This is a genomic window from Brevundimonas sp. S1H14 (assembly GCF_047716865.1).
GTDB classification, from domain to species: domain Bacteria; phylum Pseudomonadota; class Alphaproteobacteria; order Caulobacterales; family Caulobacteraceae; genus Brevundimonas; species Brevundimonas naejangsanensis.
Genome location: NZ_CP136679.1, coordinates 2,541,576 through 2,596,620 on the forward strand (window position 1 = coordinate 2,541,576; position 55,045 = coordinate 2,596,620).

Here is a 55,045-nt window from a genome sequence, read left to right on the forward strand (position 1 = left end):
CGGGTCGGCCAGCGGGTGCAGGTCCGCAGCACGGCCGGGGAGAACACCGCCGTCGGGACGATCGCGGCCATCCTGCCGGCTGACGATGTGCTGAGTCAGACCTTGGTCGCCCACGTGGCGCTGCCCTACCAGGGTGGCGTTTGGCGGCCCGGTCTGGGCGTCGAGGGCGTGGTTCAGGTCGGTGCGGGGGAAGTTCCCCTGGCTGTCCGCACGCGCGCGCTCCAGCCCTTCCGCGACTTCACGGTCGTCTATGCCCGGGTCGGCGACACCTACGAGGTGCGAATGCTCGAACTGGGCCGGCGCACCGACGAGTGGACCGAAGTCCTGGGCGGCATCGACCCCGGCGTCACCTATGTGGTGGACGGCGCCTTCCTCATTCGCGCGGACATCGACAAGTCCGGCGCGAGCCACGACCACTAGGGGGATGCGCCAACATGCTTGAACGCATCATCGCGCTGTCGATCCGCTTCCGGTGGATCGTCATGGCGCTCGTCCTTCTGGCCTGTGCGATCGGCGTCTGGAGCTTCCAGCGCCTGCCGATCGACGCCACGCCGGACATCACCAACATCCAGATCCAGATCAACACGGAGGCGCCGGGCTATTCGCCCCTTGAAGCCGAACAACGCATCACCTTCCCGGTCGAGACCGCCATCGCGGGCGTGCCGGGCCTGTCCTACACCCGGTCGGTCTCTCGCTACGGCCTGAGCCAGGTGACGGTGGTCTTCGAGGACGGCGCCGACATCTATCGCGCCCGGCAACTGGTCAACGAGCGCCTGCAAAGCGCCTTGGGCCAGCTGCCGCCGGGACTGTCGCCGGAGCTTGGCCCGATCGCCACCGGGCTGGGCGAGATCTTCATGTACACGATCGAGGCGCGCCCCGACGCCCGCAAGGCCGATGGCACGCCCTATACGTCGGAAGATCTGCGGACCCTGCAGGACTGGGTGATCCGTCCCCAGATGCGCAACACGCCCGGCGTCACCGAGGTCAACACCATCGGCGGCTTCGAGCGGCAGTACCATGTGACCCCGCGCCCCGAACGCCTGGCCGCCTATGGCGTGACCATGGCCGAGGTGGTGCAGGCGCTGGAGCGGAACAACGCCAACGTCGGCGCCGGCTACGTCGAGCGCTACGGCGAACAATGGCTGATCCGCGTGCCGGGTCAGGCGTCCAACGCGCAAGACCTGTCCAATGTGGTGATCACCACGCGGGGCGGCGTCCCCATCCGGATCGCCGAAGTCGCCGAGGTCGGGCTGGGCGAAGAACTTCGCACCGGCGCCGCGACCGAGAACGGCAAGGAGACCGTTCTGGCGACGGTGCTGATGCTGGCGGGCGAGAACAGCCGCGTCGTCGCCCAGGCGGCGGCCGCGCGTCTGGAGGAAGCCGCCAGGGCCTTGCCCGACGGCGTGGTGGCCTCGCCGGTCTATGACCGGACCGATCTGGTCGAGCGCGCCATCCATACGGTGGAGAAGAACCTGGCCGAGGGCGCGCTGCTGGTCATCGTGGTCCTGTTCCTGCTGCTGGGGAACTTCCGCGCAGCCATCATCACGGCAGCGGTGATCCCTATCACCATGCTGATGACCATCACCGGCATGGTGCGGGCGGATGTCTCGGGCAACCTCATGAGCCTGGGCGCCCTGGACTTCGGGCTGATCGTCGATGGGGCCGTCATCATCGTCGAGAACTGTCTGCGGCGGTTCGCCGAGGCCCAGCACCGGAACGGTCGTCTGCTGACCCGTCAGGAGCGGTTCTCGCTGGCGGCCGAAGCGTCCAGCGAGGTCATCAGGCCGTCGCTGTTCGGGGTGCTGATCATCACCCTGGTCTACATCCCGATCTTCGCCCTCGACGGGGTCGAAGGGAAGATGTTCCATCCGATGGCCATCACCGTGGTCATCGCCCTGACCTGCGCCCTTGTGCTGTCCCTCACCTTCGTCCCGGCGGCGGTGGCGATGTTCGTCACCGGCAAGGTCCATGAGAAGGACAGCTTCCTGATGCGCTGGGCGCGGGTCGGCTATCAGCCCGCCCTGGACTTCGCCCTGCGGACCCGTCGGCTGATGGTGGGGCTGGCGATCGGCCTGGTCGCCATCGCCGCCTTCGGGGCCTCGCGCATGGGTTCGGAGTTTGTGCCGAACCTGGACGAGGGCGACATCGCGATGCACGCCCTGCGCATCCCCGGCACCAGCCTGAGCCAGGCCATCGCCATGCAGACCGCCCTTGAGGCCCGTCTGGCGCGGTTCCCCGAAGTGGAGCGGGTGGTGGCCAAGATCGGCACCGCAGAGGTAGCCACCGACCCCGTGCCGCCCTCGGTCGCGGACACCTTCATTCTTCTGAGGGACCGCGAGGACTGGCCCGATCCCCGCAAGCCGAAGCTTCAGCTCGTCCGCGAGATGGAAGAGGCGGTCAACGCGATTCCGGGCAGCAAGTACGAGTTCACCCAGCCGATCCAGATGCGGTTCAACGAACTGCTTTCGGGGGTCCGCGCCGACGTGGCCATCAAGGTTCACGGCGACGACCTGGAGCAACTGGTCGCGCTCGGCTCGCAGATCGAGGAGATCATCGGCGCCATTCCCGGCGCAGCGGATCCCCAGGCCGAACAGGTCACAGGCCTGCCGATGCTGCAGATCACGCCCAACCGGGCCGCCATCGCCCGGCTGGGCCTGAGCGTCGAGGACGTTCAGTCGGTCATCGCCACCTCCATGGGCGGCGCGACGGCGGGGCAGATTTTCGAGGGAGACCGGCGCTTCGACATCGTCGTCCGCCTGCCCGAGGATCTGCGCCGCAACACCGACGCGATCGGCCGGATACAGGTGCCCCTGCCTTCGGGCGACGGGGCGCCGCGCAGGTTCGTCCCCTTGAGCGAGATCGCCACGATCGCACTGGAGACCGGGCCGAACCAGATCAGCCGCGAGGACGGCAAGCGCCGGATCGTCGTGACCGCCAACGTGCGGGACCGCGACCTGGGCTCGTTCGTCGCCGAGGCGCGCGAGCGCATCGAACGCGAGGTCGATCTTCCCGCTGGCTACTGGGTCACCTACGGCGGCACGTTCGAGCAACTGATCTCAGCGGCACAGCGCCTGCAACTGGTCGTTCCGGCGGTCCTGCTGCTGATCTTCGGCCTGCTGTTCGCCCTGTTTCGGTCGGTGAAGGACAGCGCCATCGTCTTCTCCGGCGTGCCCCTGGCCCTGACCGGCGGGGTGGCGGCGCTGGCGATGCGGGATCTGCCGCTCTCGATCTCGGCCGGCGTGGGCTTCATCGCCCTGTCCGGCGTGGCGGTGCTGAACGGCGTGGTCATGGTCAGCTTCATTCGAGGCCTGATCGAGGAAGGCAAACCCGTCGCCGAGGCGATCCGGGAAGGCGCCCTGACCCGTCTTCGGCCCGTGCTGATGACCGCCCTGGTCGCCAGCCTCGGCTTCGTGCCCATGGCCGTCAACGTCGGGGCCGGCGCCGAGGTGCAGCGTCCGCTGGCCACCGTGGTCATCGGCGGCATCGTCTCCTCGACGGCTCTGACCCTACTGGTGCTGCCGGCCCTGTACAGTCTCGTGCATGGCCGGGAACGTCCCCAGGATTGGCCCAGGCGCCCGGCCTGGCTCGACCATCTGCCGATCCGCAAGCGGAAAGGTGAAACCCGATGACCGCCGCTTTTCTCCGGAAGGACGGCGGAGGAGGCGCCGACGTGGATCCCCTCGCGTCGGCGCCAGCATTCCCGGAGCGATTGCCGGCCTTGACCAGCATCCGCTTCTGGCTCGCCCTCGGCGTCGTCCTGTTTCACTACCAGCTCAATATCCTGCCCGAAGGCGGGACGGGGATCGCGTTCATCGAGCGCGCCCGGCTGGCGGTCGACTTCTTCTTCATCCTGTCAGGCTTTGTCCTGGCCCACGCCTATGGCCGCCAGGTGCGCGACGGGTCGTACGACCACCGCCGCTTCCTGATCGCGCGCCTGGCCCGGATCTATCCGGCGCATCTGGCGATGCTGGTGGTGATGGGCCTTATCGTGATCCTGGCCCTTGTTCTGGGCCAGCGGTTCAATGTCGAAAGCTACTCGCTGCCGGGATTCCTGTCGGCCCTGGCGCTGGTCCACGCCTGGTTTCCGGCGACGGTGGCCAATGAGTGGAACGGCCCGTCGTGGTCGCTGTCGGCGGAATGGGCGGCCTATCTGGTCTTCCCGATCTTCGCCTCTATCGGCCTTCGGCGCGGTCGCAATCCGTGGGTGACCCTGGGCCTTGCGGTGGTGCTGTTCCTCGGGATCGACGCCGTCTATCGGCGGCTGTTCGACGACATGCTCACCCACGCCGAGCTGGTTCTCGGCGTGCTGCGCATCATCCCGGAGTTCCTGCTCGGTATCGGGCTCTACCAGCTCGGCGCCCGGCTGGAATGGGGGCGTGCCGTCACCGTGACGGCGACTTCGGGATCCCTGTTGGCGCTCGTCGTCCTGATGGCGATCAGCGCCGACGAACGGCTGATCGTGGCTGTGTCCGGCCTGGTCATCCTCAGCCTGGCGATGCTGTCAAAGACCGGCGACGACAAGGTGTTCGCCCACCCCGCGCTGATCGAGGCGGGAGAGGCGTCCTACGCTCTCTACCTGGTCCACCTGCCGCTCCTGATCATCTGGAAGAACGGTATGGCCATGCTGACCGGCTTGGACAGCGCCTACCGTTTGAGCCTCGGCGAAGCCGCAGTGCTGCTTTGCCTGACCCTGGCGGGCGCCTTCGCGCTGCATGCCTTGTGGGAGCGTCCCGCGCGTCGCTGGGCACGGCGTCGCTTCCTTTTTCCCTCCGCGAACCTCCCCTCACAGAAAGGTCTGTCATGACACCTTCCCGGCGCCGCGACTCCTGGTCGTGGCTTCGCTCGCCGTGGACCGCCCTGGTCCTGACGCTGGCGTTCCTGCTGCTGCAAGGCGCGCTGAACCCCGCCCTGGCCCACGGCGTCGCCGAGGGCGACAAGGGCTACATCCAGGAAACTTCTGGTTTCCTGTTCTGGCCGTTCGTCTATCTGGGCGCCAAGCACATGGTCACCGGATACGACCACCTGCTGTTCCTGTTCGGGGTGATCTTCTTCCTCTACCGGATGAAGGACATCAGCATCTATGTGACCCTGTTCGCGATCGGTCATTCGTCCACCCTGCTGCTGGGCGTGCTGACCGACGTCAGCGTCTCGAGCTACATCGTCGATGCGATCATCGGCCTGTCGGTGGTCTACAAGGCTCTGGACAACATGGGCGCCTTCCAGCGCTGGTTCGGCTTCCAGCCGTCCACCAAGGCGGCGACGCTGATCTTCGGCCTGTTCCACGGCTTCGGCCTGGCCACCAAGCTGCAAGACTTCCAGATGTCCCCCGACGGGCTGATCGGCAACCTGATCGCTTTCAACATCGGGGTCGAGGCCGGCCAGTTGCTGGCGCTTGGCGGCATCCTAATCGTCATGGGCTTCTGGCGGCGGTCGAACAGCTTCTGGAACCACGCCTACCTGACCAACGTCGTGCTGATGTGCCTCGGCTTCATTCTGACGGGCTACCAGCTCGTCGGCTTCTTCGTCATGTGATCGGAGCAACCGCCATGTTCAATGCAAACCGCCCCGCCCGTTCGGAGCTTCCGACCACCGGGAAGCTTCTCAAGTCTACCGGCATCGCTGCAGCGGTCGCCGGTGTCATCCTGGTTACCGTCGTGCTGCCCGCGGAATACGGCGTCGATCCCACCCGGGTCGGCTCGCTGCTGGGCCTGACCGACATGGGCCAGATCAAGCGTCAGCTTGCCGAAGAAACCGAGGCCGACGCGGCAGCTGACGCCGCCGCTGCCGCGCCCCCTGTGGCCGTCGTTCCCGGTGCTCCGGCCACGCCGGTCACCGGCGCCGCCGAGGCGACCGCTACGCCCACGCCACCGGACGCCGCCGGTGCCCGGTCGGACGTCACCACCATCGAGCTGGCGCCCAATCAGGGCGCCGAGTTGAAGATGGACATGCAGGAAGGCGACACGGTGCGGTTCACCTGGACGAGCAGTGGTGGCCGGGTGAACTACGACACCCACGCTGATCGCCCCGGCCTTCGCTATCATGGCTATGGAAAGGGATCGTTGCAGACCCAGACCGGCGATCTGACGGCCGCCTTCACCGGCAGCCATGGCTGGTTCTGGCGCAACCGCACCGGCGAAACCGTGACGATCACCGTGCGTACGCAAGGCGCCTACTCCGGGATCAAACGGGTCGTCTGACCTCGGTCGGGCGGCGGTGCTGCCGAGCCCGCCGCGATGGTGGAGCGCCTTCCCCCGGGGCGCTCCGCCATGTCGGCGTCAGGGCCTCGGCCAGCGCCGATGGAGTTCGTCTATCACGACAGGATGGGCGTGGCCGGCCCCGTCGTGGAGCTCGATGTGTTCCTGCAGATGAGGATGGTCTTCCGGAAGGTCGGGGTGGCGATGCAGCAGGTCGAGGGGATCGCGTGCAGGCCAGATCATCAGCGCCAGGAACGCGCCCGCACCGCAGAGCGTCGCCAGAACGAAGAAGGCGGCTGACGGGTCCGCCTCGGCCGAGACAAGTCCGGCGACGGGATAGGCGATCAGCCAACAGGCGTGCGACAGGGCGAACTGGGCGGCGAACAGGGCGGGTCGATCCTCGGCCGTCGAGGAGCGTCGCAGCGCACGCCCCGCCGGAGTGATGGTCAGGGAGTAGCCGAAGCCCATCAACACCCACAGGATCAGCAGCACCCAGTACCGGTCCGCCAGAAAGCCGCCGACGACAAGAACGGCTGTCATCACCATGCCGCCGGAGACCATGACACGGCGATCGTCCAGCCGATCAAGCAACCGCCCCAGCGCCACGGCCGCCGTCATCGAGCCCAGTCCAAAAGCCGCGAGCGCCCAGGCCGTAGCCTGCTGTGACAGTCCGAACCGGGACTGCACCAGCACGACGGTATTGACGAACACCATCGCCCCGCCGGCCGCTGTGGCCAGGCTGACGGCGAGCAGCCCCCGCAGACGGGGCGTGAAGGCGAAAAGCCGGAGGCCTCCGGTCAGCCGACGCAGAAAGGGAAGCGGTCGGGCTGGTGTCCGGGTCGGGAGCCCTGCGCTGACGACGAAACCGGCGGACAGCAGAAAGCCCGCCGCCGTACCGAGAAAGAGGTCGGAGAAGCCCATCACGGTCAGAAGCAGAGCGGCCGCCACGGGGCTGACGACGCTCTCCATATCCGCCGCGAGACGCGACAGCGACAGCGCCCGGGTGTATTCGGCCTCATCTTCCAGAAGATCGGGGATCATGGCCTGGAAGGCGGGTGTGAAGGCCGCCGACGCGACATAGAGCATCGTCATCAAGGCATAGACCTGCCAGGCCGCGCCGACGAAAGGCAGGGCGACCGCGACCCCTGCCCGGACCAGATCCAGCAGGACAAGCAGGGTCTTTCGCGGCAGCCGGGCGGCGATGGCGCTGGCGAAGGGCGCCACGCCGATATAGGCGACCATCTTGATCGACAGCACCATGGCGAGAACTTCGCCAGCATTCGCTCCGGCCAGCCGGTGGGCGAGCAGCCCCAGGGCTATCGTCGCCAGGCCCGTACCGAGAAGGGCGGCGACCTGCGCGATGAAGAGGTGACGATAGCCGCGATGGGCGAGAGGGGAGAACATGGGAATCCAGCCAGTCTTCCGCTTTGACATATCCTCTCCCCGGGGATAGGTCAAAGCGCATGAGTTCGCTCCACGCTTCGCATCCTGCTGTCCTCGCCCGCCTGCGCCGCGCCGAAGGCCATCTGCGCACCGTGATCCGCATGATCGAGGGTGAGCGCGCCTGCGTCGAAGTCGCGCAGCAGCTTCATGCGATCGAAAAGGCTATCGCGGCGGCCAAGAAGACCCTGATCCATGACCATGTGGATCATTGCCTGGCGCAGGCAGCGGCGGGCACGGCTGAACAGTCGCGGGCCGCCACGGCCGAGTTTCGCGACATTACGAAGTATCTGTGAAGGACCCCGCATGTTTTCATCCTCTCCCAGTCGTCGCAGCATTCTGTCCGGCGGGCTGGTGCTTTGTGGCGTCATTGCCGGATCGGAAGCGACGGCCCAGACGCGACGATCCATCACGGTCTACAAGACGCCCTGGTGCGGTTGCTGCGGCCTTTGGGTCGATCATCTGCGTCAGGCCGGCTGGACAGCCCGTGTGATCGACGTCGAGGATCTCGCCCCTGTCCGGGCGCGCCACGGGGTGCCGGACAGGCTCGCCTCCTGCCATACCGGCGTCGTCGGTCGCTATGCCGTCGAGGGCCATGTGCCCGCCGCCGATATCGACCGGCTGATCCGGGAGGCGCCGGCGGCGCGCGCCCTTGTCGTTCCGGGAATGCCTGCCGGTTCCCCCGGAATGGAATCCGCCGGGCGTGAACCCTATGTCTCCCTGCTGCTGCTCGCCGATGGCCGGACCCGGGTGTACGGACGCCATAACGGGGCGTGACTTTCGGCAGGTGTGCGCCGGGCGACCGACGCCCGGCGCACACCCCGGCCGAAACCGTTCAAGCGGCGGGGAGCAGTTCGGTCTCGACCTCCGCGCCCCGGACGAGCATCAGATCGACGGGGCAGCGGTCGGCCATCTCCAGCAATCGAGCACGCTGCGCCTCATCCAGCGGCCCCTCCAGAGTGATGGCGCGCTTGAAGACATCGGCGGGCGTCTGGTCCCGCCGTTTCGCATGCACGACGCGGACAGTGGCCCGCTCCAGGGGCCACCCCTTGCGTTCGGCGTACATCCGCATGGTCATCACGCTGCAGGCGCCCAACCCGGCCGACACGAGTTCGAACGGCGACGGACCACTGCCCAGACCGCCCAGGCTCGCCGGTTCGTCGGCGAGGAAGGTATGAGCCCCGACACGAACCCGGGCCTGATAGGCGCCGCCGCCCGTCTCCTCGACGAGGACGCCGGCCAGGTTGCCCTCGTCTCCCGTCAGGTCGGGCTCGAGCGCCGGAAGGTAGCGCGACGCCCAGCAGGCGATGACGCCGGCGACATAGTCGGCGTCCGACTGGCGGGTGAGCAGGTGATCGGCGTCGTCCAGGGAGATGAAGCTCTTGGGATGTCTGGCCGCCACGAAGATGGCGGAAGCGTTGTCGATGCTGACGACCTCGTCCAGCGGCGCATGCATCACCAGCAGCGCGCGTTTCAGGCGGCTGACGGCATCCAGAGGCGAGCGGGTCCTGACGTCGTCGACGAAGCTCTGACCGATCCGGTACGGTCGACCGCCGAGCGTCACCTCGGCCTCTCCTTCGCTTTCGATCCGCTTCAGATCCTCTTCTGACACATGGGTCAGCACATGGGCCGCGTCGGCGGGCGCTCCTATGGTGGCGATGGCCCGCACCTGGGGCAGATGTTCGGCGGCGGCCAGCACCGCCAACCCGCCCAGGCTGTGACCGACCAGAAGATTCGGCGTCATGCCGGCCGCTTCCATGGCCCCGCTGGCCGCGATCAAATCCTGCACGTCGGCGGCGAAGCTCGCGTCAGCGACTTGGGCGTCCCGATCGCCCGCCCCGGCGAAGTCGAAGCGCAGGACGCCTACCCCGCTTCGCGCCAGCGCACGCGACAGCCGCACCGCGGCCAGGCCATCCTGACCGCAGCTGAAGCAGTGCGCGACGATGGCCCAGCCTCGCGGCGTCGCCTGCGGCCGCTCGATCACGCCGACGATCCTGCGCCCGTCCGCAAGCCCGAACTCGAACTCCTTGTCTCCGCTCATTCGCATGCTCTCCATTGATAAATCCAATCAGCGCGGGCCGCTTGGGATGATGCGGCCCAGCCTACAGTGTTCCGCCGCGGCAGGGTCAAGCGACACGTCGTCGGCTCCGCATCAGGTGGCCGCCTCGGTCTCTGCCGGTCCGCCACGAAGGGTCAGCCAGACGCCGCCGGCGCAGATCAGCAGCAACAGCAGACTGAATGCGCCCGGTGCGGCTTCCCAGCCGAGCCCCCACTCCCCCAGGCGGACCAGGAACGGCACCGCCAGCATCAGCGAGGCTGTGAAGAGCGCCCCCTTCAGCAGGATGAGCCTGTGCAGGATGAGAAAGACCGGCGCCGTCAGCCCCGCGCCCAGACCTGCGATGGCGGCCCAGTCGGAAGGCGCGACGCCGACGAGCGGAACGAAGAGAACGACCGTCACGGCGAGCATGGCGGCGCCGGCCCCGGTAATGGCCGGCAAGGCCGAGAGGGCGGACAGGTCCGCCATGCGCGCGCGGAAGACGTAGCCATACAGGGCGTAGGACGCCGTTCCACCGAACACGAGCAGGGCGCCGCCGACGAGGTACAGCCCCTCCGCCCCGGCATGACCCTCGCTTGCGGGCTTGTCGGCAATCGCATAGGCCAGCGCACCGCCCAGGGCGAGACAGGCGCCCAGCACCTTGTTGCGGGTGACCCGTTCGCCAAAGGCGACGGCGCCGATCACGAAAGTGAGGCTTGGCAGAAGCGAGATGATCAGACCGGTGCGGGAGGGGCCGATGAACGCCGCGCCGAGCATGGTTCCGGCGTAGTAAAGGAAAAAGCCCAGCAATCCGAGCAGAGCGACTGTTCCGCCGCGTCGCGCCGCAATCCGCGCTTCGGAACGACTCCGAGCGGAAAGCAGCACGATCGCGGCAAAGACGATGAAGCTGGCCCCTGTGCGGCCGGCGGCCACCAGCAGCGGCGACACGCCCGAAACGAGGTAGCCGACGAGCAGCCAGCTCGCCGACAGCAGCAGGACGAGGGTGACCGAGAGCACCGACGTCGTCAGCGCGGTGCGCGAGGTGGCGGCCGGGCGAGGCCGGTTCCACATCCTGCTTCCCTTCATCGCTTCCTCCGATCGCCGACGAGCAAGGCTCCCCAGCCCGCCGGCGGCGTCCGGCAAGCCTGTGAAGGATCAGAGGAAGACGCAGTTGATCCGGACGTCGCACGCACCGCGCCAGGCTCGGACGGCGCCGGCACGGCCAGGCCGGTCGAGCATCCTATCCCGCTGTTTCTCCTACAGGACGAGGCCCGGTCCGGCCGGGTCAGGCGGCCTCGTTCTCAAAGGCGCTCAAGCGACAGAAACAGGCTGCGGCGATCTTGATGTCGGCCGAAGCCACGGCGATGTCGCGCTGGAGGACGATCTCCCGGGCCTCGTCGTGCCGGCCGAGTTTCGTCAGACACTCGTAGAGGCCGTGCAGGCTCCAGACGTTGTTCGGTCGGATCCGCCGCCTGCCCAGTTTGCGCTCCAGCCCGAGGTCGATCCTGTGCTGTTCTGCAGCTTCGGCGTGCCGCCCCTGCTCGGTCAGCAGGGCGCAATAGGCGTGGCGGACGGGCTGCAGCCAGGCCGGAGGGTCGCTGTAGGGCAGCGTGTCCTCGAGGGCGATCGCCTCGCGCAACAGCGAGAACGCCTCCTCGATATTTCCCTTCCTGTATTCCAGTTCCCCGTCGAGCATCTTGCGCGCGATGGCGAGCGCCTGGAGCTCCGGCACGGGGATGGAGTTGAAACGGCTGTCTGGCACCGCGGCGACGGCGTCGATGAATTTCTCCCGCTCCGCCTCGGCTTCCGGCACGCGCCGCAGGGCGGCGAAGGCGATGCCGCGCGCATAGTGGATCATCGCCGTGGTCGAACAATAGAGTTTGCGGTCCGTCGGGAATTCCAGGTCGAGGATTTCCTGCCAACGGCCGAAGCGAATGAGAACATGCGGAAGCGTGGTGCCGTGCGCCTCGAGCAAATCCGCCATCGGCGGGCTCTGGATGCCGAGCAACTGCGGGGTAAGGACTTCCTTCAGCCGGTTCGCCATGAACAGCGCCTCACGCGAACGGCCCGCCATCATCGCGCCGTAGGCTCCGACCATCAGGTTGTGGACGCGATAGACGTTGTACCAGGCGCCGACTTCGGTCTCGTGACCGAAATAGCGTTCATCCGCCTCGACCGCATCGAGGTTGGAATCGATCACCCGGCGCCAGTCGCCGCAGGCGTTGTCGATGTGGGTGGACATATGCGCCAGATGGGCGCCGTCCCGCGACAGGCGACGCAGACGGTCGGCGGCCGGAAGCGCGATCTCGGGCCACGGCGACATCTCCATCAGGTGGATATAGAGATGGTTGAGAACCGGATGCCGGTCGCCCCCCGGACGCGGCAGGGCGTCCTCGATCACCGCCCGGGCCTCCAGCGTGCCCGGTCCGATCGGTTCTCCCGTATCGAGATCCCACAGAGCCCGCGGACTGAGACAGATCAAGGCGTCCCCGAACAGCGCCGCCGCGTCGATGTCGTCCGAAAACTGCTGATAGAAAACCCGCATGGCGTCCGCATAGGTCCGGTTCAGACGATCGAATTCGTCAGGGTCGCGGGTCGTCTGCTCGGGGAAGCGTGGTCCAAGCGCCGCGATCAGGGCCTTTTCGAAGGCGGTGCCGTTGCGGCCGACCGCTTCGCGTGCGCGTTCAAGCGCGGCACGGCCGATCGTCACGGCCTTCTGCATGTCCTCGGCGTCGAAAAGCCGCCAAGCCTTGTTGTAGTTCGGCCCCGTACCAAAGGCGACGCCCCAGTGCGCCATGGCGCAGTCGGGATCGTAGTCGAGCGCCTTTTCAAAGCAGCGGACCGCTTCCTCGGGATTGAAGCAGTACGCCCAGGCCAGCCCGCGATCGAACCAGAGCTGCGCCTGGGGTGAGGTGGTCGTCACATCGCGACGGAAGTCGCCAAGGTCGTAATAGTCGTCTTTCATCATCCACGCTCCGCTGGCCAGGCCCGATCCGGAAACCCAACCGCCCAAGGCAATAAGTCAACACTTGAATACCTATTCATATATCATGTTTCAAGCCCGGATCGCGGCATTCCGGCCGTATCCATCAACGCAATCCGCCTAGAGCGGCACGGCGGTGGTGTATTTCACCTGGCTGAGCGCGAAGTGGGAGGCGGCGGTGGCCACGTTCGAATGGTTCAGCAGGTCGCGCATGAGGAAGCGTTCGTAGCCGGCGACATCTGCGGCCACGATCCGCAGGAGATAATCCCATTCCCCGGACATGGAATGGGCCTCCATGACATCCGGCCGGGTGGCGAGATAGGCCTCGAAGGCGGTCCGGTCCGCCGGGGCATGCGACCGCATCCTGACCTGGCACATCACGTTCACGCCCCGGCCGACCCGTTCGGCATCGACCAGTCGCACGGCTCCCTTCAGAATTCCCGCCTCTTCCAGCGCCCGGATCCGGCGCCAGCACGACGCCGGAGACGATCCGGCGAGTTCCGCCAGGGCCACGTGGCTCAGGCCGGCGTCGTCCTGCAAGGCGCGCAACAGCCGGCGATCAACATCATCCAACACTCTCTCTTTCACAAATTCTCTCATCCTGAAATTTGATTTCATATCGAGCTGTAATCCGAGCCGCTTTGAAAGGCGATCCTCGCTTGTCCGGTCTACAATGACCACGATGGCGCACCCTCCCCGCGAGCTCTGGCCTCACCTCCCCCGCTCGCCTGCGCCATCTGTCACAGGCGCGCCGTCAAGAAGACCGGAGACACCCTCATGAGCATCACCCCCGAAAACCCCATTGGTCTGGACGGCTTCGAGTTCGTGGAATTCACCAGTCCCGATCCCGAGGCGATGGCCGCCCTGATCGAACGCCTCGGCTTTGTGGCCACACATCGTCATCCGACGAAAGCGGTGGTTCGCTACAAGCAGGGCCGCACCAATCTGCTCGTCAACAGCGAAGCGACCGGACAGGCGGCTGCGTTCCGGGCGCTGCACGGACCTTCAGCCAGCGGCATGGCCTTCCGGGTGGCCGACGCTCGCCAGGCCTATGATCTGGCCCTGTCGCGCGGTGCGCGCGCCGCCGACGCCGCCGCAGGCGCGCTCGGCGCTGACGCCATGGTGCTGGAAGGCATCGGCGGCTCCTACCTCTATCTCGTCGACCGCCACGGTGCGGCCGGGTCGCTGTACGACGACTGGACCGAGATCGACGGGTGGCGCGAGGCCGAGGCCGCAAACAGCGTCGGCCTCGACATTCTGGATCACCTCACCCACAACGTCCGTCGGGGCCAGATGCGGACCTGGTCCGGCTTCTACAACCAAATCTTCGGCTTCGAGGAGCAGAAGTATTTCAACATCAAGGGCCAGGCCACCAGCCTGATCTCCCAGGCGATGATCGCGCCGGACAAGGCGATTCGCATCCCCCTCAACGAGAGCGAGGACGACCAGTCCCAGATCGAGGAGTTCATCCGCGAGTATAACGGCGAGGGCATCCAGCACCTGGCCATGACCACGGACAACATCTACGAGACCGTGGAGGCCCTGCGCGCCCGTGGCGTGCGGCTTCAGGACACCATCGAGACCTACTACGAGCTGGTCGACAAGCGGGTGCCAGGCCATGGCGAGGATCTGGAGCGGCTCAAGGCGAACCGCATTCTGATCGACGGGAACATCGGCGAGGAAGGCATCCTGCTGCAGATCTTCACCGAGAACCTGTTCGGACCGATCTTCTTCGAGATCATCCAGCGCAAGGGCAACGAGGGCTTTGGCAACGGCAATTTCCAGGCCCTGTTCGAATCGATCGAACTCGACCAGATTCGGCGCGGCGTCATCAAGGTCGAGGGCTGACCCGGCACGGGGCGGATGAACCTCATCCGCCCCGCCATCGGTCAGACGCGCGACTTCAGATGACCGACCCCGCCGGCCGGCCGGACGCCGGCCGGCGGCGCTTCCGAGGTTTCTTCCAGATCCGCCAGGATCGGACAGTCGGGGCGATCGTCACCCGCGCAGCAGGCGATCAGCGTTTGCAGGGTGTCCGACATCTGCCTGAGGCTGGCGATCCGCGTATTCAGCTCCGCGATGTGCGCGCTGGCGATGCGTTTGACGTCGGCGCTCTGACGCGACCGGTCGTTCCACAGGCTCAGCAGGTCCTGAATCTCAGCGACGGAAAACCCGAGGTCGCGGGCGCGTCGGATGAACCGGAACCGGTGTACGTCCGCGTCCGAGTAGTCGCGATAGCCGGACTCCTTCCGGTCCGCCGCCGGGATGAGGCCGGTCTGCTCATAGTAGCGGATCATCTTGGCGGACACGCCGGAGGCCCTGGCGGCCTGACCGATGTTCATACGGGTCTCTCCTGTTCACCCCAGCCGCGCCGCGACGTCGACATCGACGCCCTGCGGCGGCCTGAAGCCGCGCAGACGCAACGCATTGCCAAGCACGAAGACGCTGGACATGGCCATGGCCCCCGCCGCGAACACCGGCGACAACAGCACACCCCACACCGGATACAACGCTCCGGCGGCGACGGGAATGAGGGCCGCATTATAGGCGAAGGCCCAGAACAGGTTCTGCCGGATGTTTCCGATGGTGGCGCGGGACAGGGCGATGGCCGTCGCCACCCCTTTCAGACTGCCGGACATCAGCACCACGTCCGCCGCCTCGATGGCGATGTCCGTGCCGGTGCCGACCGCCAGGCCCACATCCGATTCCGCCAGCGCCGGGGCGTCATTGATGCCGTCGCCGACGAAGGCGACCCGGCCATGCTCGTCCTTGAGACGGCGCACCGCCTCGACCTTGCCGTCGGGCAACACCTCGGCCACCACTTCGTCAATGCCCAACTGGCGGGCGATGGCGGCCGCGGTGCGGCGGTTGTCGCCGGTGATCATCGCCACCTTCAGGCCCAGTCCGTGCAGGGCGGCGATGGCCGCCGGGGTGCTGGCCTTGATCGGGTCGGCCACGGCGATGATCGCCGCCAGACGTCCGCCGATGGCGGCGTAGAGCGGGCTCTTGCCCTCATCGCCCATGCGGCCCGCCGTATCGGCGAAGACGCCCACGTCCAGTCCCAGTTCGCCCATGTAGCGGTCCGAACCGATCTGCACGGCCTCGCCGTCCACCGTCGCGGTCACGCCACGTCCGGTGACGGACTCAAAGGCGGAAACCAGCGGCAGCGTCAGACCCTCGGCCTCGGCGGCCTCGACGATGGCGCGGGCGATGGGGTGTTCGGACTTGGCCTCGACCGCCGCCACCAGAGCCAGAACGCGGGCGCGCTCCATGCCGGGTTCGATCTGCAGGTCCGTCAGGGCGGGACGACCTTCCGTCAGGGTGCCGGTCTTGTCGACGGCCACGACCTTGGCGTCCTTGAGCAGTTGCAGCGCCTCGCCCTTGCGGAACAGCACGCCCAGTTCGGCGCCGCGACCGGTGCCGACCATGATCGAGGTCGGCGTCGCCAGACCCATGGCGCACGGGCAGGCGATGATCAGCACAGCCACCGCATTGACCAGGGCGAAGGTGAGCGCAGGCGACGGGCCGAACACCAGCCAGACCAGGAAGGTCAGGGCCGCAACCGCCATGACCGCCGGCACGAACCACATCGTCACCTTGTCGACCAGCGCCTGGATCGGCAGCTTGGAGCCCTGGGCCTGTTCGACCATGCGAATGATCTGGGACAGCATGGTGCCGTCGCCGACCGCCGTGGCGCGGAACACAAGGGCGCCCTTCTGATTGACGGTGCCGCCCACCAGAGCCGCGCCCGAAGCCTTGGCCACAGGGACCGGCTCGCCGGTGATCATGGATTCATCGACATAGCTTTCGCCCTCGACGACCTCGCCATCGACCGGAACGCGCTCGCCGGGACGGACCTCGACCAGATCGCCAGCCGCCACCTCGGCGATGGCGATTTCAACCATCACGCCGTCGCGGCGCACGCGCGCGGTCTTGGCCTGAAGCCCGACCAGACGCTTGATGGCCTCGGAGGTGCGGCCCTTGGCCTGGGCCTCAAGGAAGCGCCCCAGCAGGACCAGGGTGACGATGACGGCGGCCGCCTCGTAATAGACATTGACCGTTCCCGCCGGCAGCAGCGCCGGGGCGAAGGTCGCCACCAGGGAATAGGCATAGGCCGCCAGGGTCCCCACCGCCACCAGGGAGTTCATGTCCGGCGCTAGGCGGCGCAGAGCCGGCAGCCCCTTCTCGTAGAAGCGGATCCCCGGCACGGCCAGGACCACGGTGGTCAGCACGAACTGCAAGTACCAGTTGGCCTGCATGCCGATGGTCTGCGCGATCAGCGCATGGACGCCGGGAATGAGGTGCGAGCCCATTTCCAGGAGAAAGACCGGCAGGGTCAGTGCGGCCGCGATGATCAGGTCGCGCTTTAGCGCGGCGCGTTCGATGTCCTTGCGCTCGTCGGCCTCGCCACCCGCCTCGGCCGGTGCGGCGGCATGCGCCGTGTAGCCGGCGCCGGCCACCGCTGCGATCAGGGCGCCGAGCTCGGCGAAGCCTTCGACGGTGGCGCGTTCGGTCGCCAGGTTCACACTGGCGCTCACGACACCGGGCGTCGCCCTGAGCGCCTTTTCGACCCGCCCGACGCAGGAGGCGCAGGTCATGCCTTCGATGGCCAACTCGATGCCAGCGGTCCGTACGGCGTAACCGGCCGAGGCGACTGCCTGGACCATATCCGCCATCTCGATGGGACCGCCGGCCTGAATGTCGGCCCGCTCGGTGGCCAGGTTGACGCTGACCGCGGCCACGCCGGGGACCTTGCTGATGGCGCGTTCAACGCGACCGACGCAGGAAGCGCAGGTCATGCCCTCAATAGGAAGACTCAAGGGAGAGCCGACGCTTTTCGTCGGCGCATAGGGAGCATTCATCGCGCGATCCTCACACGGGTGACCAGAGTTGTCGGTGAAGATGAAGTTTCCCATCGTTGGAAGGTCAAGTCCGAAAAAAATCTCGACCCTGCCCTTGACCTTCCAACGATGGGAAGGGGCATCTCTTGGCTCACAAGCGGAAACGAAAGGAGTTTTCCCATGCAGTTCCACGTCGAAAACATGACTTGCGGCTCGTGCGTGAAGCACATCACCCAGGCCATCGCCACGGTGGATCCGGACGCCCGGCTCGAGGCCGACACGGTGTCGCGCACCATCTCGGTGACCACCGTTGCCGACGCCGACGCCATCCAGAAGGCCCTTGCGGACGACGGTTACACCGCCCGGCCGATCTGAGCTCGTCCAACATGCAAGTGAAGGCGCTCACCCTCATCTTCATCGCCGGCGCCGCCCTGGCCGCCGGCGGTCTCGCCTATGCCCAATCCCAGATCGTCAAAGGAGATCCGGAACCCGCCATGACCCAGAACAGCCACGCCAATCACCCCGCCTCCGCCCCTTCCGGCAATCCCGCGGTGCGCGCCTATCAGGACGCCAACGACCGGATGCATGCTGACATGACCATCGAATTCAGCGGCGACGCCGACGTCGACTTCATGAAGGGTATGATCCCGCACCATCAGGGAGCCATCGACATGGCCCGCGTTGTGCTGGAACATGGTCAGGATCCCGAAGTTCGCCGCCTCGCCGAAGCTGTGATCACCGCCCAGGAGGCGGAGATCGCCATGATGAAATCCTGGCTCGACGCCCGGAGCCGGTAAGGCCGCTCGTTCGCCGCCCGCCCCTTCCCCCCGACGTGGCGGCGGAGATGGCGTCATCGGAACGGAACCCTCGAGGGCGCCATGTCAGGCGCACCAGTCCCTGGTGCGCCTGACGCCTTTTCGGGCGACGTCAGGCCTCCGCATCCTCATTGATGTGGTGGAGCATGTCGATCAGCACATGGCTGACATGATGATCGGCCACCTCATAGAAGACCTGCCGCGAGGCCCGGTCTCCCCGGACCAGACGCGCCCCGCGCAAAAGCCTGAGGTGGTGGCTGACCAGGGTCTGTGACAGCTCCAGACCGTCGGCGATCTCCTTGACCGGCCTGGGGCCGTCCAGACAGAACATGAGGATGCGCAGGCGGGTCGGATCGCCGAGCAGGCGAAAAGTCTCCGCCAGAGCCGACAGCTGGCGTGTGTCAAGCGCCGGCACTTTTTCGTCGTCGGCCCTGTCCGACATAAGTTCGCCCCCTGTTTCACTCAACACATGACGATGTGTTCATATGTGCAGACAGGGTGAAACACCGCGCCCCTCCGATCAAGAGGCCACACCCTCCTCGCCCTGTCGCTGAGGCGCGACCGACTTGTCGAGGTAAACCGTCAGTGGACCGTCGTCGGCGGCCGCCGGGCCGCCTGCCAAAGCAGGGGCGCGAGGATCAGGGCGACAGGCGGGAACAGGAGCCAGTTGATCGCTTGCCAGCCGGCGGTGTTGAGTATCGCGCCGGCCATGAAGGAGACGACGGCGGTGGCGCCGAAGACGAAGAAGTCATTTGCGCCTTGGGCCTTGCTCCGCTCCTCGACCGAATGACAGTCCGTCACCATGGCCGTGGCGCCGATGAAGCTGAAATTCCACCCAAGACCCATGATCATCAGCGACAGCCAGAAGTTTTCCACCGCCACGCCCGACAGGGCAACCACCGCCGCAACCGCGATGAGAACCATGCCGACCGCCGCGACGCGTTCCTTTCCGAACCGCGCCATCAGGCGGCCGGTGAAGAAGCTTGGCGCGAACATGGCGAGCAGATGCCACTGGATGGCCAGAGCCGCGCTGTTCACCGAATGGCCGATGTTAACCATCGCCACCGGAGCGGCGGTCATGACGAAGGCCATCAGGCCGTAGGAGACCACGCCCGTCGCTACCGCCAGCATGAAACGCGGCGCTCGGAGAATCTGTCCCAGCGAGCGGCCGCCGCTGGGACCGGCCTGACCGATCGCCGGCGGCGAGCGCAGCAGCAGCAACACCGGGATGACCAGAAGAGCCAGGGCCGCCTGGCTGATGAAGCTGCCGACATACGGCGTGCCAGGCACAGTGTCCCGGGTCCAGATGACCAGTTGGGGGCCGACAACAGCGGCGACCAGGCCGCCGACCATTACCCAGGAGATCGCCTGGGCCTTCAGATCCCCGTCCGCCCCATCGGCGGCTGCGAATCGATAGCTCTGGACGTAGGCGCCGTAGAGGCCGGCCGTGAAGGCTCCGAGACAAAAGATCCAGAAGGACGCGGTGAAGATTCCGAAGGCTGCGACGAGACCTGAAGCCACGCCAAACAGGGCGCCCAGAAGATAGCCGTTGCGGCGGCCGTGACGTCGCATGACGAAGGCTGCGGGCGGCGCGCCGAGGGCGAGCCCCACGCCGAACAGACTGACGGGAAAAGTAACCCAGGCAGGATCCGCAGCCAGTTGCTGGCCCACCAGGCCGCCCAGGGACATCACGATCGGGGGACTGGCGCCGCCCAACGCCTGGGCTGCGGTCAGCACGGCGATGTTGCGGCGAGCGATCGGCTGATCAGTCATCGTGACCTTCGGGATAAGAGACGCAAGACGGGAACAAATTCGCGCTGTGCACGATACCTAGCCGGGGTATGGTAGACACATGCAGGCCAGAGACGTCAAATCGATCCGCACCGCGCTGAACCGGATTTCCGGGCAGGTTCGCGGAGTCAGCCAGATGGTCGAGGACGGCCGCTATTGCATCGACATCCTTCATCAGGTTCACGCCGCCCGCGCGGCCCTGGCTCGGGTCGAGACCCAGATCCTGAAATCTCACGCCGCGTCCTGCGTCGAGGAGGCGATCGCGTCTGGCGACGCCGCTCAGCAGCGCGAGAAATTCACTGAACTGGCGGAGCTGTTCGCCAAGGCGAAACTCTAGAAACCGGAGGAAACCCGTCGTGACGTCCCCAGCCAAACGCGCTCAAATCTACCGAATGGTCATGCCCGGCCACACCTGCCCCTATGGCCTGAAGGCGCTGCACCTGCTGAAGAGCCGGGGCTATACGGTGGAGGACCATCACCTCGCCTCGCGCGAGCAGACCGACGCCTTCAAGGCCGAACATGGCGTCCAGACAACGCCCCAGACCTTTATCGACGGCAAGCGCATCGGCGGTTTCGATGACCTGCGCCGCTTCTTCGGCATGCGCGTGCGCGACAAGGATGAAGTCACCTATACGCCGGTCATCGCCCTGTTCGCCATGGCCGCGCTGATGGCCATGGCCGCCGGCTGGGCGGCCTATGGCGAACTGATCTCGGTGCGGGTCGTGGAATGGTTCATCGCCATCGCCATGTGCCTTCTGGCGCTGCAGAAGCTGAAGGACGTTGACGCCTTCGCCACCATGTTCCTGAACTACGACCTTCTGGCCAAGCGGTGGGTGCCGTACGGAACCGTCTACCCCTATGCCGAAGGCCTGGCGGGTCTTCTGATGCTGGCCGGCGCCCTGATGTGGGTCTCGGTCCCGGTCGCCCTGTTCATCGGCGGCGTGGGCGCGGCCTCGGTGTTCAAGGCCGTCTATATCGACAAGCGCGAACTGAAGTGCGCCTGCGTCGGCGGCGACAGCAAGGTGCCGCTGGGCTTCGTCTCGTTGTCAGAGAATCTGATGATGGTCGGCATGGCGATCTGGATGCTGGTCAAGCCGATGGGCATGGGCCACTAGACCGGAAGGATCGTCAGTCATGTCCCACACCGATCACGGCGGACCTGCTGCGGCGGTCGGCAGGGCGTCCGGATCGCACGGCCGTCCCTATCTGATGTTCTGGATCAACATGGCTCTCGGCCTGGTGGTCATGTACGTCGTCATGTTCTCCATGATCGACGGCTGGATCGACTTCCGGAACAACCTGAATATGGTCTATATGGCGGTCACCATGTGGGCACCGATGGGGATCTTCATGCTGGCCACTATGCCGGGCATGTATCCGAACCGGCGGCTGAACCTGGCGATGTACATCCTGTTCGTGCTCCTGACCGCAGGCTCCTTCTGGGCCACGCGAACCCAGACGCTCATCGACGACCGCCAGTTCGTGGAATCAATGATCCCACATCACTCCGGCGCCATCCTGATGTGCCGCGAGGCGGACCTGTCCGATCCGGAACTGGTGACGCTGTGCGGCGAGATCGTTCAGGCCCAGCGTCGCGAGATCGACCAGATGAGCCGGATCGCGGACCGGCTGCGCTAGCGCCTCCCGGGGAGCGGACCGGCACCCGACCGTCCGGCGCCGGAAAGCCGGCGCCGGACATCGTGATCAGTGGGCGTGCGCACGCCCCGGCGCATGGTCATGATCGTGGTCGTGGCCAGAATGATCATGCCCCCCTTCGTCGTGCGCGTGATCGTTCGCCGGTGCGGCGGCCGACAGGCTGCACACCGCGGAACCGTCGTTCCAGTCCACGGCGACGGTCGGATGCTCGATGCTGAACCTCGACTTCAGCTCGCGCTCGACGGCGCCGACCACCGTCCGTGCCTGACCGTCCGAGACAGGGCGGACGTGGAGTGTGGCCAGGGTCCGCCCCGAGGTGATCTGCCAGACGTGGATATGGCTGACCTCGGCCAGTCCCGCGACCGTTTCCTTGAGGTGGGCCGTGACCATGTCCGGCGCGGCGTTGTCCGGCGCGCCCTCGAGCAGGATGTGAAGCGACTTGCCCAGCAGCTTCCAGGCGCTGCGCAGGATCAGGAGGGAAACCAGGACCGAAAGGATCGGATCGATCGGGGTCCAGCCCGTCAGATAGATGATGATGGCCGCACCGACCGCGCCGACCGAACCCAGAAGGTCGCCCATCACATGCAGGGCGGCGCCCTTGATGTTCACATGTTCGGTGTCGCCGCGGGTCAGAATCCAGAAGACGAGGATGTTGATCAGCAGTCCGGCCACGGCCACCCAGAACATCGGCCCGGCCAGGACGGCGTGAGGCTGCTGGAACCGCTCCCAGGCCTCGTAGAGAATCCAGCCGACGATCGCGAACAGGGTCACGGCGTTGATGAAGCCGGCGATGACCTCGAAGCGGAGGTAGCCAAACGTCCGCCGGGAGTCCGCCATGCGCCGTCCGAACCGGAACGCCAGATAGGCGAGCGCCAGGGCGATGGCGTCGGTGAGCATATGGCCCGCATCCGCCAGCAGGGCGAGCGAGCCCGACATCAGGCCGCCGACCACCTCGACGACCATGAAGGTGAAGATCAGGCTGAAGGAGAGCAGGACCTTGCGTTCATTGTCCCGCGTCACCGTGGGTGCGTGGGAATGGTCATGGTCATGGGAGTGGTCGTGATGGGAATGAGACATGGAGCGGCGCCCGCTGGAGAACAGATAACATATGAATACGTATTCATATGTTATCTGTCAACCGCTCGGGGGCGCCCTCGCAGGCCGGCTTGCATCTCGTCATCCGCCCAGATCGACCGGCGCGAAGCTCTTCACCAGATCATCTACCGCCTTCACCTGCTCGAGCATGACGGCCAGTCTGTCCAGCGGCAGGGCGCTGGGCCCGTCGCACAGCGCCTGATCCGGGTCCGGGTGGGCTTCCAGAAACAGCCCGGCCAGGCCCAGGGCGAGGCCTGAACGGGCGAGCTCCAGCACCTGTCCGCGCCGCCCTCCCGATCGGGCGGCGCCGGGATCGCGCGTCTGCAGGGCATGGGTGGCGTCAAACACGATCGGCGCGCCGTCGCTCACGGTCTTCATCACACCGAAACCGAGCATATCCACGACGAGATTGTCATAGCCGAAGGAACTGCCTCGCTCGCACAGGATGACATCCGGGGCCCCGAAGTCTTTGAACTTCTCGACCACATGGGCGATCTGGTGCGGGCTCATGAACTGGGGTTTCTTCACGTTGATGGCCCGGCCGGTGCTCGCCAGCGCCGCGATCAGATCCGTCTGGCGCGCGAGGAAGGCCGGGAGCTGGAGAATGTCGCAGACCTCGGCGACGGCAGCCGCCTGCTCCGGCCAATGAACGTCCGTCAGCACCGGGACGTCGAACGCGCGGCGAACCTCCTCGAGGATGCGCAGGCCCGCGTCCAGGCCGGGTCCGCGATAGGACCGGTTCGACGACCGGTTGGCCTTGTCGAACGATCCCTTGAAGACAAACGGCATGCCCAGCCGCCCGGTCTCCGTCTTCATCGCCTCAGCGACGGTCATCGCCAGGTCCCGGCTCTCCAGCACGTTCACGCCGCCGATCAGCACCATCGGCCGGTTGTTGGAGAAGGAGGCCTGTCCCACCTGAACCGTCTTCATTCTCGTCTCCATGGCATCGCCGTCGTCCCGCAGGATCGGCTGTTGAGATTGGATGCAGTCGCCAACTGCGAAGGGCGCGCCCGCTACCGGACCGTCGACCGCCGTCCGGGCTCGACGCGGGCTTGCGGCGCCGGGCCTCGAGACGCAAGATCACCCGCCAACATGGCGACGGGAAGGGCCCGCCGGATCCGGCCGGCCCAGACGCCTGTCAGGAGACGTGCATCCGTGCATTCGCGAGACATCGTCACGGCGGTTCTGGATCCGCTGGAGGCCCTCGGCGGGGGACTGAAGCTGGCGCAGTTCATCGCCCTGCTCGGCCTGTTCGACATCAACCCGGACGCTGTGCGGGCGACCCTGTCGCGTATGCGGCGCGAGGGGCTCCTGCATACGGAAAAGATCGGACGCGAGGTCGAGTATACGTTGACCGACGAGATGCGGCGTCGGCTGAAGGCCGAACGGGATCGCAGCCTTACAGCGCCTTCAGCGGCCTGGTCGGGCGACTGGACCACGGTACTCTACCAGATTCCCGAAAGCGACCGATCCCGGCGCGAAAAGCTCAAGCGGCGCCTCATCGATCGCGGGTTCGGCCAACTTAACCCGACGACCTGGATCAGCCCCCGTGACGAGCGCGACACTCTCCGCTGCGACCTGTGCTGCGATGGCGATCTCTCGGTGGTCATCCTCACCAGCCGGACGGGAAGCCTCGAGCGTGACCGCGACCTCGTGACGAGGGCCTGGGATCTCGATGAAATCGCCGGGCACTATCGGGGCTTCACGACGGAGTGGAGCCCCGTTCTCACCGGGCGTCTCGCGTCCCCGAGCGAAGCCTTTCGCCTGCGCACCCTGCTCATGAGCGACTGGTTCCACCTGCCCCGCCATGACCCTCGCCTTCCCCTGCCCCTGCAGCCGCGGGGCTGGGCGGGTCAGGACGCCTTCGCCCTGTTTCAGCGTCTCGCCGGCGTCCTGGAAAAGCCCGCGCTATCCTATCTGGCTGGCCTTCGCGCATCCTAAGGACCGGCGCACCGCGGACGCCCGCCGAAGCGGACGTCCGCATGGCATCCCGTCAGGCGCGCAACCGGGGCACGCTCATGACCATGATCACCCCGAGGACGGCCGGAACGACCCAGACCGCGAAGTTGACGAAGTCCGAGAGGCCCGCGCCGATGAGCGCGCCGCCCAGGACGATGGCGACCGCAGCCCCCGTGCGGCCGACCGCCAGGATCGTGCCCAGGGCCGTGCCGCGCATGGCGTCGGGGTAGGAGGTCGCGATGAACCCGTTCAACAGGATTTGCGCGCCGATCGAACCGAAGCCGACGAGGGCCACCAGCGGATACATCACGGCCAGGGCGTGTCCGTCGCCCGACAGGAAGCCAAGCGCCATGACGAACAGCGCCGCGCCGGCCATGGCGAAGGCAGCCGAGACCACGCGCCTGGCCCCAAACCGGTCCGCCAGGGGCGAAGCGACCAGCGAACCGATCACGGCGCCGGCGTTCACAGTGAGCAGGAAGCTCAGCGACGACGTCAGGGAATAGCCCGCCAGGGTCAGCAGTTTGGGCATCCAGGTGTTGAGGCCATAGATCAGTATCTGTCCGGCGATCGCGGCCAGCAGGAAGACAGCGGTGACGACAGCCCAGCGGCCCGAGAAGATCGCCAGCAGCGGATTGCGCGGTTTGACCCCATTCCTTGTCGGGGACGCCGCGCCCGGCACCGCCTGCGGCTCCAGTCCGTAGGCCTCCACGATGCGGTCGGCGTCCTCGACCCGGCCGCGGGCGCGCAGATAGGCCGGCGATTCGGGCAGATAGAGCATCAGCAACGGCACGATGGTGACCAGGGGCAGGCCGCCGATCGACAGCATGCCGCGGAAGCCGAAGGCGTCCACGAAGCCGATGGCCAGCAGCGCCGCCAGAATCCCGCCGAACGAGTAGCCGGAGAACATCAGGGCGTTGTTGAAATTCTTGCGACCCGCCCGCGAGAACTCGACTGTGGTCGCCACGGCGGTCGGGATGACGCCGCCCAGGCCGATGCCCGACAGGAAGCGGAACAGGCCGAACAGTTCGGGGGTCGGCGCGGCGGCTGTCGCGAGCATCAGGATGGAGAAAAAGGCCACGGCGCCGATCAGCACCCTGCGCCGCCCGACCAGATCCGTGAGATACCCCACCATCAGCGAACCCAGCGCCATGCCGAGCAGCGCCAGGCTATTCATCGCACCGGTTTCGGCGGTCGTCAGTCCCCATTTCTCGTAGGCGAGGATGGAGTCGACGATCGTCCCGTAGACCACCAGGTCATAACCATCGAACACCAGGGCCAGGAAGGCCAGGGCGATGACCAGCCCCACGGATTTCTTCTTGATCGGCGGGCCAGACCTCCCTGTCGGGGCGCCGGGACTCAGGGAAGACAGGCTCATGACGTTCGATCCATTTCTATGACATAGAATGCGCGTATCACGCTTTATTTGTCACAAGATTGGATGCCGCCTGCAGGTTTCAAGGAGGTCGACGAGAAAAATCGAAACGGCGATCAGGACCGCACAGGCGGTCAGATCGGTCCGGCGCGACGCAGAGCCCCCGGCGCATCGACCTGGACAGTGACGTGGTCGATGGCATGGCGCGTTTTCAGCCATGCCGCCACCAGGGCCGGCAGGACCAGCGGGTCCGTTCCTGGCGCAGGGGTGACATGGACGGTGGCCACGACGGTTTCGTCGGTCAGGGTCCAGGCATGGAAATGGCCGGCCTCCTCGATTTCCGGCAGGGTCGCCAGATCCGCCTCGGCCTGCCGCGCGTCGAGCCCGCGCGGCACGGCCTGGAGCAGGACGCGCAGCGACTCCTTCACCAGCGACCAGGCCGAGCGCACGACCAGCAACGCGACCAGCACCGACAGAAGGGGGTCCAGCAGGGTCCAGCCGGTCAGCATGATGCCGATCGCCGCCGCGATCGCCCCGACAGATCCAAGCAGGTCGCCGACCACGTGCAGGAAGGCTCCGCGCAGGTTGCTGTCACCCTTGCGACCGCGCGACAGGATCCAGGCGCCGATCAGATTTACGGCCAGACCAATGGTCGCCACGATCAGCATGGGTCCGGCCAGAACCTCGACCGGCTGGTTGATCCGGTTGATCGCCTCCCAGATGATCCAGGCCACAAGGAGCAGCAGGGACGCGCCGTTGGCCAGCGCCGCCAGCACGCGCACTCGGTGATAACCATAGGTCCGAACGCCGTCGACGGGGCGGCGCGCCACCCGGTAGGCGATCAGGGCCAGCAGAAGGGCGGCGGCGTCCGACACCATGTGACCGGAATCCGCGATCAGGGCGAGAGAGCCGGACATCCACCCGCCGATGGCCTGGACCGCGGCATAGCCGGCCGTGAAGATCAGCACGAAGCGGATACGCCGCTCGTTATCCCCCGTCACCACCTCGCCGTGGTCGTGCCCGTCGCTCTCATCATGCTGCGTCGACGCCATTCTCGTGTCCGATCTATCTGGATGCGGGCGCGCCCGCATCGACAATCCTTCCGGCCTCATCCGTCAAGGCCGCCCTCGCCCGCAACGCCCGTCAGGGTCTCAGCCCCGGCGGAGCACGACCATCTTCTCCTGCGTCATGTCCCGCAGGGTGTAGCCGATCCCGCCCGTCCCGTAGCCGGAGGTCCGCCTCCCCGCGAACGGCATCCAGTCGGTCCGGAATGTCGTCGGATCGTTGACCATGACCGCCGAGGCGTCCAGCCGATCCGCCGCCCGCAGCGCCACATCGATGTCTCCCGCGAAGACACTGGCCTGGAAGGCCGTCGGCAGGGCGTTGGCGCGGGCGATCGCATCATCGAGGTTCTGGTAGCGGTAAAGGGCCAGCACAGGTCCGAACACCTCCTCGCGCGAGATCCGGGCCTCGGCGGGCGGGTCGAGCAGCACCGTGGGCTCCAGGATCGTCGACGACAGACGACCTCCGCCGATGGCCAGACGGGCGCCGCCTGCGACCGCCTCCCCGATCCAGGCCTCTACCCTGTCAGCCTCACGCCCCCGGATCAGCGGGCCGACCTCAGTGTCCTCCCGGGTCGGATCGCCCGTGCGCAAAGCCGCCACACGAGCGACCAGCCGCTCCGTCACGACATCGAAGACCGCATCATGCACATAGAGCCGCTGGGTCGACACGCAGACCTGTCCGGCATGATAGAAGGCGCCTTTCACGACAGGCTCGATCAGGGCGTCCAGATCCGCGCTGCGATCGACGATGGCCGGCGCCGCGCCACCGTGTTCCAGCGCGGAACGCACGCCGGGCGCCAAGCGTGAATGCAGATACCATCCCACGCGGGCCGAGCCGATGAAGCTGAGAAAGGCGATGCGCGGGTCGGTGGCGAGCCTTTCGGCAAGCGCGGTGTCCGCTGTGATCAGGGTCTGGCACCAGGCCTCCGGCAGGCCCGCCTCCCGGACGAGGGCGACAAGGTCCAGGCAGGACAGGGGCGTCGCCTCGGCCGGTTTCACGATGACCGGACAGCCTGCGGCGATGGCGGGAACGATCTGGTGAACGATGAGGTTCAGGGGATGGTTGAAGGCCGAGATCGCGGCCACGACCCCGATCGGCTCCCGGGTCGTGAAGGCCCAGCGGCCGTCCGATGCGGGCGACAGGCCCATGGGGATCTCGCGACCGGAGAAGGTCCTGAGCTCGTCGGCGGCGTTGCGGACCCCGTCGATGGCGCGGACGGCCTCGATCCGGGCATCGGCCAGCGGCTTTCCGCCCTCGCGCGCGATCTGCATCGCGAAATGCTCCCGCCGCCCCTCCATCAGCTCGGCCAGTCGCCGAAGGACGGCCACCCGCTCATGCGGTTTCAGCCACCGGTCCCGGTTCGCGAAGAGATCACGCGCGGTCCGCAACTTTCGCTCCAGCGCCGCCGCGTCGTCGGTCTCGATCCCGGCGATGGGGGTCTGGTCGTAGGGTTGTACGATTTGCAGCATGACGTTCTCTGGCACGCTCAGGACAGGTCGATCGCCGACGCCCGGGTCTTCAACTCGTCGACCAGCACCCGGGTGTTCTCGGAGTAGTCGATGGCGCAGTCCACCAGGTGAACGCCGCCGCCGGCGAACGCAGCCTCGAGCACAGGGCCAAGATCCGCCGCCGCCGTCACGCGGGAGCCCCTGGCGCCGTAGGCCTCGGCGTAGCGCACGAAGTCCGGATTTCCGAAGGTCATGCCGAAATCCGGAAACTGATCAACCGCCTGCTTCCAGCGGATCATGCCATAGGCCCCGTCGTTGAGGACCAGGACGACGAGATTGAGGCCCAGGCGGACGGCCGTCTCCATCTCCTGGGAGTTCATCATGAACCCGCCGTCGCCGCACACCGCCATGACCCGCCGGTCGGGATGCAACATCGCCGCCATCATCGCCGATGGCAGACCCGCCCCCATGGTCGCCAGCGCATTGTCGAGCAGGAGGGTGTTGGCCACATGGGTGCGATAGTTCCGGGCGAACCAGATCTTGTACATGCCGTTGTCCAGACAGACGATCCCGTCTTCCGGCATGACAGCGCGGACATCGCGCACCAGGCGCTGTGGCGTGACCGGGAAACGATCCTCGTCCGCCCGGTCGGCGATCCTCGACAGGATCGTCTGACGCATCTCCAGCATATGCGACTGCCGCCCCAGACGTCTCGACAGCCGACGCGCCAGCCCCGAGGCCGTCGCCCCGATATCGCCGATGACCTCCGCGTCCGGATGGTAGACCTGTTCCACGGTCGCCGACTGGACGCCGATGTGCAGCACCTTCGGTCCACCGGCGTCACGCATGAGGAAGGGCGGCTTCTCCACCGTGTCGTGTCCGATGGCGATGATCAGATCGGCCTGGGCGGCCGCCTCGTGCACGTAGTCGCCCTCCGACAGGGCCGCCGTGCCCATGTAGAGGTTGGACCCGCCATCGACGGCGCCCTTGCCCATCTGGGTGTTGAAGAACGGGAGCCCGGTTTCACGGATGAAGGCGGACAGGGGCTCGACCAGACGCGGGCGGTTGCCGCCCGCCCCGACCATGACCAGCGGACGCTGCGCCGCCAGAACCATCTCGGCGGCGCGGTCCAGGGCCGCTTCGGTCGCGACGGGCCGATCCAGGGGATGGACGGGAATCGGCGCGACGTCGGCCGTTTCGGCGGCCACGTCCTCGGGAAGCTCCAGATGGACCGGGCCGGGTCGCTCTTCCATGGCCACGCGGAAGGCGTCGCGGACCACGGCCGGAATGCTCGCGGCGCTGAGGATCTGCCGGGTCATCTTGGTCAGGGGACGCATGGAGGCGATCACGTCCACGATCTGGAAGCGCGCCTGTTTCGCCGTCATGATCGCCTTCTGGCCGGTGATCATGATCATCGGCATGGCGCCCAGGTGGGCGTAGGCGGCGCCGGTCGAGAAATTCAGGGCGCCCGGCCCGAGGGTCGCCAGACACACTCCGGGCTTGCCGGTCAACCGACCGTAGGTGGCGGCCATGAAGGCGGCGGCCTGCTCATGCCGTGTCAGCACCAGTTCGATCTTCGAGTTCCGCAGCGACTCGACCAGGTCGAGATTCTCTTCGCCAGGCACACCGAAGATGCGTTCGACGCCCTCGTTCTCGAGTGCGCGGACCAGAATGTCGGACCCTTTGGGCATCGAAGCCTCCCTTCAGTGAGCGGATGGACCGATCCTGGCGCCGCGCCCAGGAACGCCTCGGCGGACCCGTCCTCCGCAGGCAGGATGGCCCTTCCAACAGTGGCAAGGTCAAGTCCGGAATTATCACTCCTGCGGCGGCTTGACCTTGCCACTGTTGGAAGCCGGATCGTGGCTTTCCTGCAAACCCAAGGAGATCGCCATGATCCATCTCAGCATTCCGAAAATGGCCTGCGGAGGCTGCGCCAGCGGCGTCACGAAAGCCATCCTGGCCCTGGACCCCGAAGCCCGCGTGGACACCTCCACCGAGCGGCGCGAGGTCACGGTCGACACCGTTTCTGACGAAGCCCAGGTCCAGGCCGCGCTCGCCGAAGCCGGCTACCCTTCCACACCTGTCGCCTGAGCCGGATCGGGCAGGATCTCCTCCGCAAGTGAAGAGATCCCGCCTTCCGGGAGGCGGCGTAAGCCCCCCGTCCGATCCGGTCGCGGGATCGTCACAAGGTTTGGCCAGGATCGCCAGCCAGAGGAGTTCGAAATGACCGGAACCGTCGCCGACCTGATCGCCGAAACCCTCGCCGACGCGGGCGTGACCCGCATATGGGGCGTGACCGGCGACAGTCTGAACGGACTGAATGACAGCCTCCGCCGCATGGGCCGGATCGACTGGATGTCGGTGCGCCATGAGGAAACCGCCGCCTTCGCCGCAGGAGCGGAAGCGGCGATCACCGGGGAACTGGCCGTCTGCGCCGGCAGTTGCGGCCCTGGAAACCTGCACCTGATCAACGGCCTGTTCGATTGCAAACGCAACCATGTGCCGGTGCTCGCCATCGCCGCCCACATTCCTTCCTCCGAGATCGGCCTGAATTATTTTCAGGAGACCCATCCCCAGGAGCTGTTCCGGGAGTGCGCGGATTTCGTCGAACTGATTTCGAATCCGGCCCAGCTTCCCGAAATGCTTCACCGCGCCCTGAACGTGGCGATCGGACAGAAGGGCGTCGCCGTTCTCGTGCTGCCGGGCGATGTGGCGCTGGCCCCCTCGCCGGTATCCGCGACGCCCCGCTATACGGCCCCTCGCCCGCCCCGGATCCTACCCCCCGAGGACGAGATGGATCGCCTGGCCGCCCTGCTGGACGAAGGCCAGGCCGTCACCATTCTGGCAGGCAGCGGCTGCGCCGGTCATCATGACGCCCTGGTCGAACTGGCCGATCGGCTGAAAGCGCCGATCGTCCACGCCTTGCGCGGCAAGGAGCACGTCGAATGGGACAACCCCTTCGACGTGGGCATGACCGGTCTGATCGGCTTCTCGTCCGGCTATCACGCCCTGATGTCCAGCGACACCGTCCTGATGCTCGGCTCCGATTTCCCGTATCGCGCCTTCTATCCGAAGGAGGCGCGAATCCTTCAGGTTGATCGCGATCCGGGCGCCCTGGGCCGGCGAGCGCCCCTCACACTGGGTCTCGTCGGCGACGTCGGCGAGACGCTCACGGCGCTCCTGCCCCGGCTGAAGGCGAGACCTGACCGCGACTTCCTCGACCGGGCCCTGAAGCACTACGCCTCTGCGCGTCAGGCGCTCGACGACCTTGCGACCCCGTCCGCCCGGGGACGCCCGATCCATCCCCAGTATCTGACCCGCCGCATCGACGAGATCGCCGCCGGCGACGCCATCTTCACCGCCGATGTCGGCACCCCGACCGTCTGGGCGGCGCGCTATCTGACCATGAATGGACAGCGACGCCTGCTCGGCTCCTTCAACCATGGCTCCATGGCCAACGCCATGCTTCAGGGTATCGGCGCCCAGGCGGCGGCGCCCGGACGTCAGGTGGTCTCCCTGTCCGGAGACGGCGGCTTCACCATGATGATGGGGGATTTCATCACCCTGTCCCAGCTGGACCTGCCGGTAAAGGTGGTCATCTACAACAACAGTTCCCTGGGCTTCGTGGCCATGGAGATGAAGGCCGGCGGCTATCTGGACACCGGCACCGATCTGGAGAACCCGGACTTCGCCGCCATGGCTCGCGCCATGGGGGTGAAGGGCGTGCGTGTAGAGGCGTCGGACGACGTCGATGCCGCGCTCAGGGAAGCCTTCGCCCACCCCGGCCCGGCGCTGGTCGATGTGGTGACGGCCAGGCAGGAACTGGTGATGCCGCCGAAAATCCAGCTCGAACAGGCCAAGGGCTTCAGCCTCTACATGCTCAAGGCGATCATCAACGGCCGCGGCGACGAGGTGGTCGAACTGGCCCGCACAAACCTTCGTCGCTAGGCTCCGCCTGATCATCCTGGCCGGCGGCGGGTCCGCGGGTTGCCGCCGCCCTGCTCCACGCTAGAGTGAGGCGCGGCGCCGTCCTGAGACCGCGTCTCCAAAAGGGGAATCGATCTTGCTCGGCGACACCTGCACGACGACGGCCTTCGCCGTTCCCACCGAATGAAACTGCTGCGTCTTTCCACCCAGCTTCACAAATGGATCGCGCTCCTGGTAGGACTGCAGATCCTGTTCTGGGTCGGCGGCGGTCTGGTCATGACCGCTATTCCGATCGAGACCGTCCGCGGCGAGCACAGGGTCCGGACCGCACCGCCCCAGGCGCTGGACCTGACCCGTGTGCGGGCGCTTGATGAGATCGTCGCCGAGCGCAGGCTGACACCGACGCGAGCCGAACTGAAGTCGACCCCCCGCGGTCAGGCCTGGGTGCTGACGCTTCCCGCAGGCGCGCCGGTCATTCTGGAGGCTCGCACGGGCCGACCCTTCGCGCCGCTGGAGGCGGACGAAGCCCGCCGACTGGCGGCGACGCTCTATCGCGGCGAGGCCAGGGCCGGCGCCGCCAGACGTCTGGACGACGCCAGCGCCGAGACCGGCCGAGAAGGTCCGCTTTGGCGGGTCGAGTTCGAAGACCGCGAAAGAACCCGCTTCTATGTCTCGCCAGACACCGGAGAGGTTGTCACGCGCCGGTCCGGAATCTGGCGGCTCTACGACTTCTTCTGGCGCCTGCACATCCTGGATTTCAAGACGGGCGAGAACTTCAATCACCCGCTGCTCATCGTCGCCAGCGGCCTCTCTCTCGTAGTGGTTCTGTCCGGCGTCGTCCTGCTCTGGATCCGGCTGGAACGGGATCTGATACAGTGGCGCGCCCGCCGCGGCGCGAAGCCGCGTCGGGCGCGCGGCCGGCTCAGCGAACCGTAAAGGCGACGGCGCCGGTCATCCGGTGACCGTCCGAGGACGCGATGCGCCAGTTGATGGTGTAGGCGCCCGCCCCCAGCGTGCGCCCGGGCGCGCCCGAGACGGTCTTGCCGTCCTCCGACACGCGCGTGCGCACCGGGATCACCTCCCCTGCGGCGTTCGTCAGATCGAACCCGGAGAAGGCCGGAGCCACCCGCTCGCTGAAGGTTAGTGAGATCGCGCGCGGCGCGGCGACTACGGCGTTTGCGGCGGGATCGGATCGCATCAGGCGGGCGTGGGCCTCGGCGGTGACGGCCGAGACTGAAAGGATCGCCACGCTCAGGGCGGCGACGGTGAAAGGGGCGCGCATCAAGGCAGTCTCCACTCGGGAAAGGTTTCGAACAGCGGCGATGACGCCGGGGCGTCCGGCGTCATCGCTCGCCCCGGCGGTCAGTGGACCATGAAGCGGACTGTTCCGCTCATGCTGTGTCCATCGGCGCCCTGGGCGGTCCAGGCGAGAGTGTAGTTACCCGGCGCGAGACGCGGCAGGGCCGTCGACACACGGGTGGTGGCGGCCGCCGCGGCTACGGGGGCCTGGATCGCCGGTCGCCCCTGCGGCGTGATCGTGACGGTCCGCAAGGTCATGGGATGCGGGAAGGTCGCCGAAAACCGCTCCGGAGACCCGTTCAGCATCGCGCCGTCCGACGGGGCGGTGACCACGCCGGTCTGGGCCTGGGCCCCGGCGGCCGGAGCGTGGGCGCCATGGCCGGCGTGACCCTGTTGCTGGGCCAGAGCCGGCGAGGCGACGAGTGCGGCCGCAGCAGCGGCGAGCAGGATGGATTTGCGCATGTCTTTTATCTCCTTAGAACCACGCACGCACACCGACGACGACCCGGGTGTGCTCGGGCTCCCCGCCCAGAGCGCGAGTCAGGTCGGCGGTGCCGCCCAGATCGCTGCTCCATTCGACCCCGACATAGGGGGCGAATTCCTTTTTGAACTCATAGCGAAGGCGCATCCCGGCCGAGACATGGGTCAGGCCCGACGCCAGCCTCAGCTCCGGGATATCCGAGGCCGAAGCCTCGATCTCCAGACGCGGCTGCAGGATCAGCTTCTGGGTGATGCGCTGGTCGTACTCAGCCTCGAGCCGCGCGGTCAGGTCGCCCTCCGTGGAGAGAAAGGCGGCGCCGTCGACCTCGAACCAGTAGGGCGCCAATCCCTGCACGCCGAGCACCAGATGGGTCCTGTCCGCTCCGTCCTCGCCGAAATCCTGGCGCACGCCGGCCTGAACGTCCCAGAACGGCGCGAAGGCGCGGCTGTACAGCGCCTGCACCTCCCCTTCGACCTGACCATCGAAGTCGCCGCCGCCCTCTGACTTCCACCAGAACCGGTTGATGTCCCCGCCGGACCAGCCGCCCACGTCCCAGACCCAGGTGTCCGCCCCGTCACCGAAGCCCGCCTCGAGCCGGTCGATGATAACGGCCGTGGTGCGCATGTCGCCGTTCTCCCGCACGAGGATCTCCCGGGCGCTCGCCATCGCGGCTTCGCCGAAGATGGCGTCTGCCGCATGTCGCGGGCCAGACAGCGCTGCGGGCGGCGGCGGCGGGACAGGAGGACGGCCGGCGTCGTTCGCGCTGGTCGGCACGTCCGGCGGCCCCATGGCGCCCATTCCGCTCATGTCATGACCCGCGTGCGGATCGCCGGGCTGCGACGGCATCGCGCCCATGTCATGGCCGGCATAGGGATCGGCAGGGTCCTGGCCCGAACCCATGTCATGGCCCGCATGCGGATCCTCCGCCTGCACGGGCGTCGTTCCCATGTCGTGACCCGCGTGCGGATCGACGTCGGGCGATTGCGACGACGGAGGCATGCCGCGCCCCATGTCATGGCCGGCGTGCGGATCGTCTGCGGACGGCGCGGTGGTCGGACCGGATGTCTGAACGGGTGTCGGGGCCGATGCCCGGGCCGGCGCCTGCGCGGGACGATGCTGGCCGTGGTCCTGGGCCGTCGCGGTTCCGGCGGCGGCCATCAGCGGCAGAAGGCAGATCGCGAGCCGGATCATGCGGCGTCTCCATCGAGGGGCCGCACGGTGACGACGTTGAACATGCCGGCATGCATGTGCATCAGCATGTGGCAGTGGAAGGCCCAGTCTCCTGGCGCATCGGCGGTCAGGTCGAAGGTGACCTTGGAACCGGGCGCCACATTGACGGTGTGCTTCAGCGGCTGGTGCCCGTCCGGACCGCCCGTCACCAGTTCGAAGAAGTGGCCATGCAGGTGAATCGGGTGGGACATCATGGTGTCGTTCACCAGGGTCACCCGGACGCGCTCGTCGCGCTCGAAGCGGATGGGCTCGACCAGTTCTGAGAACTTGCGACCGTCGAAGCCCCACATAAACCGCTCCATGTTGCCCGTCAGGTGGATCTCCATCGCACGCGCCGGGGGGCGCTGGTCCTTGTTCGGCGTCAACGACACCAGGTCGGTGTAGACCAGCACTCGGTGTGGTTCATTCTCGAGCCCCATGGGGCGTTCGCCCAGCCGGTTGGCCGGCGAGGGCGCGACCATGTCCACCCCGACGCCGACCGCCATGTTGGCCGGCGCGTTGTCCGGGTTGCGCATGTCATGGCTCATGCCGCCGTGATCCATGGGCGCGGCCTGTGCGCCCGGCGCCATGGCGGAATGGTCCATCCCACTCATGTCCATCCCGCTGTGGTCCATCCCGGCCATCCCGCCATGATCCATTCCGGCCATGCCCCCCATGCCCATGTCGCGCATGGTCAGGGTCGGGACCTGCCGTAGCGGCGGAACCTCCGCCGTCATGCCCATCCTGGGCGCCAGGGTCGCACGCCCCATGCCAGAGCGATCCACCGCCTCGGAGACGATGGTGTAGGCGCGATCCTCGGTCGGCTGGACGATGACATCATAGGTTTCAGCCACGGAGATCTGGAACTCGTCGGTCTCGACCGGCCGCACATTCTCGCCGTCGGCATTGACCACGGTCATGGCCAGCCCTGGAATGCGGACGTTGAAGATGGTCATGGCCGAAGCGTTGATGACGCGAAGGCGGACCCGCTCGCCAGGTTGGAACAGGCCGGTCCAGTTCTCCTGCGGGCCATGGCCGTTGACCAGATAGGTATAGGTTGTTCCGGTCACATCGGAGATGTCTCTGGGGTCCATTCGCATGGAGCCCCACATCCTGCGGTCCGCGAGGCTCACGCCATCCGCTCCCGACAGCAGACCCGAAAGCGTGGTGCGTTGCTGGTTGAAGTAGCCGGGACTCTTCTTCAGCTTCTCCAGAATCTCGTGCGGGTGCATGAAGCTCCAGTCCGACAGGACCAGCACATGTTCGCGGTCATAGGCGACCGGGTCGCCGCCGGCGGGATCGATGATCAGAGGCCCGTAGTGACCCATCGCTTCCTGAAGGCCGGAGTGCGAATGGTACCAGTAGGTCCCCGACTGGATCACCGGGAATTCGTAGACGAAGGTTTCCCGAGGGCGGATCCCGGGGAAACTGATACCCGGCACGCCGTCCATCTGGAACGGCAGGAGGAGGCCGTGCCAATGGATGGACGTATCTTCATCCAGGGTGTTGGTCACCATGAGACGAACGTTCTGCCCTTCGCGAAGGCGCACCAGAGGCGCCGGAAGGGTCCCGTTGACCGTGACGGCATGGCCGGTCCGGCCGCCGACGGTGAACGGCGAGTGTCCGACGCTCAGACGAACTTCGGGCCCCTCCACAGTAGGCAAGGCGGGCGCCAGTCCGCGCGAGCCCGTCTGGGCCCATGCGGGGAGCAACCCCTGCGCCGCCCACAGACCCGCGGCGCCCGCTGCGCCGCCGAAAAGGGCTCGTCGATGAAGCCTCATGCTCTACTCCGCCAGGGTGTGCCCGCCGCGCGGGCCTTCTCAGGGATTTACGCACGGGACGGCGCTCCCCCTCGCGACAGGGCGCCGCAGCTCTCACATCCGCTATCGGACCCTGCCGCCCCGACGCGCGCGCCCGCGCTCAGGCCTCCCGAAGCGGGGCCAGGGTGTTTGCGAGCGACCGCCGCGCCCTCGCCACCCGGGTTTCCACCGTCTTGACCGAAACGCCCAAAATCGCCGCGACCTCAGCCTGACTGAGGTCCTCCATCGTCGTCAGCAGAAGCGGCTCCTTCAGCTTCGTCGGCAGGTCGACGACCGCGCGGTCCAGCGCCCGCAGGAGCGCTTGCGCCGCGACCTGATCGTCCGGCGCCGGGTCCTTTCCCTCGACCCGCATGGCCTCGAGGCCATCGAGCGGCGTGGCGTTCACCAGCCAACGCCGAACCTGACGGCGTCGGCTCCAGTCCCGGCATTTGTTGATGGCGATGGTCCGCAGCCAGGCCGCGAAGGGGCGTGAGGGATCGTAGCGCCGAATCGCCAGCCACGCCGCCGCATAGGCGTCCTGGATCAGGTCGTAGGCCTCTTCAGCATCGCCAACATAGCGGCGCACGAAGCGGTAAAGGTCGTCCTTTGTCGTCTGCATGAGACGCCCGAATGCTTCCGGATCGCCGGTGGCGGCGCGGGTTTCGAGGCTCTCAGGGGTCACCGAGGCTCACGCGCCCTCGGCGAGAAGCGCGGCGACCAGCTTCTCGTCGAACCGGTCCGCCTGGGCCGGCGTCATCACCGTCCTCATCTCGAAGATGTGCGCGATGGTCGCCTGCTGCAGCTCGCCCATGGCGTCATGGAAATGATCGACGGCCGGCTGCACGACGCTCGCATCGCCATCGCTGGCGGAAATGGCGGCCGCCAGTTCCCGGTTGGCGGCCTGGACGCGCGCCTCGAGCTCGACGCGCCGGGGCGCGAAGCGCGTCTCTATGGCTTCTATGCGGACGCGCTGATCGGCGTCGAGCGCCAGATCGCGGTGAACGATCGCATGCAGGGACGGCGGCGCCTCCCGCTTCAGAACCCAGGTCGCGCCGCCCCAGGCCCCCGCGCCGCTGGCAATCAGCGCCAGGACCACGGTGATGGCGACCGACTTCCAGCCCATCGACATCACCGGCCCTCCAGCCGCGCGAGAGGCGATGCCGCCCCCATGCCGAACACCGCCATCTCCGAGGGCTCCGCGTGCGCCAGACTGGCGCCGACGCCGCCGTTGACGAGCCCCAGGCCGAGCGCAAGCGCCACGGCGACGCCGCGCAGCCGTCCGCCGGCCCGGCTGGTCTCAAGACTTCGCACGCGTCGCCAGACCTGTCCTTCCAGGTCCTCCAGCGAGGCCCCGCCGCCGTCCATACGCAACAGTCGATCCAGATCGTCCATTTGCCTTGCCTTTCCACGCCCCTCGCCACTGATTTACGCGGCGCCGCGCCAATCCCCTTGAAATCCGCCCGCCTTGCGACCTTACGCGCGACATCGCGCCCTGACACCCTCCGCATCACGGATACCGCGACGGGCGGGAGCCCGGCGAGATCCTACTCCTTCAGAACCCCGAACCCGGTGGAGGCTGAATGCCGAGGATCGCCACGACCGCCACAAGCGCCGCGCCGACCACGCTCTCCAGAATGACGCTGCGCTTCAGACGTCCCAGGGACGCCATGCGCGCGTCGACCGTTTGCAGGGACCGACCCAGCGCCGGCGTCAGGGCGAAACGGTTGGATGCGGCCAGGACCAACATCAGACCGAACAGGACCAGCTTGACGATCAGCAGTTGTCCATAAGCGGTGTCCGGCGCCAGACGCAGATTGGCCATTCCGACTGTGAAGGTGGTGTTGACGAGACCCGAAGCCGTGAGAAGACCCACAGCCAGCGTGCCGAGGCCGGAAAACCCTTTCAGCGCCTGATGGAACATGGCTGCATCGGTGGCGCGGGCCGACCTGCGCGACAGCATGAGCCAGAACGCCGCCAGGGCTCCCAGCCACAGGGCCGCCGCGAGGACGTGAACGATATCCGCGACGAGGTGAAGCCAGCGCCCGGGACCTTCGGTCGCCGCCCCATGCCCCAGCCAGGCCAGGGTGGCCACGACGACCGCGCCGACCGCCGCCAGCAGACTCCAGCCGCCGCGCGTCGGCCGGACGATGAGAAACAGGGCCGACAGCAGGGCCGCCCCCCCCGCGCGGACCAGAATTGCGAGCCCCAGGCCGGTATCCAGGGCGACATAGGACAAGGCCTCCGCCCTGAGAGCCTCCGTAAGCGAGCCCGCCATCATGGCGGTCTGGGCCACCAATGCCGCAAGCGCCGCCATCGCCATGAAGGCGGCGGTTCCGGCCAGCAGCGCGCGCGGCCATAAGGCAACCGACAGCGCGGATACCGGCATGCGCAGGGCGTAGAAGACCGGGACGCCGAACAGCAGCGCGGCGGCGGCGTATTGACCGAACCGCAGCAGGATAACGATCGTCTCCACGGGCTCCCCTTCCCCAAACCGAAGCTGCGGCCGCATCGCGTCGCACAGCACACCTGTAGAACTACGCGAGGGAGCCGACCTCCCCTCGTCCTGGGCCGCGCCGGGGGCCCTGGACCGACGCCGGCCCGGCCTCGACAGGACGGTCGCTTCCGGCCATGGTCGTGTTGGCGGGTCCCGGAGCGGAGAGGCGCCGGCCTGGAGCCAGGGGACGCATGCGTCGGCGGCGACCGGCGCCGAAACCTCCGGCTTCTGCACAGAAGTTCCAGACCCGCCCCCTCCCCCCGGTCCGGCCTGTGCGAGGACGCCTCAATCGTCCTCGGGATCGATGATGCCCGCCCGTACGGCGACGGCGACGGCCTCGATCCGGGTGCGGACCTTCAGCTTGGCGCAGGTCTTCTCCAGATAGCTGTCGACCGTCCGATGAGAGAGTCCGACGATCTGGCCGATATCGACGGAGCTTTTGCCGCGACTGACCCAGAGCAGGCATTCGGCTTCACGAGCGCTCAACGGCGTGAAGGGGGCAGGTTCGGACGAGGGTGCGCAGTCCATGGGGGCTCCTTGACGTGTTTGATGCACGTTGCGCGGGAACCGGCATTTCAGGCAACGACAGTGAATTGCGGGCTGTCCGCAAGAATTTTGCGGAACGGGAGTTCGGACGGCTTCGCACGGGCCCGACTTGCGCGCCCGCCGCCTTTGATTCATGGTTGGTCTGCTGGCGCCTGCGCTGGTGGGGCTTGGAATCCCCTGTGCGATATCTGATCATCGACGGCCCCGCGCATATCGCGGATGTCGGTTGCCGACGGCTCCGGAGCCATGCGCTTGCGTGTGTGCGCCCGCCCGCGCGGCCGCGCCGGGATTCCGGACCTCTCGCAGATAGGCCGGAGAGGCATTGTGACAGAGGCGAAACAGCTCGGCGTGGATGGACGGGACGGCTTGAACCGCCTCTACCGGCAATACGCCCCCTGGCTGAGCCGTCGGCTGCGGTCGCGCATCGGGCCGGACGACGCCGCCGACGTGGTTCAGGAGACCTACATCCGCGCCGCGCCCTACGCCCTGGCGGACATCCGGCATCCAAAGGCCTTCCTTCTGCGGATCGCCATGAACCTTCTGCGGGACGAGCGCCGGCGACAGTCGCGCCAGCCGCAGCAGAACGAGGCTGAAGCGCCTCCGCAAGGCGAGGCCGCCACCCAGTTCGACGAGCTTCTTCTATCGCAGGTCATCCATTCGATGCCTCCGCTCTACCGGAACGTCTTCGTTCTCAACCGCTTTGGCGGTATGACTTATCCAGAGATCGCCCGGACGCTCGAGATCAGTGTGCAGACGGTGCAATGGCGAATGGCCAGGGCGATCGAATACTGCGCGTCTCGGCTGGACCTTTAGGCAAGACGGATGACGATCGAGGGTAACGTCGACACGAGACGGAAGGAAGCGGCTGACTGGTTCGCGCGGCTCAACCAGCGCACGGTCACGACTGCGGATGTGAGAGGTTTCAGCGACTGGCGTCGCGATCCTGAGAACGCGCGCGCATTCAGCCGCGTCGAGGCGATGTGGGAGGCCGCCGGGACCCTGGCGAAAAATCCCGATATGGCCAACCTGACGCGGGACGCTGCAGCGGCGGCCAAGCCCGCCCGGAAGCCGAAGCTGGCGACGGGCCGTCTGATCCCGATCGGGGTCGTCGGCGCGCTGACCCTGGCGCTGGGTGCGGGCGGCGTCCTGTGGATGTCGCAGCAGCCGACGCGCTACGCGATCGCGGTCGGCGAGCAACGCACGATCCAGCTTGAAGACGGATCGCGCATCATCCTGGACACCGGCTCCGAGGTCGCGGTGCGGTTTACCGGGGGGCGTCGCTCGGTGACGCTCAACAACGGCCAGGCGATGTTTGACGTCGAGGGTGATCCGGCTCGACCCTTCATCGTGGACGCCGGAGACACCCGGGTGACGGCGATCGGTACCCGGTTCGACGTGCGCCGATCGGGGACAGGCGCCCGCGTCATTCTCGTCGAGGGTCGGGTCGACGTTAGACGAGATGCCGCGGCGGACGGCCGCTGGGCCTTATCGCCCGGTCAGGAGGTCACGACCTCGGCGCCCCGCCCGACGATCGCCACGGCCAACGTACCGGCCTCCACCAGTTGGACCAGCGGGCGGCTGACGTTCGAGAACACGCCCATCGCCGAGGCCGTGGCGGAGGTGAACCGCTACAGCCGCGAGCCGATAGAGCTCCGCGACAACCGGATTTCCTCGGTGCAGGTCAGCGGAGTTTTCAATGCCGGGGACATCGACGGCTTCGTGGCCGCACTGAGTGACCTTTACGCCCTCCAGGCCACCAAGGCCGAGGATGGCCGCATCGTCCTCAGAGGCCCCGCCTGAAAATTTATCCGTACCCGACTTAGAGGAAACCCCGCGACCCAACGTCTCCTCCCCGCCCCGCACATCCGCGGGTAGAAAAACGGGGGATGGTCATGGGCCAAGGATTCACGTCAACCGCGCTTGCCGCACTGATGATAGGCGTCGCCACGCCGGTCATCGCACAGTCGAGCGATGTCGCGCGCCGCTTCGAGATCGCGGCTGGCCCGCTGGACCGCAGCCTTCCTGAGTTCGCTCGCCAGAGCGGGCTGCAGATTCTCTATCCCAGCGCGCTCGTGGCGGGGCGGCAGTCGCCCGCCGTCAACGGCGACCTGACGTCAGAGGTGGCGCTCACGCTGCTCCTTCGCGATTCCGGACTGACCTATCGCCAGAGCCGCCCGACCGTGTTCGTCCTCGTCGATCCCTCGGCCCGCGCCGAAGTGTCCGGGGTCGAGGCGGTCGAGCTCGACGAGGTCGTCGTCACCGGCACCTATCTGCGCGGCGCCGATAGCCCGTCCCCGGTGACCGTCATCACTCAAGCTGACGTCGCGCGACAAGGCCGGGCGACCGTCGCGGAGACCTTGGCGGCGATGCCGCAGAACTTCACCGGCGCGGCCTACGAAGGCTCCGCCAATACCGGGGCCGACCGCTCTGGACGCAACATCGGATCCGCGACCGGCGTCAATCTCCGTGGCCTCGGGGCCGACGCGACTCTGGTGCTGGTCAACGGGCGACGGGTCGCCGGAACGGGCAGCGCCGGGGACTTCGCGGACATCTCCAACATCCCGTCCAGCGCCATTTCGCGGGCCGATGTCCTGCTCGACGGCGCCTCAGCCCTCTATGGCGCGGACGCGGTCGGCGGCGTGGTCAATATCATTCTCAGGTCTCGTTTCGAAGGCGCAGAGACCCGGGTCCGCGTCGGCGGAACGAGCGACGGCGGCTCCGAGGAGTTCCTCTTCTCCCATGGTGGAGGTCTAAGCTGGGGAAGCGGCAGCATCGTCGCCGCCTACGAGTATCACGATCGCAGCGAGCTCCAGGGGGCAGACCGCGACGCTACCGCGGACGCCGACCTGCGCCGGTTTGGAGGAACAGATCGCCGGCTCCTCACGGCTTCACCCGGAAACATCGTCCGCCTCGACGCCGCCACCGCGACCTACATTCCGCTCTTCGCGATCCCTTCCGGCCAGAATGGCATTGGTCTCGCGCCCGGCGAATTCCTAGCCGGGCGGATCAACAGGACGAATCAACTCGAAGGTCAGTGGTTCCTGCCGGATCAGAAGCGTCAGAGCGTCTTTCTGGCGGCGAGGCAGAACCTCCCGGCCGGGTTCAGTCTGGACGGCGATGTCCGATACACCGAGCGAGACTTCTTCCTGAAGACCAGCGCGGACGCGGGGACCTTCACCGTCACCGCCGCCAATCCCTACTTCGTGTCGCCGAACGGCTCGACCTCCCATGACATCGCCTTCTCGTGGGTCAACGATCTGGGACCGGGCGTGTCCGAAGGGAGCTCCGAGAGCGTCGGCGGTGCGATCGGTGTATCGGGCGAACTGCTCGGCTGGAATGTCTCCGCCTATGCCAGCGGCGCACAGGAGACCACCGACCGGCGTCTGTCCAATCGTGTGCAGACAACCTTCCTGCAGGAAGCACTGGGCGCACGAGCGGATCTACCGACCACGACATTCAGGACAGCGACGGACGGCTTCTTCAACCCGTTTGGCGGCCCGGCCGCGAACTCCGCCACGATCCTGGCGCACATCGGCTCGGGCTACACCGATACCGACTACGTCAGCACGGTGTCGTCCTTCAACGTCAAGACGGATGGGACCGTCTTCGAGCTGCCCGGTGGTCCGTTGCAGGCTGCGTTTGGCCTGGACTTCCGCGCCGAGCGGTTCGAGTCGGGTGGCGAGAGTTTTCTGTCCGGAACCGCTCCACGCGTGACCGCCCCGATCTCATTCGAACGAGACGTTTCCTCTGCTTTCGCCGAAGTGCGCGTTCCGATTTTCGGCTCAGCGAACGCCCGCCCCGGCCTGGAACGGCTGGAACTGTCGCTGGCGGGGAGAGTGGAAGACCACGAGGGTGTGGGGAGGACGCGCAATCCCAAGCTCGGCGTGCTCTACGGCCCGACACCCGATCTGGTGTTGCGAGCCTCCTGGGGGACGTCTTTTCGCGCGCCATCCCTCAGGGAGTTGCAGAGCGCCTATCAGATCGGCCCGTCGTTCCTGAACCGCGGCGGCGGCAACGTCCTGACCCTCATCCAGTACGGCGGAAACCCCGACCTCAGACCGGAAACCGCCGAGTCGATCACAGCGGGCTTCGTCTGGACGCCGGCCGCCTACGACGGTCTCCGCCTCGAAGGGAGCTGGTTCCGCACGCAGTTTAACGACCGCATCGGCAATCCGGTTCTTCAGAACCTCGTCAACGCGCTGAACGACCCGGCACTGGCCCCCTTCGTTCGCTATGTCACCCCGACCACGTCTTCGGATGACCGAGCCCTGGTCCAGTCGCTTCTGGACCACCCCGGCAACTTCAATCCGACGGTCTTCCCGGCGACCTCCTACGGCGTCATCGTGGACAATCGTTTCGTCAATGCGGCGAGCGTCGAAGTCGAGGGACTGGACTTGTCCGCGCGCTACCAGTTCGATCTCGCCGCCGGTCAGGCGATGATCGACACGACCATCACCCATCTGTTGACCAATAATCGGCAGATCACCGCGGCCTCCCCCACCGAGCGCCTGCTCGGGGATCCGAACTTCCCGGCCAGATGGCGGGGGCGTGCCGGAACGCAGTGGATCCGCGGTCCGGTCACTCTGGGACTGGCCGCGAATTATGTCAGCGGCGGCACCGACCCGTTGACCAATCGCGGGATCGACGACTGGACCACCTTCGACGGTCAGGTGCGATACGATTTCGCGGCGGGTTGGGGGGAAGATCTTTCGCTCAGCCTCAATGTGCTGAACCTCTCCAATGCGACGCCGCCCTTCTACGACTCCCCCAACGGTCTTGGTTTCGACGGCGCCAATACCAATGCGCTCGGACGCCAGGTCTCCCTCCAGCTCGTCAAGCGCTGGTGATCCGACATGCGCATCACTGTGTTGTGCGCGCTCGGCGCGCTCGTGCTCGCATGCCCATCGCGCGCTGATACGGAGCCCCTCACCCTCGACACGCTGCTCGGCCTGGAGACTTTCGGACGGATAGAGATCGATCCCTCGGGCTCTGTCGCCGTCTTCGAGGAGCGGCGCGCGCGTGGAAATCTTCCGCAGTATGATCTGCAGCCCGAAGGCTTTCTCCGGTACGCAAATCTTTACCGCCTTGACCTCGACGGACCCTCCGGAATCAAGCCGCTGCTGCCGATGGAAGAGGACGCGGGCTACACCATGGGGCCCTTCTCGCCCGACGGCTCTCAGCTCGTCGTGTATCGTCTCCAGGGGCACGTGTTCCGGCTCGGCATCGTCGATCTGAGGACCGGAGTCGTCGCCTGGAGCGACCTCTCTCCCGAGAGCGGCGCCTGGGGGCGCTCCGTGCAGTGGATCTCGGACAACGAGCTGCTGGTGCTCGGTATGCCTGACGGCGATCTGCCGCCGCGCCTGGCGATCCAGATCGTCACCCAGACCCGCCTCCCCGATCTCTGGGCCCGGGCCGCACGGGGTCAGTCGGCCTTCGTGTCCGCCGGCCACGGGGCGCCCGAGGAAATCCGCGAGTCCCGCACCCTCTGGCGCGTGAATGCCGATACGGGCGCCGCCACGGTCCTGACCGACGGCGACTTCCTTGACTTCGAAGCCTCCCCGGACGGGAGCCATGTCGCCGTGCTCAAGGACGGCCCTCTGGCCGCTCCCCCGGGCCTGGACGCCTCGACCGAGTTTCGCCGGGCGCGGTCGTTGCGTCTGGTGAACACGCGGACGGGTTCGTGGGTAGACCCGCCCGAGGCCGTGGACATCTCCACCAGCCTTCTCGGCTGGTCACCGGATTCCTCGGCGTTACTGGTGAGCGTCGTCGGTGCCGATCCTGCCCGTCTCCTCTCGATCTCGCCGACTGGCCAGGTTCAGGATCGAACTCCGACCGGCGTGTCGCCGGACAAAGAGCCCGACGTCTTCGGAAGCCCGACGGCACACGCGGCCTGGCTTGGCGGCGAAGTCGTCGTTCGCGGCGCCCGCGACGGGCAAATGGCATGGTGGTCCGGACGCGGGACCGAGGTCGTCGCTGTGAACAGCCTGAGCAACACAGCGCGCGTGGTCGCTCGTGGACGACAGTCCGCACTTTTCGAGGATCGAGGGCGCGTCCTTCGCCTCAGCTCCGACCTGTCGTCCGAGGATCTCGGCCAGACCGGCAGGACCTCACGCTCTCTCGGCATCTTCGGGTACAGACGCCAGACCGACCCGATGGGCGAGAGTGCGACGGAGGTGGTGGGAGACGGCGGCCGGTTGTGCCGGGTCTTCGCCGATGTCCAGGCCCAGCCGCCGGCATGCGTGGCTGCGAGACCCGGCGCCAGCGTCAGTTGGGAGCGCAGGGTCAGCGTCGGGATCGGAAGCGAAGGTCGTCAGCTCAACCAGCTCGAGGTCCGCAGTGACGCGGGTTCCGAGGTCGTAAGGCGTCTCAATCCGGAGCTCGACACGGTCTTTGTTCCGGAGGCCCGCCTGATCACAGGTCCAGACGGCGCCCGGGGCTGGCTGTTCCTGCCCGAGGCCAACTCCGGTCAACCGCCACCGGTGATCGTCATTCCCTACCCCGGAGCGACCTATCCCACCGCGCCGGTAAAGATGCGCCCGGAGATGGTGCAGATGACGCAGAACGGGGGGCTGCTTGTCGCAGCGGGCTATGCGGTCATCTACCCCGATCTACCGACGAACGCCGAGCCGTCGGTTGGCATAGCGGACAGGATTCTGGCCGTTGTCGACGCCGCCGCCGCCGACGGTTCGATCGATGCCCGTCGGATCGGACTCTGGGGTCATAGTTTCGGAGGTTGGTCGGTCATGATGAGCGCCGCCCAATCGCCCCGTTTCAGCGCAGTCGTAGCCCTCAACGGGCCCTACAATCTGCAACTGTCTCTCGCCGACATGGCCCAGAGCCAGCGCATCCTCGGCGGAAACACCATCGACGCCGTAAGTGGCGCGCGATGGCTCGAAACCGGGCAAGCAGGGATGCTCAGACCGTATTGGACTGATCCCGAGCGATATCGGCGAGGCAGCCCCTTCGAGCAAGCCGACCGGATCAGGACCCCGATCCTTCTTTTCCACGGCGAGCTGGACTTCCTCGGGTTTCACACCGAGCAGATGTACGCCGCACTCGTTCGTCTCCACCGACCGGTCGCGTTGACCTATCTGTTCGGCGAGGACCACAGCGTTCACAACCCGGGTAACGCCCGAGTCTACTACGATCAGCTGACGGCCTGGTTCGACCAGTATCTCAGGCCCGACGAGAGGCGATCCGGGCCTTCCACCGCCGAAGCCAGGCTTCGGTCAGCGCCAGGGTGAGCAATCGGGAGAAGCCACCCCGCCAGACCAGGGCCTCGCGGGTCATTTCGTCCGCGAGACCCTGAGGCAGGAGCTCCGCTGCGGCCAGTTCCCCTTCGAGGAGATAGTCTCGAAGGAAATCGAGCTTGCCGGCGACGGCTTCACCGTAGAACGCGCCCAGCTCTCCCTTGGAACGTCGATGGAAGATGGCGGCAGGGATGGCGTCGGCATAGGCGGCCCGCGCCGCAAAGCGGTCGCGTCCCCCCCACGTCAAATCGACGGAGGACCAGGCGAGCCCCGCTTCCACAACAGGCTGGCTGAGAAGCGGGTTCACGCAGGGCCCATTTCGACTCCGAACCGCGTGCCCCTGGAAGGCCTGGGAATTCACCAGTCCAAGAATCTGCATCACCTTCCCTGGAGGAACGCCCTTGAGCGCTTCGAGCCAGGGATGCCGCCGCTCACGCAACGCAAGGGAATGAGCGCGTCGCGTCTGCAACCAGGTTCTGGGCCAGAGCGACTGACCGGTCCATCGCGCAGCATCATGGAGAACCTGTGCCCGCGCGCGCATGCGCCGTTCCAGCACCTCGTCGAAGGCGATCAGGAACGTCGGCATCTGGAAGAACACCACGTCACCGCCCTGGCCGGTCAAAGAGCCCCAGGCGCCCGAACTTTCCACACGCCCCGCGATGTCGTCATTGTAGTCGGTATCGATATCGTTGGTTGCTGGCCGAAAGGCGTCTGTTGATCGAGCCAGACGCGCTGGAGACAGGGTCAGGCCGCTGCGCCTCACTTCCGTCAGGTCGTATCCGTGCCGTTCCACGACGGGCCGCGCGAACGCCCGCTCGTCGCCTTCCGGATCGCCAACGTAGTGATTGACCCATTGGGCGACGCGGGCACGCTGTTGATCCGTGAGCGCGCCGGCCACGATCGCCGAATCCAGACCTCCGCTGACCTCAGCGATCCACACCCGCTCTCCGGCCAGTGCCTGGACCGTCCGATCGACCACTTCACGGAGGTCAGGTCGCGCCTTCTCCCTGGCGTTCCGATAGATGTCCGCGGGGCTCCAGATTTGCCGGGACGCGACGCCGTCCCGGCCAGCGACCGTGAGGCCGCCTGCCGCGACCGGTGTGAGTCCGGACAACGCCAGTTCGTGGCGATAGCCGCCACCTCTTGCGAGCAGCCCCCGCATCGATTGCCAATCGATGGCGAGCTCATCGGGCAGCAGGCCGTCCAGGGCGGGCGGCGCGGTCGGCGCCACGACGCTCACACCGCCCTTGCGCCACACTACGGCCTCGACGGCTCCAGAGGGGTCTCGCAGAATCGCCGCGCCACCGGGGGTCCGCCGGATCAGGACGTAGCGTCCCCAGTGGGCGGACACGACTGTCGCTGCTTGCTTCGCGTCGAGCACACGGCAGGCCAGCACGCCGCGTTCGGCCGCCGATAACGGACAACCAGTCTGGTCGAACATCTCTCCGATCACGGCGCCGTGGCCGTCGAGAGCGGCTACGATCTCGACCCGGGATGTCGCGGGCGCGTAGACGGCGATGAAGGGGTGAAAGACGCGGCGACTCCAGCCGGCTCCGGCGAGGCGTCGAGCCACCTTCTGGCTCAGCGCCTCCAGCGCCGCCGCATCGTCTCCCATCAGAACGACGTAGGCATCCGCGCTCATGGTCACATCACCATGATCGGCCGGTAGATGTTCAACGTGTCCGGGGCCTGGCTGACGCAATGGTCCCCCACTTGGAGCCAGCAGTGCGCGAGGAACGGCCACAGCCGCACGCCGAAGACCCAGTCGGCGTCGAGGTCGGCGGCGTTCAGGAACCGGAGCAGGAGCTCGGCCTGGAACAGACAGGCGCCGACGACCGGCCCATAAGGAAGCATCTGGCGAAACACGCCGACCCTCGCCGCGATTGCAGCCAGGTCGTCACGACGTCCGCCACGTCCGGAGACATTCTGCGACAGCGCCTGCAGGGTTGGCTTGCGCCGTGCCGTATCGGCCCAGAGCAGCGCGAACGTCGCCATGTCTGCGGTGGAAGGCTTTCCGGCCTCGACATCCGGGAGACGATGCAGCGGGATCGGCGGCGGTGAGCGGCGAGGACCCGCTGGCCCATCCGCGTGGAGCAGCTCGTTCGCCGCCAGATCGAGCATGAGATCCATCGGGGCCAGCAATGATCCGCCGTCTACCTGGACCTGGCTGCAATCCGGAACCAGCAGATAGCCGTCCGTCGAGAGATCCAGCAGAACGAGATCGGAGCCCGCCTTGGCGGCATACACCGTGTCGGCGAGTCGGCCGCACTCGAGATGGTCTCCGAACGAGGGCGAGACGGCGGGCTGCATGAAGGTCCTTAGAGCTGAATGCGGTTGTCGCTTGGCTTTCCTGGGGCGGCAGATCGGGCCGTCAGCTGTGACGGCCCGTCCGTCTTCAGCCGACCGGCATATCCCACTTGAGGTGGGAGTTGAGCTCGACGAGCTCGCCGTCCATGGCAGCGCGGGTCAGGCATCGCGCCTGACCCAACCGCAGGACTCGGGTGGTGGCTTTCATCACCATTCTCCGTTTCGTCGTGATGCCCCTAGACGAACGACGCCACGGTCGGGACATCCCGGGCGTGTGGGCCGCCCCTGTGGGGGCGGCCCATTCGGTCAGGCGCCGACAGTGATGTCGTAGCGCTCGGCCGGGTTCAGCTCGATGAACTCGCCGAGGACGCCGGCCCGGGTGAGCTTGCGGGCGGCGCCCAGGCGAACGAGGCGCGAGATGCTCTTGGTGGTCATGGTCGTCTCCTCTTTCTGAAGGTCGACAGAAGGTCGACGACGCACCATCAGCACCCGGGTTCAAATCGATTCAAACGATATTGCGGATGTATTCGGCGCCGTCTGGATCAAGCCGCCTGACCCGCGCGGCCAGGCCGCCGGCGGCGGTCCGCCACCGCGCGTAGTAGGCGTTCAGGTGGTCCAGATCCGATCCTTCCGAAGGACATGTCGACCCATTCAGACGGCGGAGTGGGGCGAGCCGACGCCTGACCCGTAACAGGCTCTCGACCAGGGGCTGGTTGTCGCAGTGTTCCACCAATGTGACGATCCAGGCCTCTACCGCTTCGTCGGAGCCATCATCCAGCGGCGGCACGTTCATCGAACAGGTCGCTGCCAGCCGGACGTGGGCGGCCTCGAGGTCCAGCAATCCCACGATGTCTTCGACCGGCGCGGATCGCGTAAAGTAACCCAGCCCCCGCCGGTCTTCGACGAGACCTTCGCCGCAGAGCCGGGACAGAGCCTCCCGAACGGGACTGGTGCTGAGCTTCAGCGATGCGGCGATATCCGCTACTGACAGGTGCTGGCCCGGCGCGAGCCCCTGCTCGAGCGCCCTCCGCAGACTAGCCGTCGCGTCGCCGAAGGGATCACGCTGTCTCACGGGCCATCCCCGCAAGAAACCGCCTTCGCCCGTAGTTCATCGACCCTCCATCTGCGGGGCGCGCACGCGGCGAGGTAGCGTCTATACTCACATCCGCAAGAAACTTGCGCCATAACCGCAGCTTTTATGCTGTTGATCTTAATAGGCTTTCATTTGACGCAAGCCTGAGGCATTTTTCAACCTGCAGAGGTGACGGGAGTGTTGGTTGCGTGATGTCGATGGCGGGGCGGTGAACCGGAACATGGACAATCGGCAGACCCAGTCATCCAACGCGGTGCTCTCCTCCAGCCTGCGCCTCATCCGGTCTCACCGGCGGATGCGCACGGTCGACGTGGCCGCCGGGATGAACATGGCCCTCCGCTCCTACGAACATTTCGAGTCCGGGGCCGGACGCATCAACCTGGAGCGGATCCACCGGTTCGCCGAGGTCACGAACAGCGATCCGCATGCGATCCTGGCGGCTTTGGCGCTCGGCTCTCCGGCCTTCGCTCTGCGGTGCGCCGACAACAAATTGGCGACCATCATCGCCGTCGTGCTTCAGGAATTCGACGAAGAGGCTGGTGACGCCATCATCGATCTCGACGCGCGAACGATCATCAACGCCTTCACCAAGACGCTGAAGGATCTCGCCGACCAGTCCGTCAGCAAGGATGCAGAGGCGGAGGCCTGGCTGGAGCAGCGCCGGGGCCGACTGAGGACGCCGGCGCGTCAGGACGGAAACGGCGAGAGCTGAACCCCACCGCAGATTCACGCCGGGGACCTTCCGTCTCGACGGTGCGGAGCGCTCGGGGCTCAATGGTGATGTGCGCCCCGAAACGTCCCATACTCCGACCAGCGCGACCGCGTGCGTGGACGACCTCACGTCGCGCCAGCGCGAATGTCTGACCCTGGCGGCGGAGGGCCTGACTTCCGCCGCGATCGGCGACCGTCTCGGGGTCTCACCACGAACAGTTGATGAGCACCTGACGTCGGCGTGCGTGGTTCTGGGGGTCCGAACCCGAATACAGGCCGTCGCGAAACTGGTCAGGAGCGAACGGCCTGCGGAGGGGCGCAGCTTCCGCCCGGAAATTTCCGGCGGGAAGGTCGCGGGTCGTTTGCGGAAAATGGATCGGGTGAGGTGATCGGCGTTCGCTAGGAGCCCTCCATGCTCGATCTCGTCGCGGTTCTCGCCCTCTCCCAGGCCTGTGCGCCATCTGTCGCACCGGAGACCCTGGCGGCGATCGCACACGTCGAGAGTCGCTTCGATCCGTTGGCGATCGGAGTCAATCGGGGCGGCCGTCGTCCCCCTCCCGCCCGCGATGCCGCCGACGCCGCGCGGATGGCGAGGAGTCTGCTGGCGACTGGCGCGAACCTCGACCTCGGCCTCGCCCAGATCAACAGCAGCAATCTGACCTGGCTCGGACTGACCGTGGAACAGGCCTTCGACCCCTGCCGCAATCTGGCGGCGGCCGCGACCGTCCTGCGCGCCGGCTATCAGCTGTCCGGCCCGACAGCCGAGGACGCGCAGACAGCGCTGCGCGTCGCCCTGTCCCGCTACAACACGGGGGACGCGTCGAGGGGATTCCGCAACGGCTACGTCGGCCGTGTGGAGAACGCCGCGGTCACGCTCCGGCTGTCTGCCCCGCCATCCTCGGCGCTCCCCACGATGCCCATCACCCCGACGCCGCTTCAGCCGTCCCCGCCTCCAACGCCCGCCCCCGCCTGGGACGTCTTCGGTCGGCCGGAGTCGAAGCTGATCGTCTTTTCAACCTTCCCCGAACGGTGACCCCGATGCTTTCAATCGCGCCTTCGCGCCGCCCCACCCGTCATCTCGGCGCCCTGTTCTGTATCGCTTTGGCCGCGACCGCCCTGACGGCCCAGCCTGCCTTGGCGTCCGCGAACGTCGAGGGACTGCTGCAGAACGTGGTCGACATGCTCACGGGCAATACCGCGCGGCTTCTTGCGGTGCTGGCTGTCGTGGTCGTCGGCATCCTCTGGATGTTCGGCCTGTTCGACCTGCGACGGGCAGCCATCGTGGTGCTCGGCATCGTGGTGGTCTTCGGGGCGGCCGAAATCGTCAACCTGATCACCGGGGGCTCGTGATGCCCTTTCCCGGATCCGTCCTGCTGATCGGCGCGACCGCCGGCCTCCTGTCGCTCTGTCTCGCCCAGGGCCTCGGTCTGATCTCCCCGAAGAGGTTCGCCCAGCTCGCGGGCGGGGGTGCCGGCGGGATCGCGCTGGTTTGCGCCGGCGTCTGGCTCATCGACGGAGGCGGACATGGGTGAGGAACGCCTGACCGAGGATCCGCTGTTCCTGGCCTGCACCCGCCCGGCCATGATCATGGGGGTGCCGATGGAGGCGATGGGCGTCAACGTCATCCTCTCGGGCGTCGTCTTCCTCGTGGGAGGCAGCCTGCTTTACCTGCTCGTCGCCCCGGCCCTTCACCTGGTCTTTCGTGCGATCTGCCGCGCCGACCACAACGCCTTCCGTCTGCTCTTCGTCTACGTCGACACCAAGGGCCGCTGCCGCAACGGCGCGCTGTGGGGCGGCAGTTCCGTCTCGCCCCTGCCCGTGGTGCGTCGCTACGTCGTCGAGGAGCTCCGCCGTGGCTGACGGCGCCGCCTCCCCGTCGCGCCTGCGTCGCGAGACCGAGGTTCGGTCCCACCTCCCCTACGCACGCCATGTGAACGACCACATCGTCGCCCTCGACAGCGGCGCGCTCATGATGGTCTTCCAGGTCGCGGGCGCGAGCTTCGAAACGGCCGATGTTCGCGACCTCAACGACTGGCACGTCAAGCTCAACCAGGCCTGGCGCAACCTCGCCGACGACCGGCTGGCGGTCTGGCATCATGTCGTCCGCCGCGAAGTCGCTCCATCGTCGTGTGACGGCTACCGGTCGGACTTCGCCGCCGGCCTGGCTGCGGACTACGACGCCCAGATGTCCGGCCGCCGCCTCTGGGTGAACGAGCTGTTCGTCACACTGGTGCTGCATCCCGGCCGGGATGCGGGCGATCGCGCCGCCGCCCTGATGCGCCGCCTGCGCCAGGCGCGTCGCGACGACGGCGAGGTGATGGTCGCGCAGGTCCGGCGGCTTGAGGAGGCCGGCCGTGACCTCACCCAGTATCTGGAGCGCTACGACCCGCGCCGCCTCGGCCTGTTTGAACGGGACGGTCTCTGGTTTTCGGAACCGCTCGAGGTCATGGGCCTGATCCTGACCGGACGGCGCTCGCCCGCGCCCCTCGTCTACGGGCACCTCGGCGCGGCCGCCTATTCCGTGAGAGCGATCTTCGGCCGTGAGACCCTGGAGCTGCGCGGGGCGTCCGGGGAGCGTTTCGGCGGCGTCCTCGCGATCAAGGAGTATCCGGCGACGACGCGTCCAGGCCTCTGGGACGGGCTGCTCAACGCCCGCTTCGGCTTCGTGATGTCCCAGTCGTTCGCCTTCCTGTCGAAGGCCTCCGCCCGTGCGGTGATGGAGCGCAAGCAGAACCAAATGGTCTCGGCCCGTGACAAGGCCGGATCCCAGATCGTCGGCCTGTCGGACGCCCTGGACGATCTGGTGAGCAACCGGTTCGTGATGGGCGAGCATCAGGCGTCGGTGCTGGTTCACGGCGACACCCCCGCGGCCCTGGCGGACCATCTGTCGAAGGCGCGCGCCATACTGGCCGATTCCGGACTGGTGGTGGCGCGCGAGGACCTGGGGCTTGAGGCGGCGTTCTGGTCTCAGTTCCCGGGGGTCTTCTCGCGGCGAACCCGGCCGGCGGCGATCACCTCGCGCAATTTCGCGGCGTTGGCGCCCCTGCACGCCTATCCCGTCGGCAAGGCGGACGGCAATCACTGGGGTCCGGCGGTCGCGCTTCTGCGAACGACGGCGGGCTCGCCGTTCCACTTCAACTTCCACGTCGGCGACCTGGGCCACACCTTCATCTGCGGCCCGTCGGGATCCGGCAAGACCGTCGTCCAGAACTTCATGCTGGCTCAGCTGGAACGC

General features: G+C 67.0%; 55 protein-coding genes (2 of these 55 only partly in view). 27 read left to right on the top strand and 28 right to left on the bottom strand.

All coding sequences use genetic code 11. The features are described 5' to 3' along the window. The 5 genes in view from RSD66_RS12320 to RSD66_RS12340 are tightly spaced (at most 14 nt apart) and all read left to right on the top strand, a layout consistent with a single transcriptional unit that may run on beyond the window. A protein-coding gene (locus RSD66_RS12320) for an efflux RND transporter periplasmic adaptor subunit (protein ID WP_026108277.1) crosses the window boundary here: on the top strand, positions 1-420 show its 3' portion. 846 nt of this gene lie to the left of the window's left edge; 420 of the gene's 1,266 nt are visible here — the last part of the coding sequence; its start codon lies beyond the left edge, outside the window; its stop codon occupies positions 418-420. A gap of 14 nt (positions 421-434) precedes the next feature. Then, on the top strand, positions 435-3,629 hold the full coding sequence (locus RSD66_RS12325) for an efflux RND transporter permease subunit (RefSeq protein WP_017504216.1): 3,195 nt from the start codon (positions 435-437) through the stop codon (positions 3,627-3,629). Further along, positions 3,626-4,804: an acyltransferase family protein gene (locus tag RSD66_RS12330; protein ID WP_017504217.1), complete on the top strand. Its 1,179-nt coding sequence runs from the start codon at positions 3,626-3,628 to the stop codon at positions 4,802-4,804. The genes RSD66_RS12325 and RSD66_RS12330 overlap by 4 nt, the downstream gene beginning before the upstream one ends. Continuing rightward, the gene (locus tag RSD66_RS12335; protein WP_017504218.1) at positions 4,801-5,532 is read left to right on the top strand and encodes a HupE/UreJ family protein; all 732 of its coding nucleotides are present in this window, start codon (positions 4,801-4,803) and stop codon (positions 5,530-5,532) included. The genes RSD66_RS12330 and RSD66_RS12335 overlap by 4 nt, the downstream gene beginning before the upstream one ends. 14 nt (positions 5,533-5,546) lie before the next feature. Then, positions 5,547-6,197, top strand: a complete 651-nt coding sequence (locus tag RSD66_RS12340; RefSeq protein WP_017504219.1) for a hypothetical protein — start codon at positions 5,547-5,549, stop codon at positions 6,195-6,197. 78 nt (positions 6,198-6,275) lie between these two features. Here RSD66_RS12340 and RSD66_RS12345 read toward each other — a convergent pair whose 3' ends face one another. Then, positions 6,276-7,598: an MFS transporter gene (locus RSD66_RS12345; RefSeq protein WP_026108278.1), complete on the bottom strand. Its 1,323-nt coding sequence runs from the start codon at positions 7,596-7,598 to the stop codon at positions 6,276-6,278. A 59-nt stretch (positions 7,599-7,657) separates the two neighbouring features. Between RSD66_RS12345 and RSD66_RS12350 the strand changes: the two genes are divergently transcribed. Together RSD66_RS12350 and RSD66_RS12355 are read left to right on the top strand one after the other, a co-directional pair. Next, a complete protein-coding gene (locus tag RSD66_RS12350; RefSeq protein WP_017504221.1) occupies positions 7,658-7,930 on the top strand; it encodes a metal-sensing transcriptional repressor in 273 nt (90 codons plus the stop codon). Positions 7,931-7,940: 10 nt separating this feature from the next. Then, entirely contained in the window at positions 7,941-8,411 is a 471-nt protein-coding gene (locus RSD66_RS12355; RefSeq protein ID WP_017504222.1) for a DUF411 domain-containing protein, read from the top strand. A 58-nt stretch (positions 8,412-8,469) separates the two neighbouring features. Here RSD66_RS12355 and RSD66_RS12360 read toward each other — a convergent pair whose 3' ends face one another. The 4 genes from RSD66_RS12360 to RSD66_RS12375 form a co-directional block, all read right to left on the bottom strand. Further along, positions 8,470-9,675, bottom strand: a complete 1,206-nt coding sequence (locus RSD66_RS12360) for a bifunctional alpha/beta hydrolase/OsmC family protein (RefSeq protein WP_017504223.1) — start codon at positions 9,673-9,675, stop codon at positions 8,470-8,472. A gap of 111 nt (positions 9,676-9,786) precedes the next feature. Then, a complete protein-coding gene (locus tag RSD66_RS12365) occupies positions 9,787-10,755 on the bottom strand; it encodes an EamA family transporter (RefSeq protein WP_081600451.1) in 969 nt (322 codons plus the stop codon). Positions 10,756-10,954: 199 nt separating this feature from the next. Continuing rightward, entirely contained in the window at positions 10,955-12,637 is a 1,683-nt protein-coding gene (locus RSD66_RS12370; protein WP_017504225.1) for a tetratricopeptide repeat protein, read from the bottom strand. Positions 12,638-12,772: 135 nt separating this feature from the next. After that, complete coding sequence (locus tag RSD66_RS12375) at positions 12,773-13,333, bottom strand: Lrp/AsnC family transcriptional regulator (RefSeq protein ID WP_315024397.1); 561 nt, start codon at positions 13,331-13,333, stop codon at positions 12,773-12,775. Between the two features lie 96 nt (positions 13,334-13,429). Here RSD66_RS12375 and hppD point away from each other — a divergent pair, with 96 nt between their 5' ends. Next, positions 13,430-14,500, top strand: a complete 1,071-nt coding sequence (gene hppD / locus RSD66_RS12380) for a 4-hydroxyphenylpyruvate dioxygenase (protein WP_017504227.1) — start codon at positions 13,430-13,432, stop codon at positions 14,498-14,500. A gap of 41 nt (positions 14,501-14,541) precedes the next feature. On the opposite strand, the gene cueR is transcribed toward hppD, so the two are convergent. Both cueR and RSD66_RS12390 read right to left on the bottom strand, forming a co-directional pair. Beyond that, positions 14,542-14,994 (bottom strand): Cu(I)-responsive transcriptional regulator, encoded by a 453-nt coding sequence (gene cueR, locus RSD66_RS12385; protein WP_017504228.1) that lies wholly within the window; start codon positions 14,992-14,994, stop codon positions 14,542-14,544. A 15-nt stretch (positions 14,995-15,009) separates the two neighbouring features. Next, complete coding sequence (locus RSD66_RS12390) at positions 15,010-17,514, bottom strand: heavy metal translocating P-type ATPase (protein WP_038293496.1); 2,505 nt, start codon at positions 17,512-17,514, stop codon at positions 15,010-15,012. Between the two features lie 159 nt (positions 17,515-17,673). Here RSD66_RS12390 and RSD66_RS12395 point away from each other — a divergent pair, with 159 nt between their 5' ends. Together RSD66_RS12395 and RSD66_RS12400 are read left to right on the top strand one after the other, a co-directional pair. Then, positions 17,674-17,868 carry a heavy-metal-associated domain-containing protein gene (locus RSD66_RS12395; protein WP_017504230.1) on the top strand — a complete coding sequence of 65 codons (195 nt, stop codon included), beginning with the start codon at positions 17,674-17,676 and terminating at the stop codon, positions 17,866-17,868. Between the two features lie 11 nt (positions 17,869-17,879). Then, positions 17,880-18,290 (top strand): DUF305 domain-containing protein, encoded by a 411-nt coding sequence (locus RSD66_RS12400; protein ID WP_017504231.1) that lies wholly within the window; start codon positions 17,880-17,882, stop codon positions 18,288-18,290. A 130-nt stretch (positions 18,291-18,420) separates the two neighbouring features. Here the strand turns inward: RSD66_RS12400 and RSD66_RS12405 are convergent, their stop codons facing one another. Further along, positions 18,421-18,750, bottom strand: a complete 330-nt coding sequence (locus tag RSD66_RS12405) for an ArsR/SmtB family transcription factor (RefSeq protein ID WP_017504232.1) — start codon at positions 18,748-18,750, stop codon at positions 18,421-18,423. Between the two features lie 140 nt (positions 18,751-18,890). Then, positions 18,891-20,081, bottom strand: coding sequence for an MFS transporter (locus RSD66_RS12410; RefSeq protein WP_017504233.1), 1,191 nt, complete (start codon positions 20,079-20,081; stop codon positions 18,891-18,893). Positions 20,082-20,160: 79 nt separating this feature from the next. Here RSD66_RS12410 and RSD66_RS12415 point away from each other — a divergent pair, with 79 nt between their 5' ends. The 3 genes from RSD66_RS12415 to RSD66_RS12425 are packed head-to-tail and all read left to right on the top strand — an operon-like array spanning position 20,161 to position 21,737. Further along, the gene (locus RSD66_RS12415; RefSeq protein WP_017504234.1) at positions 20,161-20,436 is read left to right on the top strand and encodes a metal-sensitive transcriptional regulator; all 276 of its coding nucleotides are present in this window, start codon (positions 20,161-20,163) and stop codon (positions 20,434-20,436) included. A gap of 55 nt (positions 20,437-20,491) precedes the next feature. Next, complete coding sequence (locus RSD66_RS12420) at positions 20,492-21,214, top strand: glutaredoxin family protein (RefSeq protein WP_017504235.1); 723 nt, start codon at positions 20,492-20,494, stop codon at positions 21,212-21,214. 19 nt (positions 21,215-21,233) lie between these two features. Beyond that, positions 21,234-21,737 (top strand): DUF305 domain-containing protein, encoded by a 504-nt coding sequence (locus RSD66_RS12425; RefSeq protein WP_017504236.1) that lies wholly within the window; start codon positions 21,234-21,236, stop codon positions 21,735-21,737. Between the two features lie 66 nt (positions 21,738-21,803). On the opposite strand, the gene RSD66_RS12430 is transcribed toward RSD66_RS12425, so the two are convergent. Both RSD66_RS12430 and kdsA read right to left on the bottom strand, forming a co-directional pair. Next, entirely contained in the window at positions 21,804-22,832 is a 1,029-nt protein-coding gene (locus RSD66_RS12430) for a cation diffusion facilitator family transporter (protein ID WP_026108280.1), read from the bottom strand. A 99-nt stretch (positions 22,833-22,931) separates the two neighbouring features. Next, positions 22,932-23,780 carry a 3-deoxy-8-phosphooctulonate synthase gene (gene kdsA, locus RSD66_RS12435; RefSeq protein WP_017504238.1) on the bottom strand — a complete coding sequence of 283 codons (849 nt, stop codon included), beginning with the start codon at positions 23,778-23,780 and terminating at the stop codon, positions 22,932-22,934. A gap of 48 nt (positions 23,781-23,828) precedes the next feature. Between kdsA and RSD66_RS12440 the strand changes: the two genes are divergently transcribed. Continuing rightward, positions 23,829-24,791, top strand: coding sequence for a PaaX family transcriptional regulator C-terminal domain-containing protein (locus RSD66_RS12440; RefSeq protein ID WP_315024425.1), 963 nt, complete (start codon positions 23,829-23,831; stop codon positions 24,789-24,791). Positions 24,792-24,843: 52 nt separating this feature from the next. Here the strand turns inward: RSD66_RS12440 and RSD66_RS12445 are convergent, their stop codons facing one another. The 4 genes from RSD66_RS12445 to RSD66_RS12460 form a co-directional block, all read right to left on the bottom strand. Further along, positions 24,844-26,184 carry an MFS transporter gene (locus RSD66_RS12445; protein WP_081600453.1) on the bottom strand — a complete coding sequence of 447 codons (1,341 nt, stop codon included), beginning with the start codon at positions 26,182-26,184 and terminating at the stop codon, positions 24,844-24,846. A 131-nt stretch (positions 26,185-26,315) separates the two neighbouring features. After that, on the bottom strand, positions 26,316-27,233 hold the full coding sequence (locus tag RSD66_RS12450) for a cation diffusion facilitator family transporter (RefSeq protein ID WP_017504242.1): 918 nt from the start codon (positions 27,231-27,233) through the stop codon (positions 26,316-26,318). A 99-nt stretch (positions 27,234-27,332) separates the two neighbouring features. Continuing rightward, complete coding sequence (locus RSD66_RS12455) at positions 27,333-28,715, bottom strand: aldehyde dehydrogenase family protein (protein ID WP_017504243.1); 1,383 nt, start codon at positions 28,713-28,715, stop codon at positions 27,333-27,335. A gap of 17 nt (positions 28,716-28,732) precedes the next feature. Next, positions 28,733-30,385, bottom strand: coding sequence for an acetolactate synthase large subunit (locus tag RSD66_RS12460; protein ID WP_017504244.1), 1,653 nt, complete (start codon positions 30,383-30,385; stop codon positions 28,733-28,735). A gap of 199 nt (positions 30,386-30,584) precedes the next feature. Between RSD66_RS12460 and RSD66_RS12465 the strand changes: the two genes are divergently transcribed. The 3 genes from RSD66_RS12465 (at position 30,585) to RSD66_RS12475 (ending at position 33,557) form a co-directional block, all read left to right on the top strand. Then, positions 30,585-30,785 (top strand): heavy-metal-associated domain-containing protein, encoded by a 201-nt coding sequence (locus tag RSD66_RS12465; protein ID WP_026108281.1) that lies wholly within the window; start codon positions 30,585-30,587, stop codon positions 30,783-30,785. A 132-nt stretch (positions 30,786-30,917) separates the two neighbouring features. Then, positions 30,918-32,642, top strand: a complete 1,725-nt coding sequence (poxB, locus tag RSD66_RS12470; protein ID WP_017504246.1) for a ubiquinone-dependent pyruvate dehydrogenase — start codon at positions 30,918-30,920, stop codon at positions 32,640-32,642. Between the two features lie 162 nt (positions 32,643-32,804). Then, positions 32,805-33,557 carry a PepSY domain-containing protein gene (locus tag RSD66_RS12475; protein ID WP_017504247.1) on the top strand — a complete coding sequence of 251 codons (753 nt, stop codon included), beginning with the start codon at positions 32,805-32,807 and terminating at the stop codon, positions 33,555-33,557. Here RSD66_RS12475 and copC read toward each other — a convergent pair. From copC to RSD66_RS12520, 9 genes are all read right to left on the bottom strand, one after another. After that, positions 33,544-33,903 (bottom strand): copper homeostasis periplasmic binding protein CopC, encoded by a 360-nt coding sequence (copC, locus tag RSD66_RS12480; RefSeq protein WP_017504248.1) that lies wholly within the window; start codon positions 33,901-33,903, stop codon positions 33,544-33,546. The genes RSD66_RS12475 and copC overlap by 14 nt on opposite strands. Before the next feature lie 80 nt (positions 33,904-33,983). Then, positions 33,984-34,382 carry a copper resistance CopC family protein gene (locus RSD66_RS12485; protein ID WP_017504249.1) on the bottom strand — a complete coding sequence of 133 codons (399 nt, stop codon included), beginning with the start codon at positions 34,380-34,382 and terminating at the stop codon, positions 33,984-33,986. A gap of 13 nt (positions 34,383-34,395) precedes the next feature. After that, a complete protein-coding gene (locus RSD66_RS12490; RefSeq protein WP_017504250.1) occupies positions 34,396-35,592 on the bottom strand; it encodes a copper resistance protein B in 1,197 nt (398 codons plus the stop codon). Beyond that, positions 35,589-37,391: a copper resistance system multicopper oxidase gene (locus tag RSD66_RS12495; protein WP_026108282.1), complete on the bottom strand. Its 1,803-nt coding sequence runs from the start codon at positions 37,389-37,391 to the stop codon at positions 35,589-35,591. The genes RSD66_RS12490 and RSD66_RS12495 overlap by 4 nt, the downstream gene beginning before the upstream one ends. Before the next feature lie 139 nt (positions 37,392-37,530). Then, complete coding sequence (locus RSD66_RS12500) at positions 37,531-38,091, bottom strand: RNA polymerase sigma factor (RefSeq protein WP_026108283.1); 561 nt, start codon at positions 38,089-38,091, stop codon at positions 37,531-37,533. A 6-nt stretch (positions 38,092-38,097) separates the two neighbouring features. Further along, complete coding sequence (locus tag RSD66_RS12505) at positions 38,098-38,538, bottom strand: Spy/CpxP family protein refolding chaperone (RefSeq protein ID WP_017504253.1); 441 nt, start codon at positions 38,536-38,538, stop codon at positions 38,098-38,100. After that, positions 38,538-38,801 (bottom strand): hypothetical protein, encoded by a 264-nt coding sequence (locus RSD66_RS12510; protein WP_017504254.1) that lies wholly within the window; start codon positions 38,799-38,801, stop codon positions 38,538-38,540. The genes RSD66_RS12505 and RSD66_RS12510 overlap by 1 nt, the downstream gene beginning before the upstream one ends. Before the next feature lie 160 nt (positions 38,802-38,961). Continuing rightward, positions 38,962-39,882, bottom strand: coding sequence for a copper homeostasis membrane protein CopD (gene copD / locus RSD66_RS12515; protein WP_315026663.1), 921 nt, complete (start codon positions 39,880-39,882; stop codon positions 38,962-38,964). Between the two features lie 306 nt (positions 39,883-40,188). Next, entirely contained in the window at positions 40,189-40,431 is a 243-nt protein-coding gene (locus RSD66_RS12520) for a helix-turn-helix transcriptional regulator (RefSeq protein ID WP_155965845.1), read from the bottom strand. Between the two features lie 237 nt (positions 40,432-40,668). Here RSD66_RS12520 and RSD66_RS12525 point away from each other — a divergent pair, with 237 nt between their 5' ends. From RSD66_RS12525 to RSD66_RS12540, 4 genes are all read left to right on the top strand, one after another. Next, positions 40,669-41,262: an RNA polymerase sigma factor gene (locus tag RSD66_RS12525; RefSeq protein WP_017504258.1), complete on the top strand. Its 594-nt coding sequence runs from the start codon at positions 40,669-40,671 to the stop codon at positions 41,260-41,262. A 9-nt stretch (positions 41,263-41,271) separates the two neighbouring features. Then, positions 41,272-42,249 carry a FecR domain-containing protein gene (locus RSD66_RS12530; protein ID WP_017504259.1) on the top strand — a complete coding sequence of 326 codons (978 nt, stop codon included), beginning with the start codon at positions 41,272-41,274 and terminating at the stop codon, positions 42,247-42,249. 86 nt (positions 42,250-42,335) lie between these two features. Further along, positions 42,336-45,296 carry a TonB-dependent receptor gene (locus RSD66_RS12535; protein ID WP_017504260.1) on the top strand — a complete coding sequence of 987 codons (2,961 nt, stop codon included), beginning with the start codon at positions 42,336-42,338 and terminating at the stop codon, positions 45,294-45,296. A 6-nt stretch (positions 45,297-45,302) separates the two neighbouring features. Beyond that, positions 45,303-47,693 carry a prolyl oligopeptidase family serine peptidase gene (locus RSD66_RS12540; RefSeq protein WP_017504261.1) on the top strand — a complete coding sequence of 797 codons (2,391 nt, stop codon included), beginning with the start codon at positions 45,303-45,305 and terminating at the stop codon, positions 47,691-47,693. Here RSD66_RS12540 and RSD66_RS12545 read toward each other — a convergent pair. From RSD66_RS12545 to RSD66_RS12560, 4 genes are all read right to left on the bottom strand, one after another. After that, positions 47,626-49,341 (bottom strand): asparagine synthase-related protein, encoded by a 1,716-nt coding sequence (locus RSD66_RS12545; RefSeq protein WP_017504262.1) that lies wholly within the window; start codon positions 49,339-49,341, stop codon positions 47,626-47,628. The two genes, RSD66_RS12540 and RSD66_RS12545, sit on opposite strands and share 68 nt — an antisense overlap. 2 nt (positions 49,342-49,343) lie before the next feature. Beyond that, positions 49,344-50,009 (bottom strand): lasso peptide biosynthesis B2 protein, encoded by a 666-nt coding sequence (locus RSD66_RS12550; protein ID WP_017504263.1) that lies wholly within the window; start codon positions 50,007-50,009, stop codon positions 49,344-49,346. A gap of 303 nt (positions 50,010-50,312) precedes the next feature. Continuing rightward, positions 50,313-50,441 (bottom strand): hypothetical protein, encoded by a 129-nt coding sequence (locus tag RSD66_RS12555; RefSeq protein WP_280513210.1) that lies wholly within the window; start codon positions 50,439-50,441, stop codon positions 50,313-50,315. A gap of 70 nt (positions 50,442-50,511) precedes the next feature. After that, on the bottom strand, positions 50,512-51,078 hold the full coding sequence (locus RSD66_RS12560; RefSeq protein WP_017504266.1) for a GntR family transcriptional regulator: 567 nt from the start codon (positions 51,076-51,078) through the stop codon (positions 50,512-50,514). Between the two features lie 241 nt (positions 51,079-51,319). On the opposite strand from RSD66_RS12560, the gene RSD66_RS12565 reads away from it, so the two are divergent. From RSD66_RS12565 to RSD66_RS12590, 6 genes are all read left to right on the top strand, one after another. Continuing rightward, positions 51,320-51,811, top strand: a complete 492-nt coding sequence (locus RSD66_RS12565; protein ID WP_415288041.1) for an XRE family transcriptional regulator — start codon at positions 51,320-51,322, stop codon at positions 51,809-51,811. A gap of 115 nt (positions 51,812-51,926) precedes the next feature. Further along, on the top strand, positions 51,927-52,199 hold the full coding sequence (locus tag RSD66_RS12570) for a helix-turn-helix transcriptional regulator (RefSeq protein WP_336989451.1): 273 nt from the start codon (positions 51,927-51,929) through the stop codon (positions 52,197-52,199). A gap of 23 nt (positions 52,200-52,222) precedes the next feature. Further along, positions 52,223-52,843, top strand: a complete 621-nt coding sequence (locus tag RSD66_RS12575; RefSeq protein ID WP_017504268.1) for a lytic transglycosylase domain-containing protein — start codon at positions 52,223-52,225, stop codon at positions 52,841-52,843. Between the two features lie 5 nt (positions 52,844-52,848). After that, a complete protein-coding gene (locus tag RSD66_RS12580; protein ID WP_017504269.1) occupies positions 52,849-53,160 on the top strand; it encodes a TrbC/VirB2 family protein in 312 nt (103 codons plus the stop codon). A gap of 174 nt (positions 53,161-53,334) precedes the next feature. After that, positions 53,335-53,670 (top strand): type IV secretion system protein VirB3, encoded by a 336-nt coding sequence (locus RSD66_RS12585; protein WP_017504271.1) that lies wholly within the window; start codon positions 53,335-53,337, stop codon positions 53,668-53,670. Next, positions 53,663-55,045: the 5' portion of a VirB4 family type IV secretion/conjugal transfer ATPase gene (locus RSD66_RS12590; RefSeq protein ID WP_017504272.1), read on the top strand. 993 nt of this gene lie beyond the right edge of the window; the window shows 1,383 of its 2,376 coding nt (coding positions 1-1,383); the start codon lies at positions 53,663-53,665; its stop codon lies beyond the right edge, outside the window. The genes RSD66_RS12585 and RSD66_RS12590 overlap by 8 nt, the downstream gene beginning before the upstream one ends.

What these genes read in the sequence shown, in the direction of transcription:
- RSD66_RS12405 (WP_017504232.1), bottom strand. Translation starts at nt 18,750, where the DNA reads ATGTCGGACAGGGCCGACGACGAAAAAGTGCCGGCGCTTGACACACGC.
- RSD66_RS12330 (WP_017504217.1), top strand. Translation starts at nt 3,626, where the DNA reads ATGACCGCCGCTTTTCTCCGGAAGGACGGCGGAGGAGGCGCCGACGTG.
- RSD66_RS12525 (WP_017504258.1), top strand. Translation starts at nt 40,669, where the DNA reads ATGTCGGTTGCCGACGGCTCCGGAGCCATGCGCTTGCGTGTGTGCGCC.
- RSD66_RS12535 (WP_017504260.1), top strand. Translation starts at nt 42,336, where the DNA reads ATGGTCATGGGCCAAGGATTCACGTCAACCGCGCTTGCCGCACTGATG.
- RSD66_RS12450 (WP_017504242.1), bottom strand. Translation starts at nt 27,233, where the DNA reads ATGGCGTCGACGCAGCATGATGAGAGCGACGGGCACGACCACGGCGAG.
- RSD66_RS12565 (WP_415288041.1), top strand. Translation starts at nt 51,320, where the DNA reads ATGGACAATCGGCAGACCCAGTCATCCAACGCGGTGCTCTCCTCCAGC.
- RSD66_RS12520 (WP_155965845.1), bottom strand. Translation starts at nt 40,431, where the DNA reads ATGGACTGCGCACCCTCGTCCGAACCTGCCCCCTTCACGCCGTTGAGC.
- RSD66_RS12495 (WP_026108282.1), bottom strand. Translation starts at nt 37,391, where the DNA reads ATGAGGCTTCATCGACGAGCCCTTTTCGGCGGCGCAGCGGGCGCCGCG.
- RSD66_RS12355 (WP_017504222.1), top strand. Translation starts at nt 7,941, where the DNA reads ATGTTTTCATCCTCTCCCAGTCGTCGCAGCATTCTGTCCGGCGGGCTG.
- RSD66_RS12490 (WP_017504250.1), bottom strand. Translation starts at nt 35,592, where the DNA reads ATGATCCGGCTCGCGATCTGCCTTCTGCCGCTGATGGCCGCCGCCGGA.
- RSD66_RS12350 (WP_017504221.1), top strand. Translation starts at nt 7,658, where the DNA reads ATGAGTTCGCTCCACGCTTCGCATCCTGCTGTCCTCGCCCGCCTGCGC.
- RSD66_RS12340 (WP_017504219.1), top strand. Translation starts at nt 5,547, where the DNA reads ATGTTCAATGCAAACCGCCCCGCCCGTTCGGAGCTTCCGACCACCGGG.
- RSD66_RS12545 (WP_017504262.1), bottom strand. Translation starts at nt 49,341, where the DNA reads ATGAGCGCGGATGCCTACGTCGTTCTGATGGGAGACGATGCGGCGGCG.
- kdsA (WP_017504238.1), bottom strand. Translation starts at nt 23,780, where the DNA reads ATGAAGACGGTTCAGGTGGGACAGGCCTCCTTCTCCAACAACCGGCCG.
- hppD (WP_017504227.1), top strand. Translation starts at nt 13,430, where the DNA reads ATGAGCATCACCCCCGAAAACCCCATTGGTCTGGACGGCTTCGAGTTC.
- poxB (WP_017504246.1), top strand. Translation starts at nt 30,918, where the DNA reads ATGACCGGAACCGTCGCCGACCTGATCGCCGAAACCCTCGCCGACGCG.
- RSD66_RS12400 (WP_017504231.1), top strand. Translation starts at nt 17,880, where the DNA reads ATGCAAGTGAAGGCGCTCACCCTCATCTTCATCGCCGGCGCCGCCCTG.
- RSD66_RS12445 (WP_081600453.1), bottom strand. Translation starts at nt 26,184, where the DNA reads ATGAGCCTGTCTTCCCTGAGTCCCGGCGCCCCGACAGGGAGGTCTGGC.
- RSD66_RS12420 (WP_017504235.1), top strand. Translation starts at nt 20,492, where the DNA reads ATGGTCATGCCCGGCCACACCTGCCCCTATGGCCTGAAGGCGCTGCAC.
- RSD66_RS12325 (WP_017504216.1), top strand. Translation starts at nt 435, where the DNA reads ATGCTTGAACGCATCATCGCGCTGTCGATCCGCTTCCGGTGGATCGTC.
- RSD66_RS12505 (WP_017504253.1), bottom strand. Translation starts at nt 38,538, where the DNA reads ATGTCGATGGGCTGGAAGTCGGTCGCCATCACCGTGGTCCTGGCGCTG.
- RSD66_RS12415 (WP_017504234.1), top strand. Translation starts at nt 20,161, where the DNA reads ATGCAGGCCAGAGACGTCAAATCGATCCGCACCGCGCTGAACCGGATT.
- RSD66_RS12460 (WP_017504244.1), bottom strand. Translation starts at nt 30,385, where the DNA reads ATGCCCAAAGGGTCCGACATTCTGGTCCGCGCACTCGAGAACGAGGGC.
- RSD66_RS12550 (WP_017504263.1), bottom strand. Translation starts at nt 50,009, where the DNA reads ATGCAGCCCGCCGTCTCGCCCTCGTTCGGAGACCATCTCGAGTGCGGC.
- RSD66_RS12370 (WP_017504225.1), bottom strand. Translation starts at nt 12,637, where the DNA reads ATGATGAAAGACGACTATTACGACCTTGGCGACTTCCGTCGCGATGTG.
- RSD66_RS12395 (WP_017504230.1), top strand. Translation starts at nt 17,674, where the DNA reads ATGCAGTTCCACGTCGAAAACATGACTTGCGGCTCGTGCGTGAAGCAC.
- RSD66_RS12575 (WP_017504268.1), top strand. Translation starts at nt 52,223, where the DNA reads ATGCTCGATCTCGTCGCGGTTCTCGCCCTCTCCCAGGCCTGTGCGCCA.
- RSD66_RS12465 (WP_026108281.1), top strand. Translation starts at nt 30,585, where the DNA reads ATGATCCATCTCAGCATTCCGAAAATGGCCTGCGGAGGCTGCGCCAGC.
- RSD66_RS12530 (WP_017504259.1), top strand. Translation starts at nt 41,272, where the DNA reads ATGACGATCGAGGGTAACGTCGACACGAGACGGAAGGAAGCGGCTGAC.
- RSD66_RS12425 (WP_017504236.1), top strand. Translation starts at nt 21,234, where the DNA reads ATGTCCCACACCGATCACGGCGGACCTGCTGCGGCGGTCGGCAGGGCG.
- RSD66_RS12555 (WP_280513210.1), bottom strand. Translation starts at nt 50,441, where the DNA reads ATGACCACCAAGAGCATCTCGCGCCTCGTTCGCCTGGGCGCCGCCCGC.
- copC (WP_017504248.1), bottom strand. Translation starts at nt 33,903, where the DNA reads ATGCGCGCCCCTTTCACCGTCGCCGCCCTGAGCGTGGCGATCCTTTCA.
- RSD66_RS12475 (WP_017504247.1), top strand. Translation starts at nt 32,805, where the DNA reads ATGAAACTGCTGCGTCTTTCCACCCAGCTTCACAAATGGATCGCGCTC.
- RSD66_RS12455 (WP_017504243.1), bottom strand. Translation starts at nt 28,715, where the DNA reads ATGCTGCAAATCGTACAACCCTACGACCAGACCCCCATCGCCGGGATC.
- RSD66_RS12360 (WP_017504223.1), bottom strand. Translation starts at nt 9,675, where the DNA reads ATGAGCGGAGACAAGGAGTTCGAGTTCGGGCTTGCGGACGGGCGCAGG.
- RSD66_RS12580 (WP_017504269.1), top strand. Translation starts at nt 52,849, where the DNA reads ATGCTTTCAATCGCGCCTTCGCGCCGCCCCACCCGTCATCTCGGCGCC.
- RSD66_RS12390 (WP_038293496.1), bottom strand. Translation starts at nt 17,514, where the DNA reads ATGAATGCTCCCTATGCGCCGACGAAAAGCGTCGGCTCTCCCTTGAGT.
- RSD66_RS12410 (WP_017504233.1), bottom strand. Translation starts at nt 20,081, where the DNA reads ATGACTGATCAGCCGATCGCTCGCCGCAACATCGCCGTGCTGACCGCA.
- RSD66_RS12510 (WP_017504254.1), bottom strand. Translation starts at nt 38,801, where the DNA reads ATGGACGATCTGGATCGACTGTTGCGTATGGACGGCGGCGGGGCCTCG.
- RSD66_RS12540 (WP_017504261.1), top strand. Translation starts at nt 45,303, where the DNA reads ATGCGCATCACTGTGTTGTGCGCGCTCGGCGCGCTCGTGCTCGCATGC.
- cueR (WP_017504228.1), bottom strand. Translation starts at nt 14,994, where the DNA reads ATGAACATCGGTCAGGCCGCCAGGGCCTCCGGCGTGTCCGCCAAGATG.
- RSD66_RS12585 (WP_017504271.1), top strand. Translation starts at nt 53,335, where the DNA reads ATGGGTGAGGAACGCCTGACCGAGGATCCGCTGTTCCTGGCCTGCACC.
- RSD66_RS12345 (WP_026108278.1), bottom strand. Translation starts at nt 7,598, where the DNA reads ATGTTCTCCCCTCTCGCCCATCGCGGCTATCGTCACCTCTTCATCGCG.
- RSD66_RS12485 (WP_017504249.1), bottom strand. Translation starts at nt 34,382, where the DNA reads ATGCGCAAATCCATCCTGCTCGCCGCTGCTGCGGCCGCACTCGTCGCC.
- RSD66_RS12335 (WP_017504218.1), top strand. Translation starts at nt 4,801, where the DNA reads ATGACACCTTCCCGGCGCCGCGACTCCTGGTCGTGGCTTCGCTCGCCG.
- RSD66_RS12365 (WP_081600451.1), bottom strand. Translation starts at nt 10,755, where the DNA reads ATGAAGGGAAGCAGGATGTGGAACCGGCCTCGCCCGGCCGCCACCTCG.
- RSD66_RS12430 (WP_026108280.1), bottom strand. Translation starts at nt 22,832, where the DNA reads ATGTCTCATTCCCATCACGACCACTCCCATGACCATGACCATTCCCAC.